At 64.8% G+C, this 53,135-nt stretch carries 61 protein-coding genes and 2 tRNA genes (2 of these 63 running past the window's edge); 28 read left to right on the forward strand and 35 right to left on the reverse strand.

Translation table 11 applies throughout. The features are described 5' to 3' along the window. From AC0QDI_RS02715 to AC0QDI_RS02725, 3 genes are all read left to right on the forward strand, one after another. Positions 1-317, forward strand: the final stretch of a protein-coding gene (locus AC0QDI_RS02715; protein WP_474665003.1) for a DUF354 domain-containing protein. Its footprint begins 883 nt before the window's first position; 317 of the gene's 1,200 nt are visible here — the last part of the coding sequence; its start codon lies beyond the left edge, outside the window; its stop codon occupies positions 315-317. Next, positions 314-1,273: a glycosyltransferase family 4 protein gene (locus AC0QDI_RS02720; RefSeq protein ID WP_474665005.1), complete on the forward strand. Its 960-nt coding sequence runs from the start codon at positions 314-316 to the stop codon at positions 1,271-1,273. Before AC0QDI_RS02715 ends, AC0QDI_RS02720 begins: the two co-directional genes overlap by 4 nt. 324 nt (positions 1,274-1,597) lie before the next feature. Beyond that, the gene (locus AC0QDI_RS02725; RefSeq protein WP_474665007.1) at positions 1,598-2,524 is read left to right on the forward strand and encodes a thiamine-phosphate synthase family protein; all 927 of its coding nucleotides are present in this window, start codon (positions 1,598-1,600) and stop codon (positions 2,522-2,524) included. Positions 2,525-2,548: 24 nt separating this feature from the next. Here AC0QDI_RS02725 and AC0QDI_RS02730 read toward each other — a convergent pair whose 3' ends face one another. From AC0QDI_RS02730 to moaA, 15 genes are all read right to left on the reverse strand, one after another. Beyond that, entirely contained in the window at positions 2,549-2,989 is a 441-nt protein-coding gene (locus AC0QDI_RS02730; protein ID WP_474665009.1) for a hypothetical protein, read from the reverse strand. A 217-nt stretch (positions 2,990-3,206) separates the two neighbouring features. Continuing rightward, positions 3,207-4,016, reverse strand: coding sequence for a 30S ribosomal protein S2 (gene rpsB / locus AC0QDI_RS02735; protein WP_474665011.1), 810 nt, complete (start codon positions 4,014-4,016; stop codon positions 3,207-3,209). Beyond that, positions 4,013-5,218: a phosphopyruvate hydratase gene (gene eno, locus AC0QDI_RS02740; protein WP_474665013.1), complete on the reverse strand. Its 1,206-nt coding sequence runs from the start codon at positions 5,216-5,218 to the stop codon at positions 4,013-4,015. The genes rpsB and eno overlap by 4 nt, the downstream gene beginning before the upstream one ends. Then, a complete protein-coding gene (locus AC0QDI_RS02745) occupies positions 5,215-5,400 on the reverse strand; it encodes a DNA-directed RNA polymerase subunit K (protein ID WP_006184680.1) in 186 nt (61 codons plus the stop codon). The genes eno and AC0QDI_RS02745 overlap by 4 nt, the downstream gene beginning before the upstream one ends. A 2-nt stretch (positions 5,401-5,402) precedes the next feature. Then, positions 5,403-5,597: a DNA-directed RNA polymerase subunit N gene (locus tag AC0QDI_RS02750; protein WP_474665015.1), complete on the reverse strand. Its 195-nt coding sequence runs from the start codon at positions 5,595-5,597 to the stop codon at positions 5,403-5,405. Between the two features lie 12 nt (positions 5,598-5,609). Continuing rightward, positions 5,610-6,008 carry a 30S ribosomal protein S9 gene (locus AC0QDI_RS02755; protein WP_098726866.1) on the reverse strand — a complete coding sequence of 133 codons (399 nt, stop codon included), beginning with the start codon at positions 6,006-6,008 and terminating at the stop codon, positions 5,610-5,612. Next, the gene (locus tag AC0QDI_RS02760) at positions 6,002-6,451 is read right to left on the reverse strand and encodes a 50S ribosomal protein L13 (RefSeq protein WP_474665018.1); all 450 of its coding nucleotides are present in this window, start codon (positions 6,449-6,451) and stop codon (positions 6,002-6,004) included. The genes AC0QDI_RS02755 and AC0QDI_RS02760 overlap by 7 nt, the downstream gene beginning before the upstream one ends. Beyond that, positions 6,448-6,801, reverse strand: a complete 354-nt coding sequence (locus AC0QDI_RS02765; protein ID WP_474665019.1) for a 50S ribosomal protein L18e — start codon at positions 6,799-6,801, stop codon at positions 6,448-6,450. The genes AC0QDI_RS02760 and AC0QDI_RS02765 overlap by 4 nt, the downstream gene beginning before the upstream one ends. Before the next feature lie 87 nt (positions 6,802-6,888). Continuing rightward, a tRNA-Leu gene (locus AC0QDI_RS02770) sits at positions 6,889-6,973 on the reverse strand. A gap of 129 nt (positions 6,974-7,102) precedes the next feature. Continuing rightward, a complete protein-coding gene (locus AC0QDI_RS02775) occupies positions 7,103-7,852 on the reverse strand; it encodes a DNA-directed RNA polymerase subunit D (RefSeq protein WP_474665020.1) in 750 nt (249 codons plus the stop codon). Between the two features lie 3 nt (positions 7,853-7,855). Continuing rightward, entirely contained in the window at positions 7,856-8,245 is a 390-nt protein-coding gene (locus tag AC0QDI_RS02780) for a 30S ribosomal protein S11 (RefSeq protein WP_226041847.1), read from the reverse strand. Then, a complete protein-coding gene (locus tag AC0QDI_RS02785; RefSeq protein WP_098726871.1) occupies positions 8,242-8,766 on the reverse strand; it encodes a 30S ribosomal protein S4 in 525 nt (174 codons plus the stop codon). Before AC0QDI_RS02785 ends, AC0QDI_RS02780 begins: the two co-directional genes overlap by 4 nt. Next, positions 8,766-9,305 carry a 30S ribosomal protein S13 gene (locus AC0QDI_RS02790; protein WP_474665021.1) on the reverse strand — a complete coding sequence of 180 codons (540 nt, stop codon included), beginning with the start codon at positions 9,303-9,305 and terminating at the stop codon, positions 8,766-8,768. Before AC0QDI_RS02790 ends, AC0QDI_RS02785 begins: the two co-directional genes overlap by 1 nt. A 72-nt stretch (positions 9,306-9,377) precedes the next feature. Next, positions 9,378-9,460, reverse strand: a tRNA-Ser gene (locus AC0QDI_RS02795). Between the two features lie 209 nt (positions 9,461-9,669). Next, positions 9,670-10,659 carry a GTP 3',8-cyclase MoaA gene (gene moaA, locus AC0QDI_RS02800; protein WP_474665022.1) on the reverse strand — a complete coding sequence of 330 codons (990 nt, stop codon included), beginning with the start codon at positions 10,657-10,659 and terminating at the stop codon, positions 9,670-9,672. Positions 10,660-10,884: 225 nt separating this feature from the next. On the opposite strand from moaA, the gene AC0QDI_RS02805 reads away from it, so the two are divergent. Then, entirely contained in the window at positions 10,885-11,097 is a 213-nt protein-coding gene (locus AC0QDI_RS02805) for a hypothetical protein (RefSeq protein WP_474665023.1), read from the forward strand. Positions 11,098-11,158: 61 nt separating this feature from the next. Here AC0QDI_RS02805 and AC0QDI_RS02810 read toward each other — a convergent pair whose 3' ends face one another. Together AC0QDI_RS02810 and AC0QDI_RS02815 are read right to left on the reverse strand one after the other, a co-directional pair. After that, positions 11,159-12,625: an RtcB family protein gene (locus AC0QDI_RS02810; RefSeq protein ID WP_474665024.1), complete on the reverse strand. Its 1,467-nt coding sequence runs from the start codon at positions 12,623-12,625 to the stop codon at positions 11,159-11,161. A gap of 94 nt (positions 12,626-12,719) precedes the next feature. Then, positions 12,720-13,151 carry an archease gene (locus AC0QDI_RS02815; RefSeq protein WP_474665026.1) on the reverse strand — a complete coding sequence of 144 codons (432 nt, stop codon included), beginning with the start codon at positions 13,149-13,151 and terminating at the stop codon, positions 12,720-12,722. 181 nt (positions 13,152-13,332) lie between these two features. On the opposite strand from AC0QDI_RS02815, the gene AC0QDI_RS02820 reads away from it, so the two are divergent. The 4 genes from AC0QDI_RS02820 (at position 13,333) to bcp (ending at position 16,678) form a co-directional block, all read left to right on the forward strand. Then, positions 13,333-13,809, forward strand: coding sequence for a GNAT family N-acetyltransferase (locus AC0QDI_RS02820; RefSeq protein ID WP_474665028.1), 477 nt, complete (start codon positions 13,333-13,335; stop codon positions 13,807-13,809). 147 nt (positions 13,810-13,956) lie between these two features. Further along, positions 13,957-15,132: a DNA primase small subunit PriS gene (gene priS / locus AC0QDI_RS02825; RefSeq protein ID WP_474665029.1), complete on the forward strand. Its 1,176-nt coding sequence runs from the start codon at positions 13,957-13,959 to the stop codon at positions 15,130-15,132. Continuing rightward, on the forward strand, positions 15,129-16,097 hold the full coding sequence (locus AC0QDI_RS02830; protein ID WP_474665031.1) for a DNA replication complex subunit Gins51: 969 nt from the start codon (positions 15,129-15,131) through the stop codon (positions 16,095-16,097). The genes priS and AC0QDI_RS02830 overlap by 4 nt, the downstream gene beginning before the upstream one ends. 107 nt (positions 16,098-16,204) lie before the next feature. Next, a complete protein-coding gene (gene bcp / locus AC0QDI_RS02835) occupies positions 16,205-16,678 on the forward strand; it encodes a thioredoxin-dependent thiol peroxidase (protein ID WP_474665033.1) in 474 nt (157 codons plus the stop codon). A gap of 35 nt (positions 16,679-16,713) precedes the next feature. On the opposite strand, the gene AC0QDI_RS02840 is transcribed toward bcp, so the two are convergent. The 3 genes from AC0QDI_RS02840 to AC0QDI_RS02850 form a co-directional block, all read right to left on the reverse strand. After that, positions 16,714-17,040 carry a HalOD1 output domain-containing protein gene (locus tag AC0QDI_RS02840; protein WP_474665035.1) on the reverse strand — a complete coding sequence of 109 codons (327 nt, stop codon included), beginning with the start codon at positions 17,038-17,040 and terminating at the stop codon, positions 16,714-16,716. A gap of 216 nt (positions 17,041-17,256) precedes the next feature. Further along, complete coding sequence (locus AC0QDI_RS02845) at positions 17,257-19,518, reverse strand: CDC48 family AAA ATPase (protein ID WP_474665037.1); 2,262 nt, start codon at positions 19,516-19,518, stop codon at positions 17,257-17,259. Further along, positions 19,515-19,763, reverse strand: a complete 249-nt coding sequence (locus tag AC0QDI_RS02850) for a DUF7127 family protein (protein ID WP_474665039.1) — start codon at positions 19,761-19,763, stop codon at positions 19,515-19,517. Before AC0QDI_RS02850 ends, AC0QDI_RS02845 begins: the two co-directional genes overlap by 4 nt. 237 nt (positions 19,764-20,000) lie before the next feature. Here AC0QDI_RS02850 and AC0QDI_RS02855 point away from each other — a divergent pair, with 237 nt between their 5' ends. After that, a complete protein-coding gene (locus AC0QDI_RS02855) occupies positions 20,001-20,798 on the forward strand; it encodes an alpha/beta fold hydrolase (protein ID WP_474665041.1) in 798 nt (265 codons plus the stop codon). A gap of 52 nt (positions 20,799-20,850) precedes the next feature. On the opposite strand, the gene panB is transcribed toward AC0QDI_RS02855, so the two are convergent. Next, positions 20,851-21,663 carry a 3-methyl-2-oxobutanoate hydroxymethyltransferase gene (gene panB, locus AC0QDI_RS02860; protein WP_474665043.1) on the reverse strand — a complete coding sequence of 271 codons (813 nt, stop codon included), beginning with the start codon at positions 21,661-21,663 and terminating at the stop codon, positions 20,851-20,853. 116 nt (positions 21,664-21,779) lie between these two features. Between panB and AC0QDI_RS02865 the strand changes: the two genes are divergently transcribed. Then, a complete protein-coding gene (locus tag AC0QDI_RS02865) occupies positions 21,780-22,013 on the forward strand; it encodes a DUF5822 domain-containing protein (protein WP_474665045.1) in 234 nt (77 codons plus the stop codon). A 33-nt stretch (positions 22,014-22,046) separates the two neighbouring features. Here the strand turns inward: AC0QDI_RS02865 and AC0QDI_RS02870 are convergent, their stop codons facing one another. The 3 genes from AC0QDI_RS02870 to AC0QDI_RS02880 all read right to left on the reverse strand — a co-directional run bounded on the left by AC0QDI_RS02870 (position 22,047) and on the right by AC0QDI_RS02880 (position 24,302). Continuing rightward, positions 22,047-22,586 carry an HAD family hydrolase gene (locus tag AC0QDI_RS02870; protein WP_474665047.1) on the reverse strand — a complete coding sequence of 180 codons (540 nt, stop codon included), beginning with the start codon at positions 22,584-22,586 and terminating at the stop codon, positions 22,047-22,049. 65 nt (positions 22,587-22,651) lie between these two features. Further along, positions 22,652-23,071, reverse strand: coding sequence for a hypothetical protein (locus tag AC0QDI_RS02875; protein ID WP_474665049.1), 420 nt, complete (start codon positions 23,069-23,071; stop codon positions 22,652-22,654). Positions 23,072-23,120: 49 nt separating this feature from the next. Continuing rightward, positions 23,121-24,302, reverse strand: coding sequence for an acyl-CoA dehydrogenase family protein (locus tag AC0QDI_RS02880; RefSeq protein ID WP_474665051.1), 1,182 nt, complete (start codon positions 24,300-24,302; stop codon positions 23,121-23,123). A gap of 270 nt (positions 24,303-24,572) precedes the next feature. On the opposite strand from AC0QDI_RS02880, the gene AC0QDI_RS02885 reads away from it, so the two are divergent. Beyond that, positions 24,573-25,733: a hypothetical protein gene (locus AC0QDI_RS02885; RefSeq protein WP_474665053.1), complete on the forward strand. Its 1,161-nt coding sequence runs from the start codon at positions 24,573-24,575 to the stop codon at positions 25,731-25,733. Between the two features lie 12 nt (positions 25,734-25,745). Here AC0QDI_RS02885 and AC0QDI_RS02890 read toward each other — a convergent pair whose 3' ends face one another. The 3 genes from AC0QDI_RS02890 to AC0QDI_RS02900 all read right to left on the reverse strand — a co-directional run bounded on the left by AC0QDI_RS02890 (position 25,746) and on the right by AC0QDI_RS02900 (position 29,134). Further along, on the reverse strand, positions 25,746-26,657 hold the full coding sequence (locus AC0QDI_RS02890) for a dihydrodipicolinate synthase family protein (protein WP_474665055.1): 912 nt from the start codon (positions 26,655-26,657) through the stop codon (positions 25,746-25,748). A gap of 111 nt (positions 26,658-26,768) precedes the next feature. Further along, a complete protein-coding gene (locus AC0QDI_RS02895; RefSeq protein ID WP_474665057.1) occupies positions 26,769-27,449 on the reverse strand; it encodes a helix-turn-helix domain-containing protein in 681 nt (226 codons plus the stop codon). 374 nt (positions 27,450-27,823) lie between these two features. Next, positions 27,824-29,134, reverse strand: a complete 1,311-nt coding sequence (locus AC0QDI_RS02900) for an HAD family hydrolase (protein ID WP_474665059.1) — start codon at positions 29,132-29,134, stop codon at positions 27,824-27,826. A 222-nt stretch (positions 29,135-29,356) separates the two neighbouring features. On the opposite strand from AC0QDI_RS02900, the gene AC0QDI_RS02905 reads away from it, so the two are divergent. Both AC0QDI_RS02905 and gfcR read left to right on the forward strand, forming a co-directional pair. Then, the gene (locus AC0QDI_RS02905; protein ID WP_474665061.1) at positions 29,357-30,481 is read left to right on the forward strand and encodes a glucose 1-dehydrogenase; all 1,125 of its coding nucleotides are present in this window, start codon (positions 29,357-29,359) and stop codon (positions 30,479-30,481) included. After that, positions 30,478-31,137, forward strand: a complete 660-nt coding sequence (gene gfcR, locus AC0QDI_RS02910) for a transcriptional regulator GfcR (protein WP_474665063.1) — start codon at positions 30,478-30,480, stop codon at positions 31,135-31,137. The genes AC0QDI_RS02905 and gfcR overlap by 4 nt, the downstream gene beginning before the upstream one ends. 71 nt (positions 31,138-31,208) lie before the next feature. Here gfcR and AC0QDI_RS02915 read toward each other — a convergent pair whose 3' ends face one another. After that, positions 31,209-32,171: a transcription initiation factor IIB gene (locus AC0QDI_RS02915; RefSeq protein WP_226041817.1), complete on the reverse strand. Its 963-nt coding sequence runs from the start codon at positions 32,169-32,171 to the stop codon at positions 31,209-31,211. Positions 32,172-32,333: 162 nt separating this feature from the next. On the opposite strand from AC0QDI_RS02915, the gene rnhA reads away from it, so the two are divergent. Both rnhA and AC0QDI_RS02925 read left to right on the forward strand, forming a co-directional pair. Next, on the forward strand, positions 32,334-32,927 hold the full coding sequence (gene rnhA, locus AC0QDI_RS02920; protein ID WP_273740619.1) for a ribonuclease HI: 594 nt from the start codon (positions 32,334-32,336) through the stop codon (positions 32,925-32,927). A gap of 533 nt (positions 32,928-33,460) precedes the next feature. Then, positions 33,461-34,099, forward strand: a complete 639-nt coding sequence (locus AC0QDI_RS02925) for a DUF7108 family protein (RefSeq protein WP_474665065.1) — start codon at positions 33,461-33,463, stop codon at positions 34,097-34,099. On the opposite strand, the gene AC0QDI_RS02930 is transcribed toward AC0QDI_RS02925, so the two are convergent. After that, complete coding sequence (locus tag AC0QDI_RS02930) at positions 34,093-34,452, reverse strand: PadR family transcriptional regulator (RefSeq protein ID WP_474665067.1); 360 nt, start codon at positions 34,450-34,452, stop codon at positions 34,093-34,095. The genes AC0QDI_RS02925 and AC0QDI_RS02930 overlap by 7 nt on opposite strands. Before the next feature lie 205 nt (positions 34,453-34,657). Between AC0QDI_RS02930 and AC0QDI_RS02935 the strand changes: the two genes are divergently transcribed. From AC0QDI_RS02935 to bluB, 7 genes are all read left to right on the forward strand, one after another. Further along, the gene (locus AC0QDI_RS02935) at positions 34,658-35,188 is read left to right on the forward strand and encodes an inorganic diphosphatase (RefSeq protein ID WP_098726898.1); all 531 of its coding nucleotides are present in this window, start codon (positions 34,658-34,660) and stop codon (positions 35,186-35,188) included. Positions 35,189-35,336: 148 nt separating this feature from the next. Further along, positions 35,337-35,471, forward strand: a complete 135-nt coding sequence (locus AC0QDI_RS02940; RefSeq protein ID WP_474665069.1) for a hypothetical protein — start codon at positions 35,337-35,339, stop codon at positions 35,469-35,471. A 192-nt stretch (positions 35,472-35,663) separates the two neighbouring features. After that, positions 35,664-37,007, forward strand: coding sequence for an alkaline phosphatase family protein (locus AC0QDI_RS02945; RefSeq protein ID WP_474665071.1), 1,344 nt, complete (start codon positions 35,664-35,666; stop codon positions 37,005-37,007). 65 nt (positions 37,008-37,072) lie between these two features. After that, positions 37,073-37,459 (forward strand): hypothetical protein, encoded by a 387-nt coding sequence (locus AC0QDI_RS02950; protein ID WP_474665073.1) that lies wholly within the window; start codon positions 37,073-37,075, stop codon positions 37,457-37,459. Between the two features lie 60 nt (positions 37,460-37,519). Next, on the forward strand, positions 37,520-37,933 hold the full coding sequence (locus AC0QDI_RS02955; RefSeq protein WP_474665075.1) for a DUF371 domain-containing protein: 414 nt from the start codon (positions 37,520-37,522) through the stop codon (positions 37,931-37,933). Positions 37,934-38,011: 78 nt separating this feature from the next. Continuing rightward, on the forward strand, positions 38,012-38,929 hold the full coding sequence (locus tag AC0QDI_RS02960) for an endonuclease III domain-containing protein (RefSeq protein WP_474665077.1): 918 nt from the start codon (positions 38,012-38,014) through the stop codon (positions 38,927-38,929). 95 nt (positions 38,930-39,024) lie between these two features. After that, positions 39,025-39,723 carry a 5,6-dimethylbenzimidazole synthase gene (gene bluB / locus AC0QDI_RS02965; protein ID WP_474665079.1) on the forward strand — a complete coding sequence of 233 codons (699 nt, stop codon included), beginning with the start codon at positions 39,025-39,027 and terminating at the stop codon, positions 39,721-39,723. 300 nt (positions 39,724-40,023) lie between these two features. On the opposite strand, the gene AC0QDI_RS02970 is transcribed toward bluB, so the two are convergent. Then, on the reverse strand, positions 40,024-41,958 hold the full coding sequence (locus AC0QDI_RS02970; RefSeq protein WP_474665081.1) for a beta-CASP ribonuclease aCPSF1: 1,935 nt from the start codon (positions 41,956-41,958) through the stop codon (positions 40,024-40,026). A gap of 484 nt (positions 41,959-42,442) precedes the next feature. Between AC0QDI_RS02970 and AC0QDI_RS02975 the strand changes: the two genes are divergently transcribed. Continuing rightward, positions 42,443-42,928 carry a DUF7984 family protein gene (locus tag AC0QDI_RS02975; protein ID WP_474665083.1) on the forward strand — a complete coding sequence of 162 codons (486 nt, stop codon included), beginning with the start codon at positions 42,443-42,445 and terminating at the stop codon, positions 42,926-42,928. A gap of 54 nt (positions 42,929-42,982) precedes the next feature. Here AC0QDI_RS02975 and AC0QDI_RS02980 read toward each other — a convergent pair whose 3' ends face one another. Continuing rightward, entirely contained in the window at positions 42,983-43,555 is a 573-nt protein-coding gene (locus AC0QDI_RS02980; RefSeq protein WP_474665085.1) for a twin-arginine translocation signal domain-containing protein, read from the reverse strand. A 124-nt stretch (positions 43,556-43,679) separates the two neighbouring features. Between AC0QDI_RS02980 and nucS the strand changes: the two genes are divergently transcribed. Further along, on the forward strand, positions 43,680-44,423 hold the full coding sequence (nucS, locus tag AC0QDI_RS02985) for an endonuclease NucS (RefSeq protein ID WP_474665087.1): 744 nt from the start codon (positions 43,680-43,682) through the stop codon (positions 44,421-44,423). A gap of 56 nt (positions 44,424-44,479) precedes the next feature. Here nucS and AC0QDI_RS02990 read toward each other — a convergent pair whose 3' ends face one another. Continuing rightward, entirely contained in the window at positions 44,480-44,935 is a 456-nt protein-coding gene (locus AC0QDI_RS02990) for a YbhB/YbcL family Raf kinase inhibitor-like protein (RefSeq protein ID WP_474665089.1), read from the reverse strand. Between the two features lie 339 nt (positions 44,936-45,274). Between AC0QDI_RS02990 and AC0QDI_RS02995 the strand changes: the two genes are divergently transcribed. Continuing rightward, positions 45,275-46,087: a helix-turn-helix transcriptional regulator gene (locus tag AC0QDI_RS02995; RefSeq protein WP_474665091.1), complete on the forward strand. Its 813-nt coding sequence runs from the start codon at positions 45,275-45,277 to the stop codon at positions 46,085-46,087. Positions 46,088-46,246: 159 nt separating this feature from the next. Then, entirely contained in the window at positions 46,247-47,488 is a 1,242-nt protein-coding gene (locus tag AC0QDI_RS03000; protein ID WP_474665093.1) for a flavin-containing monooxygenase, read from the forward strand. Between the two features lie 206 nt (positions 47,489-47,694). On the opposite strand, the gene AC0QDI_RS03005 is transcribed toward AC0QDI_RS03000, so the two are convergent. Further along, positions 47,695-47,838: a hypothetical protein gene (locus AC0QDI_RS03005; protein ID WP_474665095.1), complete on the reverse strand. Its 144-nt coding sequence runs from the start codon at positions 47,836-47,838 to the stop codon at positions 47,695-47,697. A gap of 104 nt (positions 47,839-47,942) precedes the next feature. Between AC0QDI_RS03005 and AC0QDI_RS03010 the strand changes: the two genes are divergently transcribed. Next, positions 47,943-48,470 carry a GNAT family N-acetyltransferase gene (locus AC0QDI_RS03010; RefSeq protein ID WP_474665097.1) on the forward strand — a complete coding sequence of 176 codons (528 nt, stop codon included), beginning with the start codon at positions 47,943-47,945 and terminating at the stop codon, positions 48,468-48,470. Positions 48,471-48,485: 15 nt separating this feature from the next. Here AC0QDI_RS03010 and mutS read toward each other — a convergent pair whose 3' ends face one another. Further along, on the reverse strand, positions 48,486-51,227 hold the full coding sequence (mutS, locus tag AC0QDI_RS03015; protein ID WP_474665099.1) for a DNA mismatch repair protein MutS: 2,742 nt from the start codon (positions 51,225-51,227) through the stop codon (positions 48,486-48,488). 341 nt (positions 51,228-51,568) lie between these two features. Here mutS and AC0QDI_RS03020 point away from each other — a divergent pair, with 341 nt between their 5' ends. Further along, positions 51,569-52,879 (forward strand): winged helix-turn-helix transcriptional regulator, encoded by a 1,311-nt coding sequence (locus AC0QDI_RS03020; RefSeq protein WP_474665101.1) that lies wholly within the window; start codon positions 51,569-51,571, stop codon positions 52,877-52,879. Between the two features lie 42 nt (positions 52,880-52,921). Here the strand turns inward: AC0QDI_RS03020 and AC0QDI_RS03025 are convergent, their stop codons facing one another. After that, positions 52,922-53,135 carry the 3' portion of a CHY zinc finger protein gene (locus tag AC0QDI_RS03025; RefSeq protein WP_474665103.1) on the reverse strand. It continues 137 nt past the right edge of the window, so the window shows 214 of its 351 coding nt (coding positions 138-351); its start codon lies off the right edge, out of view — the gene reads right to left on this strand; the stop codon is at positions 52,922-52,924.

A 53,135-nucleotide genomic window follows, 5' to 3' on the forward strand; every position in this document is an offset into this window, starting at 1 on the left:
TCCCGATCGAGCGCGAAAACGAGGCGATCGAAACGATCGAACGTCTGTATCGCGATCCCGCGACGACCGCGATATGGGCGGACCGCCGGGAGACGATACTCGAGAACAAAATCGACGTCACCGAGTACCTCCTCGAACAGCTGCTCGATGAGGCGGAACTCGAAGCGCTACGCGGCGAGACGAGCGAGAAACCGGTCGTTCTCGAACGACAGCCGGAGGGGGCGACGACGGGCGGACGGACCGCGTCGAACCACGAATCTGCAAACGAGTCGGCTACGAGCGACTCACAGACCGACGATCCGATCCCGAGATCATGACTGATCTCCGCGTCCTGAGCCTCACCACGACCGACTGGCGAAGCTTTTACGAAAACCAGGTCGCGGCGCTCGAGTCCGAAGGGATAACGGTGAGCACCCTGTCGGTCCCGGGTGATCATCGGGCGTTCGACGACGAAGTTCGACGGCGAACTCCGATCGACTACCTCCGCTACCTGCCGCAGGTGCTCCGCGAGGCGGGTACCGGCTACGATATCGTCCACGCCAACTACGGACTCACTGCACCGTTCGCCGCTGCGGCATCGGCGCTTCCGACGGTCGATCTGCGGTTCGTCTGTACGCTCTGGGGCGGCGAGTACGTCGGTAATCGGTACACGCCGGTCATGGAACCGTTCGTGTCACGTGCCGACTGCGTCGTCGTTCCCTCGAACGTGATGGCCGACCGCATCGAGCAGCCGTGTGACGTGGTTCCGTTTCCGGTCGATACGGATCTCTTCCGACCGATCCCCAGAGACGAGGCCCGCGAGTACGTCGACTGGGAGACCGACGACCCGATCGTCCTCTTCCCGTACGCCCCGTCGCGCGAGGAGAAAAACTATCCGCTGGCGACTCGCACCGTCGACGCCCTCGGAGACGACGTTACCCTACGGGCTGTCGCGAACCAACCGTACGAGGACGTCCCGTACTATCTGAACGCTGCCGACGCCGTCCTGATCACGTCACGATACGAGAGCGGGCCGATGACGATAAAGGAGGCCGCTGCCTGTAACGTCCCGGTCGTCTCGCGCGATGTCGGCTTCGCCCGGGAGGTACTCGAGGATATCACCAACTCCTACGTCGCGGACGACGACGACGCGCTCCAACCGCGACTGGTCGACGTTCTCGAGACCGACGAGCCCACGGATGGGAGAGACCAGATCACCGGACACACCATCGACAAAATGGGAACGCGCCTCCGTGACGTGTACGACCGCTGCCTCGAGAACGAGACTGCGTAGCCCCCCGCCACCTCGAATCGGTCGACGGTCGACGCTGTCGATTCACGGGACGGCGGGCTCGCCGTAAACCACCGCGTGCTCCCCGAACAGATACACCTTCCCGGGGGCGCTCGAGAGTGTCATGTCCGGCCGTTCGTCCGAGTGCAAGTATAGTAGCCACTGAAAGTCAATGCACACCCGATCGCACGACGGCTGTGCGATCGGTGTGTGAATAGTTTCAGTTGGTACTATACTACCCGTCTGTGTCGTCGCTGCCGTCCGCGGTGATCCATCGACCGATCGATTGGAGGCGGACTTATGCCCCTGCGGTCGAACCTCGGTCGTATGTCGCTCGTTCTCCCGAGTGAACTCGTCGTCGAACGGTTCCTGCCGACCGTGCGGGCGATGTTGGCCACCCGACTCGCCGATCGCGGGATGACCCAACGGGAGATCGCCGACGAACTCGGCGTGACCCAGGCCGCGGTCAGCAAGTACGTCGGCGGTGACGGCGGCGGTGACGATCGGTTTCGCGACGACCCCGAAACCGTCGCCACCGTCGACCACATCGCGGACGGACTGGCTGGCGGCGAGCTGGACGCCTACGACGCGCTCGCCGAACTCCTCTCGCTTGTCCGGAGCCTCGAGGACCGGGGTCCCATCTGCGAACTCCACGAAGAGGCGATGCCGGAGCTACGGGGGCTCGGTTGCGACCTCTGTGTTCGCGGGCTCGATCCCGACGTCCGTGCCGAACGGGACGTTCTCGCGAACGTCCGCACGGCCGCGCGAACGCTCGCCTCGATCCAGGGTATGGCCGACTCCGTCCCGAACGTCGGAACGAACGTCGGCATGTGTTTGCCCGAGCCGCGCGACGAGACCGATGTCGCCGCGGTTCCCGGCCGGATCTACGCGATGAGCGGCCGGATAGAAATTCCGGCGAACCCCGAGTTCGGCGCCTCGAAACACGTCGCGACGGCGATACTCGCCGCCAACGACGCCGATCCAACCGTGCGCGGCGCGATCAACGTCGCCACCGACGACGACGTGCTCGAGGCCGCGACAGCGGTGGGCGTCGACCCGCTCGAGTTCGATGCCGACTACGAGGATCGCGGGGATCACCTTCGAAATCGGTTCGCGGATCGCGGCGGGGTTCCCCGCGTCGCCTATCACCGAGGTGCGTTCGGGATCGAACCCGCGACCTACGTCTTCGGTGCGACGGCCACCGACGCCGCCGAACTGATCGAGACGGTACTCGACGTGGCGTCCTCGTCGTGAGACCCTCGAGCCATCCCCGGCCGTTCACGAGCGGTTCGCGCCGATCGTCACCGTGACGGCGTCGATGACGGTCGCGTTTGTCCCGCGTTCGACCCGGATCCGATACGTCGAGTCGGATTCGTCCGGAAGCGGCGACCCGACGGAAAATTCGGTCCGATACCTGTTCGGATCGAGGCTATAGGTCCCGTCCCATTCGAACGAGTCGTTCCGGCGCTCGTATACGACGAGGGAGTAGGTCTCGTTCGCGGTCGCGTCGATAGAGTAGTCCACGTCGAAGCGAGCGCCGTTTTGCTGGTCGATGGTATCGAGGGAGACGTTGTCGATCACGTCTCCGGTCGACGGGTCGCCGATCGTCGAACTGTACTCCAAACTAGTATCGGTACAGCCGGCAACGAAAAGCGCGCTGACGACCACCATGGTCGCGAGAACGGTCCGCCAGTCCCGGTCGGAGGGTGACGAGGACATTGTTGCTTCTTTTGACTAGTTGTGTATAAGTCTTATCATCCAGTTGACTTTTTGAGACGGTCCGAACGCCGATCGGGAGTGTCCCGTCGAGTTACCCACCAGAAGTGTCACCGATCACGCCCCGTCCGAGCGCAGTCACACTCCGATCGCCACGCGCTCGGAGATCGCGCTCGAGCGATAGTCGGCGAGAAAACGAACAGCGTCGATATCTACAGCGTTAGACCGTACTTTCGAAGTCCTCGAGCGAGTAGGACGGCTCGGCACCGCGTCGATCGAGGACCTCGTTGGCGAGGAGCCAGTAGACGACCGAGAGGGCCTTGCGACCCTTGTTGTTCGTCGGAACGACGAGGTCGACGTTACTGACTTGGTTGTTCGAGTCACACATCGCGATGACCGGGATACCGACCGTGATGGCTTCCTTGACTGCCTGCGCGTCACCGATCGGGTCGGTGACGACCAGGACGTCCGGCTCGATGTAGCCGTCGTACTTCGGGTTCGTCAGGGTACCCGGGATGAAGCGACCGGTGCGGGCGCGAGCGCCCACGGCATCGGCGAACTTCTCCGCCGGGAACCGACCGTACTGACGGCTCGAGGTGACCAGGATCTGCTCCGGGTCGTAGTTCGCGAGGAAGTCCGCGGCCGTGCGGATGCGGCCGTCGGTCTTCGAGACGTCGAGCACGTAGAGACCGTCGGTTCGGACGCGGTGAATGAACCGACCCATGTCCTCGGTCTTCTGTTGGGTCCCGATGTGGACGCCAGCGCCGAGGTAGTCCTCGACGGGGATCAACAGGTCCGCCTCCTCGTCGGACATGACGTCGTCGTCGAGGGTCGGACCGGCGTCTTCTTCCTCGGCGTCGTCGTCGGCTGGTTCTGCGTCGGCCGCGGGGGCTCCCTCGGCGTCGGCGGGCTGTTCGTCTACTGGCTCGACGTCTGCCTCGGCGGCGGGGCCAGCCCCTTCGGCTGGCTCCTCGTCGATTTCCTCCTCGGCGGCGTCGAGCCCTTCCTGGGTTGCGTCGTTTTCTGTCATGTCGCGTCGTCTGCGATTCGAATGAGCTCGTTGAGCTTTGCGGTTCGCTCGCCACCGACGGTACCCGTCTTGATGAAGGGAGCGTCGGTCGCAACGGCGAGGTGTGCGATTGTCGCGTCTTCGGTCTCGCCCGATCGGTGGGAGACGACCGAGTCGTAGCCGTTCTCCGTCGCGAGTCCGATCGCGTCGAACGCGTCCGACAGCGTCCCGATCTGGTTCGGCTTGATCAGGATGCTGTTGGCCGCGCCGCGGTCGATCCCCTCGACGAGACGGTCGGTGTTGGTGACGAACAGGTCGTCACCGCAGATCAGCGTCCGGTCGCCGACTTCGTCCGTGAGGTCGGCGAAGGCGTCGTAATCGTCCTCGTCGAGGGGATCCTCGACGTAGACGAGGTCGTACTCCTCGACGAGGTCGGCGATGTACGCGATCTGCTCGTCCGTATCGCGGCTCCGGTCGCTGTACTCGTACGTTTCCGATTCGGAATCGTACAGTTCGGCGCCGGCGACGTCCAGCCCGAAGCCGATATTGAAGCCGACCTCGTCCTGGACCAGCGAGACCGCCTCGGCGACGATTTCGAAGGCCTCGCCGTCGTCGATCGACGGTGCCCACGCGCCCTCGTCGCCCTTGCCACAGGGAACGCCGCGTTCCTCGAGCAGGTCGGCGACGGCGGCGTGGACGGCCGCGTTCGCGAAGACCGCGTCTTCGACGCTCGGTGCGCCGACGGGTGCGGCGAGGAACTCCTGAATGTCGGTCGCGTCGGCGGCGTGTTCGCCGCCGCCGACGACGTTACCGAGCGGGATCGGGAAGTTATCGCCGCGGAACGTGCCACCGAGGTGCTGAAAGAGCGGCGCACCGAGCACGTCGGCACCGGCTTTCGCGGCGGCCATCGAGATCGCGACCGCGCTGTTGGCACCGATCTCCGAGAAGTCGTCCGTGCCGTCGGCAGCGTGGAGTGCCGCGTCGACGTCGCGCTGATTGCCCGCGTAGATTTCGCCGACGAGCCGGGGTACGGCGCGTTCCCGGGCCGCGGCGATCGCCTCCCCTGGGGGTCGTTCGACGGCCTCGTACTCGCCCGTGCTGGCCCCGCTGGGTGCCGCGGCGCGGCCGAAGCCGCCGCTCTCGGTCACGACATCGGCCTCGACCGTCGGATTTCCTCGCGAGTCGAGGATCCGACGCAGCCGGATGTCGGTGATGAGCGTCATTTCCGGTCGTACCCCCGCTTGACGGTAAAGGGCAACACGCCGGCGTCGTACTCCTCGGCGGCGATGAGGATCGGTTGGGTCTGCTCCGTCTCGATCAACACCGGCGCACCGTAGGAGACCTGCAGCGCTCGAGCGCCGAGGATGCGTGCCTTCTCGTAGCGGTTGTGCTGTTGTTGTTGCATTGTTACTGGTACGGCGAGACGACGTCGACGAGGTCCTTGTGACTGACGAGCATGCGCCGACAGCAGTAGCGATCGACGCCGAGTTCGTCCAGAACCTCCTCTGGATCCTCGTCGCCCTCGTTCGCTCGCTCGTCGAACGCTTCCCAGTGTTCGGCGACGACGTTGCCACAGGTGAAACACCGGACCGGTACCATCATGATTGAATCACCTTAGCGGTAGGACTTCTGGTAGCGCGCCCGAGCGCCCGGGCCGCCCCACTTCTTCGGTTCGGACTGGCGAACGTCGTTGACCAGCAGCGACCGGTCGAACTCCATGAACGCGTCGCGGAGTTCGGCGTCGTTCGAGTGCTGGACGATCCCGCGTGCGACGGCGGTGCGGACGGCGTCCGCCTGTCCGCTGATACCGCCGCCCTCGACGCGGACGTCGATGTCCATCTCGCCGCGCAAATCGTCGCCGACGATGCGGAACGGCTCGAGCATCTTGAGTCGGGACGTCTCCGGTTCGACCAGTTCGACCGGTTGCGAATTGATTCGAACGCGACCCTCGCCCTCGCGCACCGTGGCGCGGGCGACGGCCGTCTTTTTCTTGCCACTCGTGTTGGTTACCATGTGACGTTAGCACCTAACTGTTCGGACACTTCGCGTAGGTGGACGAAGCGGATGTTCGACAGGCGATCCAGCGACGTCCCCTCGAGCACTTCCGACTCGTGATCGTCGTCGTCCTCGTAGGGGTTGCCGACGTAGACCCGGACGCTGTCGAGTGCCTCGCGGCCGCGGGTTTTCTTGTACGGCAACATTCCGCGAACGGACCGCTTGAAGATCGTGTCCGGTCGCTTGGGGTAGTAGGGTCCGCGGTCCGAACCCAGCTGTAGCCGCGTGCGGTACGTCTCGAAGATGTCGTCCTCGTCGCCGGTGATGACCGCGTCCTCGGCGTTGACGATCGCGACGCGATCGCCGTCCAGCGCGCGCTGGGCGACCTCGCTCGCGACCCGACCGAGAATACAGTCCTGTGCGTCGACGACGAGATCTGCGTCGAACTCTGCGAGACTCATCGAATCACCCGGACGTTCGATCCTTCGGGGTTTGCTTCGAGCACTTGCTCGAGCGGTACCGGCTCGCCGACCTGGTCGATCTTCGTCTCTGCGGACGAAGAGAACTTGACGGCGGCGACGGTGACGTTCTTCTGTAGTGCGCCGGATCCCAGCACTTTGCCGGGAACGACGACAGTCTCTTCTTCGCGTGCGTACCGCTCGATACGGCCCAGATTTACCTCAGCGTGGGTGCGTCGGGGCTTCTCGAGTCGATCCGCAACGTCTCGCCAGACGTCGGCGTCCGTTTCGCGGGACGTCGACTTCAGCTCGGCGATGAGATCGTTGAGCCTCGGATTAGTCTTGCTACTCATTGGTTTCCTCCAAATACTGCAACTGCCGGCACGTCGCCGACGCGGGATACTGCGCCGTCGACGGTGGAATCGAGTTTAGAGAAGTGATGCAGGGAGCAGGATTTGAACCTGCGGACTCCTACGAGACAGCGCCCTGAACGCTGCGCCGTTGGCCTGACTTGGCTATCCCTGCTCGCACTTCCGTCTACCCGTCGCCCCTTCAAACCCCTTTCGATTCCAGCAGGAACGCGATCGCCGGTCTCGTCGCTCACGGCGTCGGCGAACGGCGTTCCTTGATCGGGTCGGGGGCGTCGGTTCATATCTATAGCTGTACTGCGTCTTCGAGTTCGGTCGCGCGTTCAGCGAGCGTCTCCGCTGCTCGCGTCACGAGCTCCTCGATGGGGAACGAGCCGTCGGTCTCCACGTGGAAGACGAAGGCGTTTGGCACGTCCTCGACCCGAACCTCCTTGCCCGGGTAGCGATTCGAGAGGTCGTGGTCGAACTCGCTCGTCGACACGAGTTCGCCGTCGTCTTCGATGACGCCGCGGATGATCCGGCTCTCCTCGTCCTCGAACTCGGGAAGATCGCCGTCGACCGTCACGCGCTGGAGATGGCGGTAGCCGACCGCCACTCCTCCCTGGTGTTTGGCGTGGTTTCGTCCGCGTTCGATCACGGTATCGGCCTCGGCCTCGAGTCGCTGGCCGTCCTTGAGGTCGATGATCGGGATGTTATCGTCCGCGGGGCGGACGAGATCGTCGCTCGAGACGAGATCGCCGGAGTAGGCGGTCGCCGGCCCTTCGACGTCGATCGAGAGCGTAACGGTGTCGTCCTCGGTGAACTCGCCGACCGGCGGGGTCGTCAGCGGGACGAGCCCGAGTCGGAGCGCGAGTTGCTCGTCGAACATGACCGACGAGTTCTCGACGAACCGGACGGTGTCGATCGCCATCGTGGGCACGTCGGCGACCATCGCGCGGCGGATGCCGTTAGCGAACGCGGGCGTTACGCCGCGAACGAGGAACCGCGCCTCGCGATCCTCGCGTTCGACGAACTCGACGTCGTACTCCTCTGTCATGGTCTAGTAGCCGCCCTTGCCTTTCGGTGCGCGCGATCCGTCGTGGGGGATCGGCGTGACGTCCTCGATGCGCCCGATCTCGATGCCCGAGCGGGCGAGCGCGCGGATCGTCGCCTGCGCGCCGGGACCGGGGGATTTCTGGAGGTTGCCGCCGGGGCCGCGCACGCGGACGTGGAGGCCCGTGATACCGGCCGCTTTGACCTCTTCGGCGACGGACTCGGCCATCTGCATGGCCGCGTACGGCGACGCCTCGTCGCGGTTTTGCTTGACCGCCGTCCCACCGGAGGACTTGGCGATCGTCTCCGCGCCCGTGAGGTCGGTCACGGTCATGACGGTGTTGTTGAACGATGCGTGTACGTGGGCGATTCCCCATTTATCGTCGTTCTGGCTCATTGGTTACCCTCCGCGCGTTCCGGGTGGAGTTCGTCCGCGAGCGGACTGTTCTCGTCGAAGGCCACCAGATCCTCCTCGTCGGTGTCGACGACGTAGGACGGAACGAGGTGGCGCTGCCCGTCGACCACGACGTGGCCGTGGACGATGAACTGGCGGGCCTGCTGGGGCGTGTTCGCCAGTCCCGTCCGGTAGACGACCGTCTGGAGTCGGCGCTCGAGGATGTCCTCGATCTCGAGCGACAGGATGTCGCCGAGTTCGTCCGTCTCGTTGAGGATGCCGACTCGTTTGAGTCGGTTGAGGAATTCCTCGGAGCGTCGGATGACGGTTTCGTCGTCCTGGGCCTGACCGAGCAGCTCTCGAGCCTCGCGCCGGTAGGAGCGAAGCTCGGACTGCGCTCGCCAGAGCTCTTCTTTGTTCGAGAGCCCGTAGCGGTCGACGAGGGAGTGTTCGGAGGCAATGCGCTCACCCTGGTAGGGGTGGTTCGGCGTCTCGTATTGCTTGGTGTCAGTGCCGAGTGGCATTATTCACCCTCGTCCTCTTCTTCTTCTTCGGCCGCGGCTGCGGCCTCTTCGGCCTGCTCTTCGCGGATCTCTTCGACGTTGACTCCGATGGTGCCCTCCGTACGGCCGGTGGACTTGGTTCGCTGACCGCGAACCTTCTGGCCTCGCTTGTGGCGAGAGCCCTTGTAGGAGTCGATCATCTTCATCCGGTTGATGTCGTGCTGTCGAGTCAACTGGAGATCGTTCCCGATCTCGTGGGTCGTTTCGCCGCTGTAGAAGTCGCCCTGACGGTTGTTGAGCCAGTCGGGGACCTGGTCGGCGTAGTTCTCCACGGCCTCGATAACGCCGTCGATGACGTCGTCGTCGAGTCGACCGAACGTCGCGGTTCGGTCGACGCCAGCTTCCTCGGCGATGAGTCGGGCGGTCCGGCGACCGATCCCGTTCATCTCCGAGAGCGAGCGCTCGACGGACTTCGTCCCATCGAGGTCCGTTTGTCCGATGCGGACGAAGTATCGGAGGTCTTCGTCGTCTTCTTGTTCTTGAGGTTCTTCCGCGCTCATGTGTCGTGTATCTGTCTCTGGTCTGCCTGCGGTGCAAATCGACTGGCGGGAAAACGCCAGCGAAGTGTCCGACGTTGTGGCGGGGATTTGAACCCCGGAGGCTTGACGCCACATGGTTAGCAACCATGCGCCTTGGGCCGCTTGGCTACCACAACACCGTCTGTCTATCATCGCCCTCTCGGACTCGGGGATCACTCCCCTACACGTATTGCACCCGGACCTACCCCCGTCGACTACTTAAGGGCAACGAAAGGTGGTCGCTCCTCGTTCGAATTGATTCCACCGTCGATCCCGCTCGAGCCCCGGCTATTCGGCTCGAATCGATGCCGGAGCGATCGTGACGAAAACGGAGACGCGGGGAAAATCAGGCACCGGCGTACTCTTCGATGTACTTCTCGTTGACCTCCCAGTTCCCGTCCTCGTTCTGGATCATGTACTCGCCGTAGTAGGGCACCCGGTTCGCGACGGTATCGCGAAAGGCCTCGCGGATCTCCGATTTCGTCATCTCGCCCATCGACTTGAGGTCGTCGTTGCGGTTGAGACAGCCCTTCAGGTAGCCCTCGTGGGTGACCCGAACTCGGTGGCAGTTCGCACAGAAGGTCGGGTTCTCGACGGGGTCGACGATCTCGACCATTCCGCCGCCGCTCTCTCCGTCGCCGCCGATCCAGTAGCGCTTCCGGTCGTGCATCTCCCGGTGTTCGATCTCGTCGGCCTGCTCGGCCAGCCAGTCGTGGACCCGCTGGATGTCGATGTTCCACTCCGGTTTCCCCGTCAGCTCCGGCATGTACTCGATCAACTGGAGCTGGAGCCCGTCGTTTTCCGCGACGTGATCGACCATCTCCGGCACGTACCCCGCGGTGTGCTCGAAGACGACCATGTTGAGTTTGACCGGATCGAGCCCCGCCTCGAGCGCCGCCTCGACGCCCTCGAGGACCATCTCGTAGGCTCCGCTCTTGGTCACCGCGGCGAAATCCTCGGGATCGAGCGCGTCCTGCGAGACGTTGACCCGCTCGAGGCCGGCGTCGACGAGCGCCTCGGCGCGGCCGGGGAGGAACGTGCCGTTCGTGGTCAGCGAGACCTCCATCTGGTCGGGCGTTCGCTCGATGATTTCCTCTAAGTCCTGTCGCAACATCGGTTCGCCGCCGGTGAACTTGACCGCGTCGACGTCGAACTCGGCGGCGACCTCGAGGAAGCGGACGACGTCGTCGGTCGACATCTCGTCGTCCTGGGGATCCATCGGTCCGCGAGTGTCCCCGAGCCCCTCGTTGTGACAGTAGACGCAGTCGAAGTTACACCGATCGGTGAGAGAGACGCGAACCCCGGAGACCTCTCGCCCGAATTCGTCGGTGAGCATGCCACTGGGTTGCAGCCGGATCCGCTTAAACGCGCCGGGGATTTCGGGGGCTCGTAACCGATTTCGGTTTCTAATACTGTCAACGAGGTTGTGAGACGCCGTTCGACTCGAGAGTTCCCCTGACTCATCACGACCGAGAAATCAGACGGGCGGGTGGTCCCCGGAGCATGATTCTTCCCGTCTTCCGACGGAAGACATACCTCTCCAGCGCTCGAACGAGGCGCTATGGACGAGGACATGCTCGCGGACCAGCGCCGGCTCGTGGAACTCGTCGAGGAGGAGGGATGGGACGTGACCGACCTCGAGATCTCGGCCTACGACAGCCCGTGGGCCGACGAGGACGACCCCGAAGCGACCGTGACGATCACGGCGCGAAAGCCGTACGAGAGCGAGGACGACGATGACGATGACGACGAGAGTCCGTATCGGCTGAAGTAGGGACTGGTCCTAATTCCGACAGAAACTCCGTCTTTACCAGGATCGTGCGAACCGAGATCCGTTACCCCTTGATGTTACAGACGGGGAACGTCCGCGCGACTTTGTCGCCGATGCCGAGTTCGTCGGAGACGCGGACGACCTCGTCCACGTCCTTGTAGACGCCCGGCGCTTCCTCGGCGATCGTTGCTCCCGACTGGGCCTTGACGTAGATCGCCTGCTGGTCCTCGAGGTCCTGCTGGACGTCGCCGCCCCAGAACTCGTTTTTGGCCTGCGTGCGGCTCATCAGTCGGCCCGCACCGTGAGCGGTCGAGCCGAAGGTGAGCTCCATCGAGTTCTCGCCGCCTCGGAGGACGTAGCTGCCCGCACCCATGCTGCCGGGGATGATCACGGGCTGGCCGACATCGCGGTACGCTTTCGGCACTTCTGGATGGCCCGCCGGGAACGCTCGCGTGGCACCCTTTCGGTGGACGTAGAGTTCGCGTTCGTCGCCGTCGTCGTTCACCGTGTGCGTCTCCTTCTTCGCGATGTTGTGTGCCACGTCGTAGAGCAGGTCCATCTCCATTTCCTCCCAGGATCGATCGAAGACGCGCTCGAAGACCCGCCGCGTCCGGTGCATGATCAGCTGTCGGTTGACCCACGCGAAGTTGATCGCCGCGTTCATCGCGCCGTAGTAGTCCTCGGCGAGCTGTGATCCCGCGGGCGCGGCCGCGAGTTCCTTGTCGGGCAACTGGTCCAGCAACCCCTTGTGTTGTTGCTCGATCTTCCGCAGGTAGTCGTTGCAGGTCTGATGGCCCAGTCCGCGGGAACCACAGTGGATCAACACGACGATCTGGTCTTCCTCGAGCCCGTAGGCCTCGCCCACGGCCGAATCGAAGACGTCGGTCACGCGCTGGACCTCGAGGAAGTGGTTCCCCGAGCCCAGCGAGCCGATCTGGTTCTTCCCGCGGTCTTTTGCCTTCTGGCTCACCTTCTCGGGAGCCGCACCCTCGCGCATCCCCTCGTCCTCGCAGTGCAACAGGTCGTCCTCGACGGCGTGGCCGTTCTCGAGCGCCCAGTCGACGCCGCGGGCGAGGATCTCGTCGATCGCGTCGACGCCAGCTTCGACGATCCCGCCGCCGCCGAGCCCCGACGGAATATTGGCGAAGAGCGAATCGACGAGCTCCTCCTCGTGTCCCTGTACCTCGTCGTAGGTCAGGTTCGTCCGCATCATCCGGACGCCGCAATTGATGTCGTAGCCGACCGCTCCCGGTGAAATACAACCGTTCTCGGCGTCCAGTGCCCCCACCCCGCCGACCGGGAAGCCATAGCCCTGATGGGTGTCGGGCATGCAGATCGCGTGGTTGGTAATGCCCGGCAGGTGGGTCGTGTTTTTGATCTGCTCGAGGGACTTGTCTTCCTGAATTTCCTCGAGCAGCGCTTCGCTCGCCAGTACTCGCGCTGGAACGCGCATGTCGCCCTCCTGAGGGATCTCCCAGACGTACTCGCGCACCCGCTCGAGCGTGATGCCGTTCGCGTCAAACGTGGTCATACGCGAAACTCGGACCGCAGCGATGAAAGATGTTCGTCTCGCGTCGCGGACCCCCTCGGCGGTCGATTCTCGCGTCGGCGGAGCCACCGACCGGTCAGACGTCGAAGACGACGTACGCCTCCCAGCGGTCGTCGGTTCGCTCGAGGCGCATTTCCGAATACGTCACGGCCTTTACTTCGCGGGCGTCGATCTCGGCGAGGGGGACGCCGCGTGCGCTGGCCTCGAGACGGAACTCCTCGGAACCGTCAGCCGACTCGGTGACTTCGATCGATTCGACGCGATGATCGACGGGGAGTTCCACTCGAATGTCCCGCAGGTAAATCAGTTCGTCGAGGAAGTCGAACAACAGCGCCTCGCGGTTCTCCGCGGTCACGGTCACCGAAAACCGATCGCCGGCAGCGGCCGGAATCTCGTCGCACGAGGCGGCCGCGAGGCCGTCGGCTACCGAGCCGAAAACCGCCTCGAGCGAGTCGTCGGTCGCCGAGACCGCGATATCGGCCGTATGATCGCGGAGTTCGAATCCCATGTCGAATCGGGCTTTTGCGGCCGGCCCCCTATGTCCGTCGTTTCGGGTGCGTCCCCCGCAGTTTCTCCCGCTCGGGAGTCACGTTCAGGCGAAATTGCCGGCGAATACGTTGTTGCCGTCTGACGTTCGGGAGCGTTGACTGCCGGTGGAATTATATTGACGACCGTGGTATGCTGTGGTAGTGAGCGTCAACATCGACAGTCGCGTCGTCGCCCCGGGGAGCGACGATTACGTCGACGAAGCCTGGCAGCTAAAGGAGGAGATCAATCGTCAGGAGGATGTGCTCAAACAGCGGTACGACTTCTTCACTGACGCGTATCGGCGGTCGAAGGTACACTGTTACGTCCAAGACAGCGACCTCGTCGGATTCGCTGCGGTCCGACGCGACGGGTACATTCTCTTTCTGGCCGTGGACCCCGAATTCCGAAGCCAGGGCGTCGGCAAACGGCTCGTCGCCCACGTCGCGGAGGACCACGATACGATCACGTGTCACGCCCGGACGAGCAACGAAAACGCGTTGCAGTTCTACGAGTATCTCGGCTTCGAGATCAAACGACGGATCGACGACTACTACGAAGACGGCGGCGACGCCTACTACCTGAAACTCGGCTCGGACGTCGGTATCGCCGATCGGATTTCGGACCTGATTCGTCGGTGACGAACGGACCGGCTGCGAACGCGACGCTCGATTGCGTTCGGTTTTTCACCGCCACTCGCGCGCGCTCAGGTGTCGCTTCGAGTCCCGTCTCGATCGTCGCTTCATTCGGCAGGATTATACACCCCCACCGACGACTACTCGAGTCGTATGGAAGAGCGAACGAGGGCCTACCTCCGTGGGCGGTTCCGCGATCACTATCGGCGGACGGAGATCACGCCGCCACCCGCGGCCAACGAACGCGAGTGGGGGTTCATCCCCTGGACGGACGGCCCCGACACGACGATGGTCCGCCACCGTTCGCTCCTCGAGCTGGGCGATCTCTCGGAGTTTCTCGTCCGAAAGCGCCCGCGGCACGTGTATTTCTCCGCGGGGCGCTTTCGCGATCCCGGCGCGAGTTCGATGAGCGAGAAGGACTGGCAATCCGCGGATCTCGTCTTCGACCTCGACGCAGATCACCTGCCGAGCGTCACGCTCGGCGAGGACACGTACGCCGAGATGCTCGCCAAGTGTAAGGACGCCCTGTTTCGACTGCTCGAGTTCCTCGAGGACGACTTCGCCTTCGAGAACCTCGAGATCGTCTTTTCGGGCGGCCGCGGCTATCACGTTCACGTCCGCGACGAGAACGTGTTGCACTTAGAGCGGGAACACCGCCGCGAAATCGTCGACTACGTCCGCGGCATCGGCCTCGAGTACGACGAACTGATCGAGACCGAAACCGTCGCGGGGCTGGGCCGAAAGACGCCGACCGAGCGTCGGACGCTCCGGATCGAAGGCGGCTGGGGAGCCCGGTCGCACGCTCACTTCATGGCCTTCGTCGACGACCTCCTCGAGCTGGACGACGACGCGGCCCTCGGACGCTTACAGGAGTTCGACGGCATCGGCGAAGGGAAAGCCGAGGCGACGCTGAACGCGGCCCGTACCAACCGCGAACAGTTGGAAGCCGGCAACGTGACCGTCCACACCGCGGTCGCACAGTTGGCCGAACGGTTCGCGAGTCGGGCCGTCGAGCGGGACAACGCGCCCATCGACGAGCCGGTCACCACCGACACCAACCGCCTCATCCGCCTGCCCGGGAGCCTCCACGGCGGGAGCGGGCTGAAAACGGTCCGCCTCGGGCGCGACGAGATCGCTGACTTCGATCCGCTCGTCGACGCCGTCCCCGAGACGTTCACGGGCCACGAGATCACCGTCGACGTCACCGATGGCGGCGAGATCGAACTCGGTGGGGATAGCTTTACGGTCTCGGAGGGAGACCAGTCACTACCCGAGTACGTCGCCGTGTTCCTGATGGCACGCGGCCGCGCAGAGAAGGAGAAAGAATGAATCTAGACGAGCTGCGTTCGGTCCAGAGCAAGGAGCGCCAGAAGGATAGCCTCCAGAATCTGCGCCCCTCGTTCTATCAGGAGGTCGGCGACTACATCGCCGACCTCGAGGACGAACGCGACCGCGCCGCCGAGCGGGCCGACGATCCCTTTTCCGCGCCCGAGGTCGGCCAGCTGACCGACGAGATCGAGACCGCAAAGGACGTCGTCGAGGCGATCTACGAGCGGCGGATGGGCAAACTCGTCAAACAGGCCAGCCTCGCCGCGGCCGGGATGGCCGCTAACGACGAGGGGCTGACGGCGGAAGAGGCCGACCTCTTTGACGATCTCGTCGACCGAATCGGCTCGAACAAGACGCGCGTGCTGGACGTCCTCGAAGGAGCCGAAGGCGGCGCTACGGGTTCGGGAACCGACGCCGCCGCGGCGTCCGATACCGGACCGACACCGGGCGGTGAGTCCGGCGATCCGGCGGACCTGCCCGGTGAACAGTCGTCCGGTCGATCGCCCGCGGACGACGCTCCCCCGGTGCCGCCCGAAGATCGATCGGCGGACACCGGTCCCGCGGCCGACGCGGGTCCGGGAACGGGGGACTCCAGTGGCGTCTCCCCCGCGGACGTCATGGGCGGAGAGGGGCTAGACGGAGACGATCCGCCGGTCGGCGCGGCGGACCGAACCGATGGAAACGACACGCCGGATTCGACGGCCGCCCGATCGGAGCAGTCCGCGGCCGGCCCAGATTCGAACGCCGGTAACGGTTCGGAACCGACGGCGTCCGCTGTCGGTTCCGGGGCCGGCGGGCAGGCCGACGACGTGGATCGCACGACCGTCAGAATCACCAGCGACATCGGCAACATTCTCGGCGTCGACGACCGCGAGTACACCCTGAGCAGCGATGACGTCGTCACGCTCCCGGAGCAAAACGCCGCCCCTCTCGTCGATCGGGAGGCGGCCGAGCGCCTCGAGTGACCGTCTCTCACGCCACAGTGGGCGAACGCACCGCCGCGGCGACTCGCCGCTCGTCAGTCACGGTGTGAAACCGCAACGCATACATTACCGCTCGCCAACTCCCGTGCATGCTCTCTGTCGGCGACGAGGCACCGGAGTTCGAACTGCTCAATCAACACGGCGAGACGGTCAGGCGCTCCGATTTCGAGGGGCGGCGACTCGTCGTCTACTTCTACCCTCGTGCCAACACTGACGGCTGTACGACCGAGGCCTGCGGGTTCAACGACGCGCTCTCGCAACTCGCGGACCGCGACGCCGCGGTCGTCGGGATCAGCGACGATCCAGTCGACGATCTCGCGGACTTCGCGGCCGACTACGACCTCGAGTTCGATCTGCTGTCCGACGAGTTCGGCGAAGTCGCGACGCTGTATCACTCCTACGGCGAGAAACAGATGTTCGGCAACACCTTCGACGGGGTCTTCCGGAACACCTACCTCGTCGATCCGGACGGGCGGATCGAAGCGGTGTACGAGGGGGTCTCCCCCGATGGTCACGCCGACGAGGTACTGGCGGACATCGAGCCGGTCGACGTCGCACACTAACCGGAATCTGTCGTACCGCCGGTCGCGGTATCGTCTCATCGAACCGACTCAGCGGACTCGCTCGGCCCGAAAACGCGCACCCGTCCGCCGTTCGTGATCCGAAGCAGGTACTCTCCCAGCGAGAGTTCGACGGTGATGTCGTCGACGCGTTCGGTCCGAGTGACGAGTCGATCGAGGGCCTCCGGGTCGACGTGATCGTACAGCGTGAATCCCAGCTCGGTCGAACAATCGATCGGGTCGATCTCGAGCGCGGCCGAGATCGCGTACACGGTCGCGATGCTGGGCGGCGTCTCCTCGTCGTGTGTGCGCTCGGCGAGCACCGGACGATCAGCGTCCGCGGGGTCGCCACCGGGATGGGACATTATCCGTACTTCCTCCTGCAGCGCGGTCGTCGGTCGTCGGGTGCGGAGTTTCGGTCGATCAGTGGTCCGTCCATTATCAGCGGTACTCGAGTAGTCACCACGAAGCTTGTCCTTGAATGGGAGAGTGCGGTCGACGTTCCCGACTGCAATCGGGTCCGATTACTTACAACAAAAAATCACTAGTCGAGAACCGAGCAACGGCCGCGGCCGTCGACCTTACTGGAAGGTGCGGCCCAGCTGTTCGTCCTGGCCCGGTTCGGCCTGCTGGAACTCCTCTTCGAGATCCTCGTACTGTTCCCGGGTTTCGGGTGCGACGCTCGGGTTGACCTCCTCGAGCGCGTGCTCGAAGTGCTCGCGGCTGATGCGGACGTTGCCGATCGTGTCGGCCATCTCCTCGGGGTCGACCGAGTTGATGAACTCGCGGCTGGCGGCCATCGAAGCCTCGCGGCAGACCGCTTCGATATCGGCACCGACGTAGCCGTCCGTCCGACCGGCGAGCCACTCGAGGTCGACCGACTCGGCCAGGGGCTTGTCGCGGGTGTGGACGTCGAAGATCGCCTTGCGAGCGTCCTCGTCGGGGACGGGCACGTGGACGTGCCTATCGAGCCGTCCGGGACGGAGCAGGGCGCTGTCGATCAGGTCCGGCCGGTTGGTCGTGGCGATCACGACGACGTCCTCGAGCTCCTCGAGGCCGTCCAGTTCCGTCAGGAGCTGGGAGACGACGCGTTCGCCGACGCCGGAGTCACCCTGACGCTGGCCGCGTTCGCCCGCGATCGAGTCGATCTCGTCGAAGAAGATCACGGTCGGTGCGTTCGACCGCGCCTTCTCGAAGACCTCGCGGACGCCCTTTTCGGACTCCCCGACGTATTTGTTCAGCAGTTCGGGGCCTTTGATCGAGATGAAGTTCGACTGGGCCTCGTTGGCGACGGCCTTGGCGAGCAGGGTCTTCCCCGTGCCCGGCGGGCCGTACATGAGGACGCCCTTGGCGGCCTGCATGTCCATCTGCTCGAACACCTCGGGGTAGTCGAGGGGCCATTGGATCGTCTCGCGGAGCTGCTCTTTGGTCTCGCTCAGTCCGCCGACATCGTTCCAGGTGACGTCGGGGACTTCGACGAAGACCTCGCGCATCGCGGAGGGCTGGATGCCCTTGAGCGCTTCCTTGAAGTCGCGCTCGGAGACCTCCAGCGAGTCGAGCACGTCGGCGTCGATCTCTTCGGACTCGAGGTCGAGTTCGGGGCGGATCCGCCGGAGCGCGTTCATCGCGCTCTCGCGAGCCAGCGACTCGAGGTCTGCGCCGACGAACCCGTGCGTGTTCTCGGCGTACTGATCGAGGTCGATCCCCTCGTCGAGGGGCATCCCGCGGGTGTGGACCTGCAGGATCTCCTTGCGACCCTCCTTGTCGGGGACGCCGATCTCGATCTCGCGGTCGAAGCGGCCGCCGCGGCGGAGCGCGGGGTCGATGGCGTCGACGCGATTGGTCGCGGCGATGACCGTGACGCGGCCCCGTTCCTCGAGGCCGTCCATCAGCGAGAGGAGTTGTGCGACGACGCGTCGTTCGACGTCACCCCCGGCTTCCTCGCGCTTGGCCGCGATCGAGTCGAGTTCGTCGATGAAGATGATCGAGGGAGCGTTCTCCTCGGCGTCCTCGAAGACTTCGCGGAGTTGCTCCTCGGACTCGCCGTAGTACTTCGACATGATCTCCGGCCCGGAGATCGTCTCGAAGTGGGCGTCGATCTCGTTCGCGACGGCCTTCGCCATCAGGGTCTTCCCGGTGCCCGGCGGACCGTGCAACAGGACGCCTTTCGGCGGTTCGATGCCCAGTTGCTGGAACAGCTCGGGGTGGCGCATCGGCAGTTCGATCATCTCGCGGACCTGGTCGAGTTCGTCGTCCAGACCGCCGATGTCCTCGTAGGCGACGTTCGGGACGCCTTCGGCGGACGCGCCGCCGCCGGATTGGACCTGTTCGGCGGGGGTCTCGGAGATCTCGATGCTCGTCGAGTCAGTGATGACGACGGTTCCCGACGGCGAGGTGCTCGCGATCTTCAGCGGCACCGACTGGCCGGAGCTGGCCATGGGGCCGAACGAGAGCGAGAACGGTACCGTCTGGCCCTCGGTGACGGCCTGCCCGCTCAGCTTGTCGCGGACGAGCGGCCCGATGTCACCGCGGATCCGCAGGTTCTGTGGCAGCGCGACGGTAACCGATTGCGCGGGTTTGACGTCCGCGGGTTCGATAGTGACGTTGTCGTCGATTCCGACGTCGGCCTCCTGGCGCAGGCGGCCGTCGATTCGGACGATTCCGCGACCCTCGTCTTCGGGGTAGCCGGGCCAGACGCGAGCGACGGCCTGTGCCTCGCCCTTGCCCTTGATGACGATGTAGTCCCCGTTCTCGAGATCGAGTTCGTTCATCGAGACGCGGTCGATCGCGGCCAGCCCGCGGCCGGCGTCTTTCTGTTTGAGTGGTTTGACGGTGAGTTTCATCGTTCCTCCTCCAGTTCGACAGTGAGCACGCCGTTTCTGATAAACGTGTGCGGATTCTCAGTGTTCTCGGGAAGTTCGATTTCGTACTGGTCGTCGGCGAGGACGACGATAACCGTGTCGTCGACGACGTCGACCGTGGCGTCGGCCTCTTCGGTACCGAAGTCGACAGCCATCACCGTGCTGTCGTCGTATTCGTACCGGCGAGCCACCTGCCCTTCTTCCGGGGTGAATTGTTCGAGAGTCATGCTGTAACTAACCCAAGGTAAGCGCTACTAGTATATAAATATTTCGCCGATAGAACGCATGAAGGCGGCGTACCCGGTGGAAAGGAAATTGTTCGTAGTTCATAGTACGAGCCCCGTCGGTCACTCCGTCGGGATAACAGCACTCGATTGGGTCGGAACGGATATATTTTCGTTGCTGGCGTGCTCCGGTCGACACCGAATCGAGTCTTTATGCCGGTCCCTAGTGTGCTATCACGTATGGAAACGGTAACACATCATGGTCGGGAGACGGCGTACGATGTCGTCGACCGCGGCAACGACGGACCGCCCATCTGTTGTATCCACGGGAGCGGCGGGTCCCACGATGTCTGGGACGGGCAGCGACCGTTGGCGGATCACGCACCGGTCGTCACGGTCGATCTCAGCGGTCACGGCGAGTCGGACGACATCGACGCTAGCGCGGGCTATTCGACGCTGTCGGCTTACGCCGACGACGTGCTGGCCGTCGTCGAGGCGACCGACGCGGCGGTCCTCGTCGGAAGCTCCCTCGGCGGTGCCGTCGTCCTGCAGATCCTGCTCGAGCGCGAGTACGATCCCGACGCGGTCGTCCTGACGGGGACCGGTGCCAGGCTCGGCGTGCTCGAGGATCTCCTGGCGTGGCTCCGATCGGATTTCGAGCGGGCGGTCGAATTCCTCCACGGACCGGATCGGCTCTTTCACGACCTCGAGTCGGACCTCAGCGAGCGATCGATGGAACGGATGCACGACACCGGCCAGGCGGTCACGCGCCGGGATTTTCTGACCTGCCACGAGTTCGATGTCCGCGATCGCGTCGACGAGATCGACACTCCCACGCTCGCGGTGTACGGAGAGTACGACCAGTTGACCCCGCCGTGGTTTCACGAGTACCTCGCCGACGAAATCGACGAGGCCGGACTCGCCGAGATCGAGGACGCCGCACACCTGGCGATGATCGAACGGCCGTCCGCGTTCAACGCGGTCGTCGACGAATTCCTCTCCGAGATCGACGGTGACCGAAATCGAGACTGGTACTGAGAATCGGCTCGAGACGGCCGTCTCGAGGCGGTATAGTAGCTACTGAAACGATTCAGTAAATGTCCTCGAGATCGGCCTCCTCGTGACTGTGTTCGTCGGCGGGGAACTCGCCGGATTCGACCGCCGAGACGTACTCTCCGACCGCGGATTCCATCTCCTCGCGGACGTTCCCGAACCGTTTCGAGAAGGAGGGCGACCACTCGCTGAGCCCGATCGCGTCGTCGACGACGAGCACCTGTCCGTCGCAGTCCGGGCCGGCACCGATCCCGATGGTCGGGACGTCCAGCGCCGCCGTCACGTCGGCCGCGAGGTTCGACGGCACGTGCTCGAGGACGAGCGAGAACGCCCCGGCCGCCTCGTGCGCCTCGGCCAGTTCGAGGATGCGCTCGGCACCGTCTTGATCCGTCCCCTGCCGCGGATAGCCGCCGTACTTGTTGACGTGCTGTGGGGTCAGTCCGAGGTGGGCCATCACGGGAATTCCGAGCTGGACCAGCTTCTCGGTCAGCTCGACGGTGTGGGGCCCGCACTCGAGCTTGACCGCGTGAGCGTCGGCCTCCTTGAGCATCCGGCCGGCGTTCTCGACGCTGGCCGCCTCGTCGACCCCGATCGAGAGAAACGGCATGTCGGCGACGACGAGGGCGTCGTCGGTCGCGCGGGCGACCGCACCCGTGTGGCGAGCCATGTCGTCGATGGTCACCGGGAGCGTCGTCTCGTACCCCAGATTGGTGTTCCCGAGACTGTCGCCGACGAGGATGATGTCGACGCCGGCCTCGTCGACGACCGCCGCCGTCGGCGCGTCGTACGCCGTCAACATCGTAATCGGCTCTGCACCGGCCTTCGCTCTGAGATCCCGCACGGTAGGCATACCCATAGCTTGGCCGCCGAGAACTAAACAGCGTTGTTCTTCCGCCGGTAACCGCCGAGTCGTCCGCTGGGGCCGCATCCGCGGCGCTTAAGAGGTCCGGGTTGCCATACTCACGCGTGCCAGAACCCGTCGAAACGACCTCGCCCGACGGCGTCGATTACGGCTGGGTGATGCAGACCACCTTCGTCGCCACCATTCTGGTCGGCGCGCCGGTCGTCGTTCTGCTGTCGACGGCGGCGACCCTCCCGACGTGGGCCGACCGGGTCGAATTCGCGATCCGAGTCGGCGCACCCGTCTGGTTAGTCACGTCGGTCGTCGTCTTCGCCTACGCGAAGCGGACGCAGACGTAACGGGCTCGCTCGAGTCGCTCTCGAACCGAGCGCTCAGACGCCCGACGGCCCCTCGTCGACGTACTCGAAGTCCATTCCCGCCCGTTCTGCGGCGCGTCGGTCGCGCGCGGAATCGCCGATGAATAGCGCCGCCGCCGGCTCGACCTCGAGCGCTCGAACGGTCGCGAGCAACGGTTCCGGATCCGGCTTCCACGCGTCGATCGTGTCGCGGCCGACGACGGCGTCGACCGCGTCGTCGAGCGCGTGTTCGTCGAGCGCGATCCGACACGCTCGCTCGCAATTGAGCGAGCAGACGCCCGCCGGCAGCGACCGATCGAGCAGTTCGTCGGCGTGGGCGAGCCGAACGGAGGCTCGCGCCCCGTCGTGCTCGTGGGCCGCGATGGCGGCCTCCACCTCGTCGGCCAGTCCCGCGTCGTCGGCGACCTCGAGCATCTCCCAGAGCCCGTCGCTCGGCGGTTCGACGTTCGCGGCGGCGTACACCTCGCGGACGTCGACGGCGACGGCGTCCCAGTCGACGTCGAGATCGACGAGCGTCCCGTCCAGATCGTAGACGATGGCGTCGTATTCGGTCATACGGGCTGATAGGGGGACGACGGATTAGTGACTTCGGTCTCCAATAGCGACGGTCCGTGGCTCGTTCACTCGGTCGACTTCGATGAACTGAGCGCCGGCCAGACGACGTGGCGAGTCGCCGACGCGAGTGCCATCCCCCACAGAAACGCGATCGCGAAATGCAGGAACGTCGAAATGTGGTCTCTCGGGAGCACGATCCAGAGGAGAACCGTCACCACTCCGACTCCCACTAGCCCCACGATCGTCGTCGCCACGTCGCTCTCGAAGCCGAGCTGCGCGTCCTCCAGCGTGAGAGTCACGACCGCTCCGATGAGCGTTCCGCTCCCGACGGCCACTGCTGTTGCTTCGATCGAGACGATTTCCCGGCTCAGCCCCGGAACTAGCAGGATCGGCGTCATAACGGTCGCATAGAGGAGTTGCCAGAGAGCCCGCGACCGCTCGTCTGAGCCGAAAGCAGAGAGTTTCTCGACTGAAGTTTTTCCCATAGAAACATTCCCTTCACAGGGTGTAAATAGGTTCCCGTGATGCTGTCAGTTACCGTTCCCCGAGCAACTCTCGAGCGATCACCGTCTTCTGAATCTCCGTCGTCCCCTCGTAAATTTCGGTGATCTTGGCGTCGCGATAGAGCCGTTCGACCTCGCCCTCGGTGACGTAGCCGTAGCCGCCGTGGATCTGGACCGCCTCGTTCGTCACGAACGTCGCCGCCTCGCTGGCGAAATATTTCGCCATGCTCGCCTCGAGCGCCGCGCCGCCGGCCGCGCGCTTTCGGGCAGCGTCTCGAGTCAGCAGGCGCGCGGCCCGAATTTTGGTCGCCATCTCCGCGAGTTTGTGCCGGATCGTCTGGATGTCCGAAATGGGGCCGCCGAACTGGTCGCGCTCCTGACTGTAGGCCAGCGCCTCGTCGAGCGCACACTGCGCGAGGCCCACCGACTGGGCGGCGATGGCGATCCGGCCGCCGGTGAGGATGTGAAACGCGGCCGAGAGCCCCTTCCCCTCCTCTGTTAACCGATTCGCGGCCGGAATCCGAACGTCGTCGAAGGTCAGGCTCGTGGTGTCGCTCGCGCGTAGACCCAGTTTGTCCTCTTTCTCGCCGACGGTCAGGCCGTCCACGTCGGCCGGGACGAAGAACTGCGTCACCGTCGACGGATCGTCGCGATCGGTCTTCGCGAAGAGGATGTAGACGCCCGCGCGCTCGCCGTTCGTGATCCACTGTTTCTCGCCGTCGATGACGTACTCGTCGCCGTCTCGAGAAGCCTCGGCTTCTCGAGGATCAGCCGAGGTTTCCTCGGCGGAGTCGCGTCTCGCTTCCGTCGACATCTCCGCCGGATTCGAGCCCGCGTGTGGCTCCGAGAGCGCGAAGGCACCGACCGGCCGCCCGTCGGCCATCTCGGGCAGCCAGCGTTCCCGCTGGTCCTCGCTCCCGAACTCCGCGAGACAGGAGGTCGCGAGCGAGTGGACCGACAGCGCCGTCGCGACCGAGAGCATCCCGTAGGCGACTTCCTCGTTGACCACGGCGGCCGTCACCGGATCCGCCTCGTAGCCGCCGTACTCCTCGGGGACCGTCAGCCCCGTCAGATCGAGGTCGGCGAGGCCGTCCCAGACGGCTTCGGGGAACTCCTGCTCTCTGTCGGCCTCGAGCGCTGTCGGCCTGATCTCCTCGCTGGCGAACTCCCGGACGGTCTCCCGGATCGCCGCCTGTTCGTCGGTGAGCGTCATACCCACACCCACGAGGTCATCACACAAAGGGACTCACGTCGGAACGGTCGGCGCCGCGGTCATCGCTCGGCCGTGAGGCGGGCCGAGTCCGCCGTGAGTCCGTTCTCGGGGACCCTGCGTTCGAACTGGAGTCGCCGAGCCGGCGATACCCTCGCGACCGCGCCGAACGGCGGGGCTGCGGTACGACGGCGTTTGTGGGTATCGTTCACGAAATTATATATGTCCAGTAAGCCAGAAATACTATATATAAATACTGTCTCCTCAAGATCGATGGAAGAGGATATTTCACGGCGATCTCTCCTTCGAAGCGGTAGTGCAGGGGTAGTTGCGGTCAGTTCCGCGGGACTGGCTGGCTGTGCGGGAAGTCTCCCGTTCGTCGGCGATGACGAGGAAGAGGGCGATTCCGGGCCGCCGGTCGAAAACTGGCTCGCCGCGCCGGCGTTTACCGATCTCCTGGACACGGAAGCGCTGTCCGAACAGTACACCGATGGGACGGTCGACTCGTCCGAGGAGACCGATCGGCAGTTCAACGCCGTCGTCCCCGACGCGGTCTTCGAGCACGAGGAGGAACTCGTTGTGTACTGGCCCCTCGAGAGGGGTGCGGCTCATCGGAGCAGGGCCGGCGTTGCCGCGACCGACCTCGACTGGGAACTCTCCCAGACCGTCACCTGGGAGTTCGAGGTGAGCCACACGCGACGGACCTGGGACGGAACGACGACCCAAACGGACACGGCCGAGTCGTCGGTCGAGTACGGATTCCTCGCCGGCTCCTTCGATCCCGCGTCTATCGAGGAGAACCTGCAGGACTGGGTCGAGGACGAGTACGACGAGGACGACGAACTTTCGAGCGAGGGAGACCACGAGGGGTACGAACTGTACGCGATCCAGAACTGGGCCTTCGGGGTCGGTGAAGGGCACATCGTCCAGGCCAACGGTGGAAACTACCTCGATGCGGTCGGTGCCGTCGAGGCGGCCATCGACGCCAACGCGAGCGCGAGCGGACTGTGGTCCGAGACGGACGACGGCGGGGCGATGCTGGGCGGGTTCAGCGCCGAACACATGTCCAGCGGGAGCGTTCACGCGCCCCGAACCGTCGAGACCGAACTCGAGCGCCGGTACGGTGATCCCGACGACATTCCCGACCGACAGCGCGAAGAGATCGAAGGCCGCATCGAAGACGAGTTCGAGGACTGGGAACGAGGGCTAGCGGGCACGGTGACCACCCACGAGTTCGACGGCGACACGTCCGAATTCGCCGAGGTGTTCCTCTACGAGAACGAGAGCGACGCGAACGCGGACACCCTCCGTGACCACGTCGACGCCAACCGCGACGTCAGCGATCGCTGGGCGACCCTCGAAGATTTCTCGATCGACGGGAGCGGGCGCACACTGGTGTTGAGCGGGACCGTGCGGACGCGGTCGCTCCTGTAGCCGGCGTCCGCCTCAGAGGACGTCTATTTTCTCGAGTCGGGAGCGCATCTCCCGTGCGGAGTCGTCGTCCGTCAGCCGGAGCGGGCTCCGCAACGGGCCGGCGTCGAAGTCCCGCATTCTGAGTGCGGTCTTGACGCCGGACATGTACGCGCCGCCGGTCTTGAACGCGTCACGGACGTCGAAGATCGTGCTCTGGAGTTCCCGCGCGCGGTCCTCGTCGCCCGCGTCGTAGGCGTCATAGCAGTCGACGACGAGCTCCGGAAAGACGTTCGCAACGGCACTGACGGCCCCCGAGCAGCCGATTTCGAGGCCCGTGAAGATGAGCGAGTCCGACCCCGCGAGGAAGGTCAGGTCGGGGTGGGCGTCGATCGCCTGGGCGAGCCACGGTACGTCCTTGCTCGAGTCCTTGACGCCCGCGATATTGTCGATTTCGGCGAGATCGGCCAGCGTCTCGAGCGACAGTTCGTTGCCGGTCTTGCTCGGGATGTGGTAGACGTAGACCGGCAGGTCGACGGCCTCGGCGACCCGGCGATAGTGCTCGAGGGCCCCCTCGTGGTCGAGCGGATAGTAGTACGGCGTCACGACGACGATGCCGTCCGCGCCGACTGATTCGGCGCGTTCGGCGCGGGCGATCGTCCGATAGGTGCTGGGAGCGCCGACGCCGGCGATGACCGGCACGTCGTCACCGACTTCGTCGACGACAGCCTCGACGATCCGGTCGCGCTCCGGGCCCGAGAGCAGCGGGAACTCCCCGTTGGTTCCGAGCGGAAAGACGCCGTGTACCCCGCGATCGACGACGAAGCGGGCGTGTGCAGCCGTCGTCTCGTAATCGACGGATTCGTCCTCCCGAAACGCGGTGACGGTCGGCGGGACGACGCCGCGAAGCGACAGCGGGTCGGCGGCGCCGGAATCGTGATTCGCCATGCGACCGACTCCGTCGGGGACGGCCAAAAAACGCCTGCCGTCGAGACTCGCTCGCCGGCCCGGATAGCCATCGGTCGCCGAACGCGAGGAACGGCGCTCGCGGCCCTCGAGTCAGTCCGGCGTCGCCATCTCGCCCGACGGGCTGTCCAACTGCTCGCCGGCGAGGACGCGGTTCGCTCGACGGAGCCGCTCGGAGAGCGCCTGATGAGAGATGTCGAGTTCGTTCGCGAGTTCCTCGAGCGAGATCTCTCGCGGGACGTCGTAGTAGCCCTGCCGATACGCCTCGGCGATCGCCTCCTGCTGGGGCTCGGTCAGCGCCGCCGTCGTCTCGAGTTCCTCGTCCTGTCCGGCCTCGACCATGCGTCTCACGTCGACCCGAACGCCGCAGTCTTCGATGGCCGAGACGGCGTCCGAGAGCTCCTCGCGGTGGGGGAAGAGGAGTCGGAGCGTCCACTGACCGTCGGTCACCTGCGCGTCGAGAACCGTCCCGCCGTCGGTGTAGACGCACTGACAGACGGACTCGACGGTCGTCGCGTACTCCAACCGGTAGAACAGTTCGCCGTCCTCGGTGTTCTCGAGCAGCCGTCGGTACTCCGCGACGGTCGGATCCGATTCGAGAGCCGTCTCGAGGTCGTCGCGGTCGACGTTCGAAAACCAGACGAGCGGCACGGTCCGGGCCGGCCCCTCGGCGACGACGCTTTCGACGCGGACGTCGAGGGCCGGTAGTTGCTGGAGGGTCTCTGCGAGCGCGAACTCGTCCGTCGAAAGCGAAAGTTCTGCGATCGTCGTCATTGGTGGGTCACCTCGTAGCGCTGGCTCGAGTCCGGTCGGTGAACGACGCCGCTGTCGTGGTGGTGCTGGGACTCGATTCGTCTCATAAGTATCCATCCGATCCGCTCGGTGTCGTCGCGAGCGCCTCGCCCGCAGCGGTCACGAGGCCGCCGTCGACAGTGCACTCGCTCGGATCGTGCTGTCAGAAGGAACGACTCGGATACGGTTGATGAACGGGCCTTTGTGTTCCGGCCGTTTAAGAGGGAGAGCCGCAGCTGACGACGGTCAGAATCGCGTGACGGAACCGGAATTTCGACGGTATCGATCGGGCGACGATTCGACTCGAATGACGGTTCGGATCAGGTGATATTGCGCCTCCGAGACGGGTCAGCCGATCACCCGAGGCGGGCCAGCCGATTGAGCGCGTACACCGTCCGGAGCACGTCGACGCTCTTCCCGCGATCGAAGACGAGTTCGTCCGTCTCGAGAACGTGCTGGAAGGTCTCCTGCGAGGCGTGTTCCGGGGCGGCCGCGATCCCGGCGTCGTTGTCGGCGACCCACTCCATCACGCGCAGATCGCTCTTGGAGTCGCCCATCACGAGCGCGAAGGGGTCCTCGACGCCGAGCACGTCGAGCGCGCGTTCGACGCCCACCACTTTGTTCAGTTCGAGACTTCCGATCTCGGCCGCGTCGGCCTCGTAGTAGGCGACGTCGATCCGCTCGAGGATCGCCGCGAGTCGGTCGGGAACGTCGTCGGTCGCGAGGTCAGGGTACGCCCCTTCGCCCTCCAGGACCGCCCTGATCTCGGGGTCCTGCGCGGCGTAGAAGGCGCGGGTCCAGTCGGTGATCGTTTCGTCGTCGAGAGTCGGTTCGCCCTCGCCATCGGCGGCCGAACTCTCGTTTTCGTCGCCCGCCCCGTCGTCGGCCCGCTCGAGCCCCCGTCCGACGGCGTCGGCGAGCAGATCGATGAGGTAGACCAGCGCCTCGTCGATGATTTCGCGGGCGTCCGCGGACCCGGTTTCGTAGTTGGGCTTCATCGTGACGTTGAACTCGTTTCCCTGGAGGTGACAGCCCCGCCGGAGTCCCTCGGGAGCCTCGGGCAGCACGCGCGACCGGACGTCGTCGAAGACCGTCCGGATCGACTCGTCGAGGTCCTCGTAGAGCAACTGCTTCGTCTCCGCGCCGTGGCCGGGCGTGAACACGCCGGTTCCCGCCTCGTAGACGATCGAGAGATCTCCCGAGTGGACGATTTCGCTGCCCAGCCCCTGGATCGCGAAACCCTTGACGTTCTCGAGGGTCTGGCCCGTACAGATGACGATCGGGACGCCGGCCTCGTGGAACTCCGTCAGGAGGTGCAGCGTCTCCCGGGGGATCTCGTTGTCCGTTCCGCCGGCGGAGCGCAGCGTCTCGTCGACGTCGAGCACGAGGACGTTCACCGCGCGGCCGTACTTCGCCTCGAGGTCGAGCGCGGTGAAGGCCTGGTCGCGAGTCGCGCGCGCGGCGATCTCCGCGAACGTCTCGCCGGCCGCGAACGCCGAGCGGATCTCGTCTTTGCGATCTTCGAGTTCCTCGGTCGCCTCCTGCCAGTGCTCGAGCGCGACTCTGGAGTCGACCGCCGGGAAGACGTCGACGAACTCCTGGTACTCCCGCAGCGTCGCCGTGTCGTGCTCGTCGTAGAGCCGGTAGACGAGATCGTACCGTTCCATGTGGGCTACAGGCATGGGCGGACGGATAACCGTTTCCGGTCGCAGTCGTTTCCATCGAAATCGTTTCGGTCGTAGCCGTTTCGATCGCAGTCGGTTCGGTCCCGGTCGGTTCGCCGCCCGATCGATCCGGGCCCGACGGTCTCGCGTCCCCGATAGCCGCGCATATCGATATTTACTCAAGTAGGAATAAATATTTAACGTCACGATTCCTACCGGGAGACAATGAAAGCCATCGCAGTCCGGCCCGGAGCGGGTATCCCGGAGGTCGTCGAGCGACCCGTTCCGGAACCCGCTCCCGGCGAAGCGCTCGTGCGGATCTGTCGCGTCGGTATCGACGGAACCGATTACGAGGTCATCGACGGGAGCCACGGGAGCGTTCCCGACGGAGACGACCGGCTGATCCTCGGACACGAGGCCGTCGGCGTCGTCGAAGACGCGAACGGAACCGCCCTCGAGAACGGTCAGTGCGTCGTCCCGACGGTTCGCCGACCGCCCCCGGGAATCGAGACGAACGACTACTTCGAGGCCGGCGAGCCGGACATGGCCCCCGACGGCGACTACGTCGAACGCGGTATCGTCGGCGCACACGGGTTCATGGCGGAGTACGTCACGAGTCCGGCGGCGGATCTCATTCCGATTTCCACCGAACTGGCTCCGTGGGGCTTTCTCGTGGAACCGATCAGCATCACCGAGAAAGCGATCGAACACGCTCGCGCGACGCGCTCCGCGTTCGACTGGCGGCCCGAATCCGCGCTCGTCCTCGGCACCGGCTCGCTGGGGCTATTGACCGTCGCGATGTTCGCGGAGACGCTCGAGTACGAGCGAGTGTACTGTCTCGGTCGGAAGGATCGGCCGCACCCGACGATCGACATCGTGGAGCGACTCGGCGCGACCTACATCGACTCCCGCGAGACGCCGGTCTCCGAGATCGCGAGTGCGTACGAGCCGATGGACGTCGTCTACGAAGCGACCGGCCACGCGAAACACGCCTTCGAATCGATCGACGCGCTCGCCCCCAACGGCGTCGCCGCCCTGCTCGGCGTCCCCGGTGACTGGTCGTTCGAGGTCGACGGCGGCCGGCTCCACCGCGACCTCGTCTTGCACAACAAGGCGCTGGTCGGCAGCGTCAACTCCAACCGCCGCCACTTCGAGCGGGCGATCGAGACGCTCTCGAGCCTTCCCGACTGGGTGCTCGAATCGATCGTGACCGGCGTCTACGGCCTCGAGGCGGTCGATCGGGCGTTCCCGAAGGCGACCGCGCGCGTCCCGGCGACCGGACCCGCATCGACGGCAGGGTCGGATGACGACACGACTATAAAAACGGCGGTCGAATTCGCATCCATATGAAAAACGTCGACGACTTAATCGAGAGCGCGGCCGAGCTCGCGGCCCGGGGCCTCTCGAAAGGCGAAATCGCGGACGAGCTGAACGTCTCCCGGGAGACCGCGAGCTGGCTCGTCGAGCGCAGCGGAACTACCCCGCAGGCGACCGAACAGCCACCCCAGCGAACCGACGAAACCCCCGGTCCGAGCGGCCCACAGGACATCCACGTCGACTGGTCCGCGATCGGCCGGGACAGCAAACGGATGAGCGCCATCGCCTCGGCGATGGCCGACATGCTCGCCAAACACGGCGAAGGCGTCGATCTGACGATCGGCATCGAGAAGGCCGGCGGCCCGATCGCGACGCTGGTCGCCCGCGAACTCGAGACCGATCTCGGGACCTACACCCCCGCGAAACACCAGTGGGAGGAAGGCGATATCGAAGACCTCGGCGGAACGTTCTCCAGAAACTTCGCCGGGATCCGCGATCGAGAATGTTACATCGTCGACGACACCATCACCAGCGGCACAACGATGCGCGAGACGATCGAGGCGATCCGCGCCGAGGGTGGAAAGCCCCTCGCCTGCGTCGTCATCGCCGACAAACAGGGCCTCGAGGAGCTCGAGGGCGTCCCCGTCTACTCGCTCTTGCAGGTCATCAGCGTCGGCAAGGACGACTAGCCGACGACGCGGTCGCTGGAGCCAATACGCGATGCGATAAAATCGAAGGTCGAGCCGGAGTTCGCGTTCGGCTACCCGTGAATGCCCATCGCTTCGATCTGCTCTTGATACCGGTTCCGGATCGTCACCTCGGTCACCTGTGCGACGTCGGCGACCTCGCGTTGGGTCTTCTTCTCGTTGCACAGCAGGGACGCGGCGTAGATCGCGGCCGCGGCGTACCCCGTCGGTGACTTGCCAGAGAGCAGCCCTTCCTCGGCCGTCTTCTCGATGATTTCGTTGGCCTTGGTCTGGACCTCTTCGGACAGTTCGAGTTCAGAACAGAAGCGCGGGACGTACTTTTTCGGGTCGACGGGACGCATCTCGAGGCCGAGTTCCTGCGAGATGTATCGATACGTGCGACCGATTTCTTTGCGTTCGACGCGCGAGACTTCCGAGATCTCCTCGAGGCTTCGCGGGATCCCTTCCTTGCGACAGGCGGCGTACAGCGCGGATGTCGCGACCCCTTCGATCGATCGTCCGCGGATGAGGTCTTCTTTGAGCGCGCGCCGATAGATGACCGACGCGACTTCCCGAACCGAGCGCGGGACGCCGAGCGCGGATGCCATCCGATCGATCTCGCTGAGCGCGAACTGGAGATTCCGCTCGCCGGCGTCTTTGGTTCGAATGCGTTCCTGCCACTTGCGCAACCGGTGCATCTGGCTGCGTTTTTTCGAAGAGATCGAGCGGCCGTAGGCGTCCTTGTCTTTCCAGTCGATCGTCGTCGTCAGCCCCTTGTCGTGCATCGTCTGGGTCGTCGGCGCGCCGACGCGGGACTTTTCCTGCCGTTCCTGGTGATTGAACGCCCGCCACTCCGGGCCTGGGTCGATCTGTTCCTCCTCCACGACGAGCCCACAGTCTTCGCAGATGAGCTCTCCCCGGTCGGAGTCCTTGACGAGATTGTCCGATTCACACTCGGGGCAGGCACGTTCCCCCTCTTGTTCCTCGGTCTCGTCCGTCTCGCGCGTTCGCTCCCGCTGGCGGGTGGACCGTGTCATCGCACTTTTATAGTAGTCTCATTATGGTAGATAAAGGTTTGGGAAGGGTTTTGGACTGTTGCCTCGTATCGCTCGAAAACAGTCGATACGAGCGTTCATCCCCGAGTTTTACGAAACGGAACCGGAAAACCTTTATCCGATTCTGGCCGATCACGGAGACGAATGCCGGTCATCGAGTGCGACGTCGAGGCGGCCCGCGAACGACTCGAGGAGGCGGGCGTCGCCGTCGACTCGGGAAACACCGACCACGAGCGCTGGCGAGCGAGCCGCGGCGGCGCCACGGCCGTCGCCTACGACGACAAGGTCGTGATTCAGGGGTCGGATCCGCGGGATATCGAGGCGCTGCTCCGCGAGAACGGCGGACGCGCTCACGTTTACTTCGACGGCGGCTCCCGAGGCAATCCCGGTCCCGCCGGAATCGGCTGGGTGATCGTCACCGGCGACGGGATCGTCGCGGAGGACGGCGAAACGATCGGGACGGCCACGAACAATCAGGCCGAGTACGAGGCGCTGATCGCGGCCCTCGAGGCCGCGCGCGACTACGACTACGACGAGGTGCACGTCCGCGGCGACTCCGAACTCATCGTCAAGCAGGTCCGCGGCGAGTACGATACCAACAACCCCGAACTCCGCGAGAAGCGCGTGACCGTCCACGAACTGCTGCAGTCGTTCGACGAGTGGACCCTCGAGTACGTCCCTCGAGAGGCCAACGACCGCGCTGACGGCCTCGTGAACGAGGCGCTGGATCAGGCCTAGGGTCGCTCAATTCAGCGTAGAGACGTTTCTCATTCCGGACCGACCATCCGGTGTGCGGTGGCGCGCGCTGTCGGCCGACCGAGGGCCGCGAGGCGCGAGCGTAGTGAGCGCCTCGGAAAGCAAACGGTGACCGCAGGGAACCGTGAGCACAGCGAGGGCGGCCGGTGATATTGCGCGAGGGATGAGCGAACGAAGTGAGCATTAGCGCGGAACCTCCGGTTCCGCGAACCATGCGAATAGTGCGAGACCTCCGGTCTCGCATACCATGCGAACGGCGGCTCCGCCGCCGTGAGCAGACGGGCGGAGCGCGGCGCTACGCGCCGCGACCGTCGAGGCGGTTTCACCGCCTCGCAGCGCCCGTGAGCAGCAATCGGCTGGGGAGGGCGTGGCGATTCCCTGGTGCCACGATAGCAGGACACTTCTTTCATCGAACTCACTATCGAAAATTCTGCGCAGTAAACAATTCGCTCTTCGCTGCGCTCACTCGGAGCGAATCAGCAAGGGGAAAACCGTTCGAGTGCGTACGCTCCCCCATGACCGATTCGAACGCAGCCGACGCCGACGGTGCGGGCGACCAGCAGGGCGGAGACGGTCCCGACGCTCCGAACGGCACGGAACTTCCCAGAGAGGTCGTCGACGAAGTCGAACGGCTGACCCGCCTCGAGCGCACCGCGGTCGACGAAAACGAGGTCGAGGCCTACGAAAACCGATCCGACGAACTGCTCGACGAGCACGACTTCACGTCCCGCATCCGCGACGATGACGGCGACGACGTGCTGGTACTCCATCCCGAGGAGTGGCACGAGGACGGCGTCATTCGAACCGACCGCATCGAGGACATCGACCGCGCGGTCGAGATTCCGCTCGAGGGGGCCGAGAATCCGGACGACTGGGAGGCAGTCGACGAGCACAACCGCGAGCTCGTCGCAGCGGTCAGAGCGGATCACGGCGACGTGCACGGCGACAACGCGGCGATGCTGGCCGATTTCGCCGGCAATCACTACGCGAAGCCGATGGAGGAACTAACGGGCGACGAACTCGCGGAGTTTCGAGCGGAGTACGTCGTCAGGAACGCCTGGCCGACCGAAAAACAGCAGGATGCGCTCGAGGAGTCGATCGAACTGGTTCTCGAGACCGCTGCTGGGGCGGTCCCGGACGCCGAGTCTCAGTAGCTGTTTTCGACGATGTCGCGGATCTCGTCGGCGCGGTCGTCGCCCGTGACGACCTTCGAGAGCGCCCACTGGATGCCGTCGAGGACGGCGTCGTAGCCGTCGTCGGTCAGCGAGTACTGGTTCGTTCGCTTGTCGAGTTCGCTCTTCTCGACCAGACCCAGGTCGACGAGCTCGTCGAGGTTGGGGTAGAGTCGTCCGTGGTTCACTTCCGTCCCGTAGTAGTCCTCGAGCTCTCGCTTGATCGCCAGGCCGTACATCGGTTCCTTGGCGAGGATGACGAGGATGTTGTTCTGGAAGGCGGTGAGTTCGCGTGCAATACTCTGTTCGCCGGTGATTGATTGTGCCTCTGACATACGTGTGCAAATGTTACCAGAGTATTTAAGACTTGTCAACTATCCCTTCGTATCAGCCGGTTGTACAACCTGCTATCAGCCACGATACCGCCGGATACGGATGTACATGCCTGATTCGTGTCTCTTCGATATCTGGCAACCGTCACGTAGTTTGTGACACTCGATTACGAAAGTACTTTTTGATCGACCGTGAACTCTCAGATACATGGTCAACCTCTGGGAAGACCTCGAGACCGGACCGAATCCGCCAGAAGAGATCTACGCCGTCGTGGAGTGTCTCAAGGGCGAGCGAAACAAGTACGAGTACGATAAGGACGTTCCGGGCGTCGTCCTCGATCGCGTCTTGCATAGCAACGTCCACTATCCGAGCGACTACGGCTTCATCCCGCAGTCGTATTACGACGACGAGGACCCCTTCGACGTGCTCGTCCTCGTCGAGGACGCGACCTTCCCCGGCTGCGTTATCGAGGCCCGTCCCGTCGCGCTGATGAAGATGGACGACGACGGCGAGCAAGACGACAAGGTCATCGCCGTCCCGAGCGAGGACCCGCGCTACGACCACATCCAGAATCTCGACGACATCCCACAACAGGAACTCGACGAGATCGACGAGTTCTTCTCGACGTACAAGAACCTCGAGGAGGGCAAGGAAGTCGAGACGCTGGGCTGGGAGGACAAACAGGCGGCCTACGACGCGATCGAACACGCTCAGGATCTCTACGACGAGAACTTCTAGCGACGGACCTAACGGCGGTGCGATCCGCGTTGGGATCCGTATTTTCTCACGGGACGAGCCGATTCACGAGAGTAATCCGCGACCGGTCGGGACATGCAGTATGAGCATGGGTAATTTTATCCCCGAAGCTCCCGTCATTACTCAGTGTATGGCAGCATCCAACGCTTCCGCGCGAACGTCTCCGTCGGCCGACGACGCAGTCGAGGCCGCCGCCGGCATGGCCCATCCCACGGTCGTTCCGACTAACTTCGACCCCGAGGACTCGAGCGAACGCGAGGAGTAACGATCCGCTGTCCGTCCCGATTCGGTGGTCGTCTGCCGCAATTTCCCATCAGCTACCGATCGCTGACATCCCCGGCGGCTGACTACCGGATCATCGACGGCCGTCCGGCGGTGCAGCGACCGGAGTGTCAGCCGTTCGCAAAACACTGTCTCGAAACGAAGCTTCTTGTATGCGGTCGGACTACGTCCGCCCATGGGTCTGTTCGACCGACTACGGGGCGACGGAGACCCCCGTGTCGCATTTATCGGGGTCGACGGCGTGCCGTATAGTCTCCTCTCGGAGAACGAGGAACTGTTCCCGAACTTCGCTGCGATCGCCGAGAACGGGACCGCCGAGGAGATCTCGAGCATCGTTCCGCCGGAATCCAGCGCCTGCTGGCCGTCGCTGACGACCGGCGTGAACCCCGGTGAGACGGGGGTGTACGGCTTCCAGGACCGCGAGGTCGGCACCTACGACACCTACGTCCCGATGGGCCGCGACGTCCAGGCCGACCGCGTCTGGGACCGCGTCCAGGAGAACGGCCGCAAGGCGACCGTGATGAACGTTCCCGTCACCTTCCCGCCCCAGCGAGACGTCCAGCGGATGGTCTCGGGCTTCCTCTCGCCCGGCCTCGACAAGGCAGCCTATCCGGACGACGTCCGCGACTACCTCGAGACGCTCGACTACCGGATCGACGTCAATCCGAAGCTCGGCCATCAGGACGATAAATCCGAGTTCATCGAGGACGCCCACGCGACGGTCGACGCGCAGTACGAGGCGTTCCAGCACTACATCGAGGAGGACGACTGGGACCTGTTCTTCGGCGTCTTCATGACCACCGACCGAGTCAACCACTTCCTGTTCAAGGACTACGAGCGCGACGGGGAGTACCGCGACGAGTTTATCGAGTTCTACAAGAAGGTCGACGACTATATCGGCCGCCTGCGCGACTCGCTGCCCGAAGACGTCACCCTGATCGTCGCCTCCGACCACGGCTTTACCAGCCTCGACTACGAGGTCCACTTCAACGAGTGGCTCCTAGAGGAGGGCTGGCTCTCGTTCGGGACCGACGAGCCCGAGGAACTGAGCGACATTTCCGACGACGCGAAGGCCTACTCGTTCATCCCGGGTCGGTTCTACATCAACCTCGAGGGTCGGGAACCCCGCGGTGCCGTCCCCGAGGACGAGTACGACGCGGTCCGGGACGAACTCAAGGCCGACCTCGAGGCGCTCGAGGGACCGAACGGCAACAAGGTAGTCGACCGCGTCGTCGAGAAGGAGGAAGCCTTCCGCGGCGATCACGCCGACATCGCACCCGACCTGGTCGCGATTCCGACCAACGGCTTCGACCTCAAATCCGGCTTCAAGGCCGACTCCGAGATATTCACGACGGGGCCGCGAAACGGGATGCACAGCTTCGACGATACGTCGCTGTACATCGACAGCCCGGACGCGACGATCGAGGACGCCGACCTGTTCGATATCACGCCGACGATCCTCGATCTGATGGGGATCGACTACAGTCGCGGCGATTTCGACGGCACGAGTCTCGCCTGATCGCCGTCTCATCAGTTCGCTGAACAGACGAAAGGTATATTTTTATTCGTATTCTGTCGGGCAGTATGAACGATATTATGAGTGATGTTCGCGTCGTCGGAGCGAGTGTGACGCTCGCGTTCTTGCTCGCCGGTGCCGTTAGCGCGATCACCCAGAGCCCGGCCGTGCTCGGCGTCACGCCGATCGGAATCGCGGTCTATCTGGCCGTCGGCGTCGGATTCCCCCAGTACCTGCTATCGCGTCGAACCGGCTCGCAGCTCCAACTGGGGCTAGCCTGTCTCGCGACCGCCGGTGCGGCGTTCGTCGCGGTCGCGGGCATCGGGACGAGTTCGCTGCACGCCGAGTGGAGCGGCGGGATCGTCGTGATCCTGCTCGTCGTCGTCCTCGGAAACGTCCTCGGCGCGGGCGTTCGCGAATTCCGATCGGGGTATCGATCGACGTCCGGCCCGTAATCCACCGCCGCCACCGCTCCGATTCGATCCCGTTTTCCGGCCGGCACCGAACCGCCTTCTATGGACGAGGTAATCCACGCTCGCGGCCACGAGAACGTCAGCGCCGAGCACGCGAGCACCTTCGAAGTGACGACGGACGACTTTCTCACCGCCGCCGGCGATTGCATCCTCGCGATCGAGGCCGACCGTGCGCCGGCGGATTTCGATCCCGACTTCGTCGCGGCCTGCCGGGACGCCGACGCGACGATTACGGTCACCCTTGAGGCCGACGGCCATACGGAGTCCGTGACGGGACGCGGTGATCCGGCCCTCGAGTTCACCAGCGAGCGCAGCGCGGTCGGCCGGACGAGCGATTACGTCGACGACCGAACGATCGTGCTCGATGCCGAGTTCGCGGCCGAAGGGTTCGACCGTGATCTCGTCGCAGCACTGGCCGACGGGGCCGAAGCGACGGTGACGATCTCCGTCGACTGAGAGGCGGGGGATCCGAAATCGGCGAACTCGAGTCCGGCCTCCGTCGCGGTTTTGGTCGCCGAGTCCGAACGGACGGCTATGAGCGACGATCCGGAGCCGACCGTGAACATCAGCGGCGGCAGGGAGGGTGGCGGCGCGGCCGCCGAGTTCGATCCCGCGACGGCCGACACGCGAGCGGAACGCGTCGTCGATCGGCTGGGCGAACTCTACTGGCAGAAGACCTACGGCGGACAGGACGCCTTCACCTGCCTGGTCCGGACGATTCTGAGTCAGAACACCAGCGACAAGGCGAGTCAGCCGGCCCACGACGCGCTGCTCGAGCGCTACGACGGCAGTGCGTCCCAACGCGACGCGAACGGTGCGAGCGGTGCGAGGCGCAAACAACGTAAGGGTCTCGATGATGCGAACGGCGAAGCCGTGAGCGGACGACCGCGAGCCGAGGACGTCGACCTCGCCGAATCGCTCGCGGGCGCCGAGCAGTCGATACTCGCCGAAACGATCAGCGGTGCGGGGCTGTACAACCAGAAGTCCGAGACGCTCATCGATGTCGCGGCGTGGGTTCTCGAGGAGTTCGGCTCCGCCGCGGCGTTCGACGCCTTCGTCAAGGACGAGGATCCCGAAACGGTTCGCGAGACGCTGCTCGAGGTCCGCGGCGTCGGCCCGAAGACCGCCGACTGCGTGTTGCTCTTCGCGGGCGGTCGCGGCGGCGTTTTCCCCGTCGACACGCACGTCCACCGGATCTATCGGCGCATGGGGATCGCCCCGCCGGACGCGGACCACGAGGGGGTTCGGGCCGTCCTCGAGCGGGACGTACCCGCGGCGAAGTGCGGGTTCGGCCACACGGCGACGATCCAGTTCGGTCGCGAGTACTGCACCGCGCGGAAACCCGCCTGTCTCGAGGATCCCGACGCCTGTCCGATGGCCGATATCTGCGATCAGGTGGGAGTCTACCCCGCGACGGACGAGGTCGTGGACCCGGCCGAGACGCTCGAGTGACCGACTGACGGTCGACTACTACGGTCCTCCGTTCGAAGCCCCGCGTCGACGGGCAGTCACCGACTTTATGCAATCCTGGTTGGAGAACTGAACCGATGGTTGCATTCACCGATGCGGAACGGGACGCGGTGTACAAGGCGATCTACGCCCGGCGCGATATCCGGCGGTTTCGCGACGAACCGATTCCGGACGAGCTCCTCGAGCGACTGATTCGGGCCGCACATCACGCCCCGAGCGTCGGCTTTTCGCAACCGTGGGACCTCGTCGTCGTCAGCGACGACGGGACGAAAGCCGCAATCGCAGAGATCGCGGAGCGCGCCATCGCGGCCGCCCGCGAAGGGTACGAGGAGCCACGGAAAAGCGAGTTCGCCGCGCTGAAACTCGAGGGGATCCGCGAGTCTCCGGTCAATATCTGCGTCACCTGCGATCCGACCCGCGGCGCGCCCCACGTGTTGGGTCGCAGTTCGATGACGCAGACAGACGTGTACTCGACCTGTCTCGCGGTGCAGAACCTCTGGCTGGCCGCTCGAGCGGAGGGCGTCGGCGTCGGCTGGGTGAGCGTCCTCTACCCGCACGAGGTCCGGGAGGTCCTCGGGATTCCACCGCACGTCGAGCCGGTCGCGTACCTCTGTTTGGGCTACCCCGAGGACGGCTTCCCCGAGGAACCGGTGCTCCAGCGGGAGGGCTGGCGCGATCGGCTCGAGGTGGAGCCGCTCGTCCACGAGGAGCGATGGGACGCGGACGAGTCGACAGAGACCGACGGCGAAGCGGCCATTTCGTCGGACAGCAGTTAACGATCGTCCGATCCGGACTTACCGTGGTAGTTCCGTGACAGCTGGATTCCCTGACTCTGTTACATAGATCGATCGTCCACAGCGGCCGACTCGAGCGCGCGCCTCCTACTCGAGGCGCGCGCTCGAGTCGCGGGGAAGGGCAGGTCACCTGGCGCGGCGCGCGGATCCGCGCGCCGCGCTATGAGCTGTCCTGGTGGAAATGAAAAGGGCGAGTGAGGCCTGCCAAGGCCGAACGAGGGAGCTCAAAAATCGCTCCGCGATTTTTGGCTTCTCGAAAACGCTCCGCGTTTTCGGAGACTTTCAGAGGAAGCGGAAGGTCTCGAGGTTCTTCGGTGCGAAGGTTCGCATGTCGTAGTCGTGGTAGAGCGCCGAGGAGAGGTCCTGCGTGGAGCGTTCGTCACCGTGGACGCAGAGCACCTTCTCGGGGCGCGGATTCATCGTCTTGACGAAGTTCTCGAGGCCGGCACGGTCGGCGTGGCCGGAGAAGCCGTCGACGGTCTCGACGCCCATGTTCAGCGAGAGGGTCCCGCGGCCGTCGCCGCCACCCATCGAACCGACTTCGCTGGTGGGGATCTCGTCCCAACCGTTCTGGATGCGTCGACCGAGGGTTCCTTGCGCCTGGTAACCGACGAAGACGAGCGACGAGTCCGGATCGGGGCCGAGGTGGCCGAGCCAGGACATGATCGGGCCGCCGGTGACCATCCCGGACGTCGAGAGGATGATACAGGGTTCGCCGTCGGCGACCTCCTGTCGTTCCTCCTCGCCGGCGTCGATGTGGTTGAACTCCTCGGCGAGGAACGGGTTCTCGTCATCGTGGAAGATGCGGTCTCGGAGGTTGTCTCGGAGATACTCCGGGTAGGTGGTGTGGATCGCCGTCGCCTCCCAGATCATCCCGTCGAGGTGGACCGGCATCTCGGGAATTTTCCCGTTGCGCATCGCCTCCTCGAGGACGAGCATGATCTCCTGTGACCGACCGACTGCGAAGGCGGGAATAACGACCTTCCCGCCCTTGTCGTGGGTGTCGTTGATGACCTCTATCAGGTTCCGCTCGGAGTCCTGTTGGTCGGTCTGATAGTCGTTTCGACCGCCGTAAGTCGACTCGAGGACGAGCGTCTCGACCCGCGGGAAGTCGTTGACCGCGCCGTTGAACAGGCGGGTGTCGTCGTAGTGAATGTCGCCGGAGAAGGCCACGTTGTAGAGGCCGTCACCGATGTGGAAGTGCGAGACGGCCGAGCCGAGAATGTGACCGGCGTTGTGGAAGGTGAGTTTGACGTCCGGCGCGATGTCCGTGACGTCGCCGTACTCGAGGGGGATGCAGTGTTTGATCGCCTCGCGGACCTGCTCGCTCTCGTAGGGGGGGCTTCGGCCTTCCTTGGCCGCGACGTCGAGGTAGTCGAGCGTCAGCAGTCCCATCAGATCTCGCGTCGGTTCGGTACAGTAGATCGGGCCGTCGTAGCCGTATTTGAACAGGAGCGGAATCAGCGCGGAGTGGTCGAGGTGGGCGTGCGTGAGGACGACTGCGTCGATGGTCTGTGGGCCCGCGCCCAGCGCCTCGGGCGCGTGGAGATAGGGGACTTCGCCTTCGGCACCCGGTTTGTCACCGCAGTCGATGAGGATCCGCGTCTCGGGCGTCGAGAGGATGAAGGATGCGCGGCCGACCTCGCGACAACAGCCCAGCGTCGTGATGCGGACGTACTCGTCGTCGGACATCTCCTCGCGGTGGATCTGTCGGCCGACCTTCTCGAGGATATCGCGGCGCTCGTCGCGCTCCTGTTTGAGAAAGCTGCGGACGTTCGAGACGGTCGAGGACTCGATCGGCGGCGTGCGGACGACTTCGGGCGTCCAGCCGACGGTCTTCGTGATTTCGCGGAGCGTCGACCCGTGACGGCCGATGACCATGCCGGGCTTTTCGGCCTCGATGACGACTTCGCCCGTGTCGGCGTGGAAGTCGAGGTCGGTGACTCCCGCGTCCTCGGGGACGACGTTCATGATCTCCTCGCGGGCCTGTTCGGGTCGCGAGAGGACGCTGGGGTCGGGCCGGACGGTGATCCGCTTGCGTAGCTTGCTCGCGAGTTGCCGAATGAGGTCGCCCTGCTGGGCGAACTTCTTCGGATCGCGCGTGTAGACCACCAGTTCGGGGCCTTCGTATTTCACCGAGGAGACCGAGATATCGCTCGGTAACTCGCTCGTGATCTGTGCTTCGAGATCGTCGAGTTGCTGCTCTACAGTGCTCATAGGTCGCCAATGTGGCTTGCGTGAACTCGCCGTCCGGGATCGAGTGCGCCGCCGGATGGGGCAGAATCGATAGGAGACCAGCGTCGGATTGCAGTGTCGTGACGACCGTTGACGGATGGTCGCCACGATATGTGAGAGCGATGTCCGAACGGGACAACGTAGCTCTCACTCCGTCTCGTCTCCCGAGTTATCGTATTCAACTCCATACCTGACGAAGACGCCCCCGGATCGGTTATCCTGGTTCGTGCGGGACAATTCCAGGGAGAACCCGCTTACTCGAGGCTATTCTTTGCGTAGTATAAAAGCCTTCGCAAAACCTGGCCACAAAGGCAGTATACCGTCGGCAGACAGGTAGTGAACGGCAGACCGCGGCGCGAACACAACGCAGTCACGTCCAGAGCGTTGGATGGCACATCGCGCTCGTCGACGGCACGGTTGCGACCGATGGTACAGCGTTTTGGGGACCGGTATCGTCGTCCCCTCCATGCACATCACGCCCGCTCGAGTCCGCGAGGAACGAAACTGGGTCGTCGACCGCGCCGATCGGACCGTCGTGCTTATCAACGACGTCCGCGACGACCTCGGCGAGGTCTTCGGTACCGACGTAGACGCGGTGACGGCGGATCGGTACCGTGAGGAGGTCGACGCCGTCTTCGCCGACGGCGACCTGGCCGTCAACGTCACCGCCCTGGTCGCCATTCTCAGAGATCTCGACGTGGAGAACGATTACCCGGGGTTCGTGGTCGACGAACTCCTCGGGCGAGAACTGGCCGCGACGATCGCCGGCGACCAACCGCTGCGGACGCTCGGCGAGGCGACGTTCCATTACGCGGACACCATGGTCCACGGCGACGCGAGCGAGAACGCCGGTATCGACGACTGCGAGGCGGCGCTCGCCGCCGGCTTTCAGGAGCGACTCCCGGGCTGGAACTGGACCGAACGCGAGAGTCCGTTCAGTCTCGAGCGGTGACCCCATCGAGCGGTGAATTCCCTGGGAACGTCCGACTATCGGCCGGTGCTCGAGTCACTCGGCCGTCTCGTTGCCGGAACCGGAGCCGGTGGTCACGTTCCCGGAGTCGGAGCCGTTCGTCTCGTTCCCCTCTTGTGATCGCTGCTGTTCTTCGAGCATCGCCCGTTGTTGCTCCTGTCGCTGTTGTTGCTGAACGAACAGCTCGTAGCGCTCACCGGGATAAATCCCGCCGACAACTCCGTTTTGAAGGGCATCCATGATCGCTTCGTCGGGACCCGTTACGCGAAGCAGTCCGTACTTCGGTTCCGACTTCTCGATCGAAATGTCGCGCTCGCCGGCCGATTCTTCGAACGACGTCGTGGCTTCTTTCGTCAGCTCGGCTCGTCCCTTCTCGAACTCCCGTCCCGCTTCCTGTTCGCTGAGATTTCCGTCGTCGATATCGGCTCGAATTTCCTCCTCGAGACTGGCCAACGCCTCCCGGTCCGGCGTGATCGTTAGCGTGACCGCGTTCTCCCCATCGTCGTTCGATTGCCCCATCGAATCGAGTTGAGAGCAGCCGGCTAGCATTGCGGCTGCGCCGGTACCGGACAGTGCGAGGAACCCGCGACGGGTCGATAGGTTCGACATCGTGTCTTGCGCGGGGACGAACGTGGATATACCTTCTGCGTTGGTCCGGACTCAGGCCCGTCGAATCGCGACGAATCCGCCCGACAGCGGGGTCCTTTTATCGGTCCCGGTGCTAGTACGGCCAGTGACGGACTCCGAGTACGACGACCGAACGGAAACCCTCCAGCGCCCGACGCCGACGGCGGCCCGCGACGTGATCGCCCGCGGAATCGATAGCGACGCCATCGTCACCGTCTACGGGCGATGTACCGTCGATTACGACGGCCGAGCGACGAGCTATCTCGAGGCGGGGGATCGCCACGTCATGCTCAAACCCGACGGGGCGGCGCTGGTCCACACCGACGAGGGCCAGCAGCCGGTCAACTGGCAGCCGCCGGGCTGTGCCCACGAGGCGTCCTGTGCGGACGGGACGCTGATCCTCGAGAGTCTCCGGTCGACGCCGGACGAGCGGCTGCGTGTCAGGTTTCAGGAGGTCCTGCAGGTGTCCGCGTTCTCGGGCTCGGACGAGAACGAACTCGCCCTCGTGGGGACCGAAGAGGATCTCCGCCAGCGGATCCTCGAGGAGCCGAAGCTGCTCGAGACGGGGTTCACGCCGCTGGCGACCGAGCGCGACACGCCGGCCGGTGCGGTCGACATCTACGGCGAGGACTCGACCGGGCGGGCGGTCGTGGTCGAACTGAAGCGCCGCCGCGTCGGCCCCGATGCGGTGAGCCAGCTTCGACGCTACGTCGACGCGCTCGAGCGCGATTTACACGCCGATGCGGCCGTTCGCGGGATACTGGTCGCCCCGTCGGTGACCGATCGCGCCCGGCGGCTCCTGACCGATCACGGCCTCGAGTTCGTCTCGCTCGAGCCGCCGGCCGAGTGATTCCGTCGAGCCCCGGCCGAGGAACTGTCCCGTGACGCTCGAGTCCAGCCGATCCGTCAGGCCGGATACGTTCCCTCGAGTTGCGCTCGCTCGAGGACGTGGCCGTCCATCGCCGACTCGAGGTCGTCCGCGCGGGCGTCGGGTCCGAGTTCGAGCAACGTATCCAGCGCGAACAGTTTGAATCGGTAGCTGTGTTCCCCGTCCGGCGGATCCGGGCCGCCGTAGTCGCGTTCCCCCCAATCGTTCGTTCCGACGGTCGCGTCGTCCGACTGCCAGTCTTCCGGAATCGTCCCGATCTCCGGCGAGACGTTCCAGACCACCCAGTGGTCCCACACCTCACCGGCGGGTTCCTTCGCATCGGGGTCGTCCACGACCAGCGCGAGCGCCTCGGCGTCGGCCGGAACGCCGTCGATCTCGAGGTGCGGGTTGACGTTGTCTTTCGTGTAGCCGTACTCCTCCGGAATTCGGTCGCCGTCGTCGAACTCCGAGCTCTCGAGCGTGAAATCTACCATGCTGATCAGCTCCGTCGTGTGACCCTCACGTCGGCCGTTCACCGCCGCAATAGAAGAACCTTACAGCTCTTCGGGGTCACGACAGTATCGATAGAATCCGGCCTTGTTGAACCCCTCAATCGCTAATGGGTTTCAACAGCCGTGCTGAAGACAGGGCGCAATTGCGGCAAGTGGTGACTGCCACATCGGCACCACGACTGAGGTACGTCGCCACTATCGAGGTGGGCTGAGAAGCAGGTGGTGGACACGCCACTTGCTCTAGCTGAGCCCCTCGAACGTAAAGTCGCCTGTCTCTCCCGACGGTAGAAGCGCTAAGTCTCTCGCGCCCCTACTTTCCGTATGACTACGGGAATCGACAACGTCCAGTTCCTGGCCACGTCAGCCCACCGCGTTGGGGTCCTCGAGACGCTGAGGGACGGACCGACGGAGCGTCGAGAGCTGTGTGAGGTCACTGGTGCCTCTTCGCCGACCGTCGGACGGGCGCTCGCCGACTTCGAAGAGCGCAGGTGGATCGTCAGAGACGGCCCCGCGTACGAGTTGACTCCTCTCGGCGAGTACGTCGCCGACCGGTTCCTGGCTCTCCGGAACGCGATGGAGATCGAAGAGAAGCTTCGCGACGTCTGGCGGTGGTTGCCGGTCGAGATGCCGGGCTTCTCCGTCGACCTCTTCGCCGACGCGGTGGTTTCCTACCCCGGGCCGGGTTACCCCTACGAGCCCGTCGAGCGTCTCAGTCACCTCATCTCGTCGACCTCGTCGTTGCGCGGGTTCGATAACATCGTCTACAAATCGAGCAACCTCGAGACAGCCTGCGGCGCAGTCCTCGAGGGAATGACGTTCGAGTACGTATTCACACCCGAGGCTCTGGAGGGAATGTTCGTCTGGAACCCGGACCGGATCACGGAGGTCGCCGCCTGCGAGAACGCGACCGTCCTCGTCCACGATCACCTCCCCGACGGCGACCGCTGCGGCCTCGGTATCGTGGACGACCGGGCCGGCATCTGTTGCCACGACGCCGAAACCGGGGCGCTCGTGGCGGTCATTGACACGGACGCCCAGGAGGCTCGCGACTGGGCAATCTCGGTCTTCGAGCAGGTTCGAGCGGAGGCGACCCCGGTAGACCCCACCACCTTCGAGTCACACGCGACGTCGTAACGCCGCTGGCGACGACCGTCGCCATCGGACTGGCAAATCGGTCAGCCGAGAACTGCTGACGGAGCAGGCACCCGGCCGATGCGAGATTTCAGGGCGTGAAATCTTGCACGCGGCATCATCACTTCCCTCCGGCGCGTACGCTTACCAGGGAACGAAACCATGACCGAACGACACGACACAGTCATTATCGGTGGCGGTCAAGCCGGACTGGCAACCGGGTACTTCCTGCAGCGCCGCGACCGGGACTTCGTCATCCTCGACGCGAGCGACCGCGTCGGCGACGCGTGGCGGGTTCGCTGGGACTCTCTCCGGGTGTTCACGCCCGCCCGCTACTCGAGCCTCCCGGGGATGAACTATCCGGGCTCACCGTACGCTTTCCCCACGAAGGACGAGGTTGGAGACTACCTAGAAGCCTACGCTCAGCGGTTCGACCTGCCCGTCGAACTCGGCGTCCGCGTGGACGGACTGGAACGGAGCGGCGATGGCTTCCTCGTCACAGCGGGCGACCGACGGATCGAGGCGGACAACGTCGTGGTGGCGATGGCGAGCTATCAGGTCCCGACGGTCCCGGATTTCGCGGCGGAACTCTCCGATGACGTCGTCCAGTTGCATACGAGCGACTACCGCAACCCCAATCAGCTCCAGGACGGGGACGTGCTCGTCGTCGGGGCGGGCAACTCAGGTGCCGAGATCGCCCTCGACATCGCCGGCGCTTCGAGCCGGCAGCAAGCGAGACGCGGAGCGTCTCGCCCTGTTTACGGCGCCTCCGGCGCCGTGAGCCAGAGGTCCCACCGGGACCTCGCTGTCGCCTCCGAGCACGAAACGTGGCTGTCGGGCCGAGATGTCGGCCACGTACCGTTTCACATCGACTCGTGGGTCGGCCGCCACCTCGGGGTCCCGTTCGTGATGCGCGTGCTCTTCCACCGGATCTTCACGACGGGGACGCCGATCGGGCGCCGTATCCGCCCGAAGGTACTCTCACAGGGCGGCCCGCTGGTGCGCACGAAGCCGAGTGACCTGGCCGCAGCCGGCGTTGAACGGGTGCCTCGCGTGACCGGCGTCCGCGACGGTTGCCCCGTCGTCGAGGGCGACGACGTTCTCGACGTCGAGAACGTCATCTGGTGCACTGGCTTCCGGCCTGACTTTTCGTGGATAGACCTCCCAATCTTCGACGGGAAGGAACAGCCCAAGGAGCCCGTCCACGTGCGCGGCGTCATCCCGGACGAGCCTGGAGTATACTTCGTCGGCCTGTTTTTCCTGTACGCGATGACGTCAGGGCTGTTCACCGGCGTCGGCAGGGATGCAGAGTACGTCGTCGACCACCTGACGTCGACAGCGCGGCAGCAGCAGCCTCGTCGGAGCCGTTCCGGATCGGTGGATGGACTCCTTCAGCAGTCGTAGTTAAGTTCGGTGTCGGCCCCCGTATCTGAGAGGGGCCAGTCTCGCGAACGTCTCCATTTCACGCGGTCTAACTCGTCCTAACTCGGAGTTGGATCACCGGTGGTGACCGATACTCTCTCTATTCAGCACGCAGATTCTGTCGGACACTGAGGATCTCAACAGAGCCTATAATCGTTGACCTGATCGCGTTCCGGTCAGAGCAGATGCTACCGGCGAATACTGAATACCACGACACCCAGCACTAGCAGTCCGATTCCCCACATCCACGACTGTCCCGGGAGATACGCCAGCAACAGCGTGACGATACCCGACGTGATGAGCGACCACCCGATCGTCGTTCGATATGTCATGAAAACCACGACAGCACCGGGACAGTTGGGTATTGTGCTGGTCACTGCAGCCCGTGATGTACCGAACCGTTGTTATTTTCGGATCTCGCACTCACTATTCAAATATGGGGGACGATCCGACGATCCGTCGATATCGACCGGAAGACGGCGATCGAGTCCGTGAGCTACACGAAACGGCCATGCAGGACGCGGGAGCCTACGTCGACGACGTTTCGGATACCGATCTCGAGCGGGTTCTCGAGACGTACGTCGACGGTGATGGGGAGTTCCTCGTCGGCGACCGAGACGGAAGCATCGTCGCGATGGGCGGATTTCGTCCGGTCGAAGAGACGGACTACATCGCGGAGATCGTTCCCGGCCTGCTGGACGGCGCAGTCGAACTCACTCGAATGCGCGTCGACCCCGACTATCAGCGACGAGGATACGGCCGCCGGATCTACAGGGAACTCGAGCGGCGCGCTCGGTCGCAGGGTGCCGCACGGATCGTACTCGATACGATGGCGAAACAAACCGCAGCGCGCCGACTCTACGAAGCGCAGGGCTTCGAAGAAGTCCACCGCGAACGGATCGAGGCGTTCGACGATCCCTTCGACCTCCTCGTCTATCAGAAACCCCTGGTCGACGACGGCTGAGAGGAAGTGCCAGCCTCACTCCTCGAGCAACCGCTTCAGCCGGTCGAGTTCCGTCAGCGCCTCGACGGGCGTGAGGTGTGCGAGATCGAGCGCGCGGAGTTCCGCGGCCACATCGGTCGGCACATTCCCCCCGTCTGCGGTAGCCGTCGACGCCGATCCGTCGTCTGACTCGAGCGCCGTATCCTCGACCGTCTCGGTATCCGCGTCGGCGTCGGCGCCCGCCTCGAGGTCGCCGTCTTCCGCGTCCGCGACCAGGGTCCGCGCGCGGTCGACGATGGAGTCGGGGACGCCGGCCGCGGTCGCGACCTCGACGCCGTACGAGCCCGTCGCCGCGCCGGGCGCGATTTCGTGGTGAAAGACGACCTCCCCGTCTCGCTGATCGACCTCGAAGTGCAGCGTGAACGCGGCCTCGAGGTCGTCGGCGAGTTCGGTCAGCGGGTGGTGGTGGGTCGCGAAGAGGGTCGTCGCGCCGACCGCGTCGTGGAGGTGTTCGGTGATCGCCTGCGCGATGGCCATCCCGTCGGCCGTCGAGGTGCCACGTCCGACCTCGTCCAGGAGGACGAGCGAGTGCTCGTCGGCCTCCCGCAGGATCGTCGCGAGTTCGTCCATCTCCACCATGAACGTCGATCGCCCGCCGGCGATATCGTCGCTGGCACCGACGCGGGTGAAGATCCTGTCGACCGGCGTGATCCGGGCCGCGCTGGCGGGGACGAAGCTCCCGACCTGGGCTAACAGGACGATCTGGGCCACCTGTCGCATGTAGGTCGACTTGCCGGACATGTTCGGCCCCGTAATGACCGCCAGCCGCCGATCGCGCGCGAAACGGGCGTCGTTCGGCACGAACGACTCCTGCGTCCGCTCGACGACGGGATGGCGGCCGCCCTCGATCTCGAGGGTCTGACTCCCGTTACGCTCGAGGATTTCCGGTCGGCAGTAGTCGTACTGGGCCGCGGCGCTCGAGAGGGAGATGAGCGCGTCCAGCGTCGCGAGCGCCTCGGCGAGCGCCTGGACGCGCTCGACCTCCTCGGCGATGTCCCGACGGACCTCGCAGAACAGCTCGTACTCGCGTTCGTCCGCGCGCTCTTCCGCGCCGACGATCTGATCCTCGCGCTCCTTGAGTTCCGGCGTGACGAACCGCTCGGAGTTCTTGAGGGTCTGGCGGCGCTGGTAGTCGTCGGGCACCGACTCGAGGTTCGGGTTCGTCACCTCGATGTAGTAGCCGTGAACCGAGTTGTAGCCGACTTTCAGCGAGTCGATCCCGGTCCGCTCGCGCTCGCGCTCCTCGAGGTCGTCGATCCACCGCTTGCCGTCGCGAGCGGTCCCGCGAAGGTCGTCGAGATCGTCGTCGTACCCCTCCGCGATGATGTCCCCCTCGGTGATCTCGATCGGCGGGTCCGAGACGATGGCGTCCTCGATCAGCTCGCGGACGTCGGCCAGCGGATCGAGCGCGGCGTGGAGCCGCCGGAGGCGGTCGCAGTCCGCGTCGGCCAGCTCCTCGCGAACGTCGGGGACGACGGCGAGGGTGTCTCGCAACGACCGCAGGTCTCGCGCGTTCGCCCGCTCGCGGGAGATCCGGCCGATCAGCCGCTCGAGATCGTAGACCTCGCGCAGCCGATCGTGCAACCGCTCGCGCGTCTGGACCGCGTTCGTGAGTTCCTCGACGGCGTCCAGCCGCGCCTGGATCCGGTCGGGCTCGAGCAGCGGCCGCCGGAGCCAGTCCCTGAGCTTTCGGCCGCCGAGCGCGCTGGCGGTGTCGTCGAGCACGCCGACCAGCGTCGCCTCGTCCCGCCCGTGAACGGCGCGGGGTTCGAACAGCTCGAGGCTTCGCAGGGCGACGGCGTCGAGAAGCAGGTACTCCCGGGGATCGTACCGCGTGAGGTGGGTGAGGTACTCGAGGTGTGCGTCGTCGCTCTCGATACCGTCGGCGGCTCCGGAATCGTCCTCGGTCTCGTCGTCCGCTGCACCGCGTTCGCCGACGTGTGTGCCGCCGCGGACGTACTCCGCGTAGGCGAGCACCGCGCCGCAGGCCCGAATCTCGGCGTCGCTCGCGAGCAGCGCATCGGGGTTGCGGAAGTACGCGGAGAGTTTTTCGCCCGCCCGCTCGCGGTCGAACGCGCTCGCGTCGTACGGCGTGACCATACAGTCGTCGGGAACGAGATCGGCGGGCGCGTCCGGGCCGACGACGGCCTCCGCGGGATCGAACCGACTCACTTCGTCGACGATCGACTCCCTCGAGGTGGAACTCGTGGCGAGGAAGTCGCCCGTCGACACGTCGAGTAACGCCAGCGCGAGATCGCGGTCTTCGCCGGCGGCTGCGTCGCCGCGAGCGAGCGCGGCCACGAAGTTGTTGTCGTCGCCGGCGAGCAGTTCGTCCTCGGTGAGCGTCCCGGGCGTGATCACGCGCGTCACCGCGCGTTCGACGACGCCCGACGTCTCGCCGGGTTCCTCGACCTGATCGGCCACCGCGACCCGGTAGCCGGCCTCGAGCAGCGACTCGATGTACGACTCGGCGTTGTCGATCGGAATGCCGGACATCGGATACTCGCCGGTGTTGTCCTCCCGGCTGGTCAGCGCGATCTCGAGCAGCCGCGCAGTCCGTTCGGCCGCGCCGCAAAAGGTTTCGTAGAAGTCCCCGACCTGAAAGAGCACGATCGCGTCGTCGTAACGTGCACAGAGATCGTGATACTGACGCATCATCGGCGTCAGCTCGTCGCGTATCTCGGCCATCTCCTCGGGAGGGCCAAGCGCCGGATCCATACGTGAATTCGGCCGCCCAACGCTGAAATACCTTGCTGGATCGGCCGGGTTTCGGGCTCGAGAGCCACCCGTACCAACTAAAGCGATTTGCGCACCGATCGCACGATGCGCGGTTCTCGCTCCCGACGGTCGCTCACGGCTCGCGGGATCTTCGATCCCGCGCTATTCGCCTCGCGGTTCTCGCTCAACTGTTCGCTTCGAACCGCTCCGCTCCGAACCGCGATACTGTCGTGCGATCGGGCGTCCGGTGACTGTCAGCGGCGACAATAGCTGTTAGGTCGCGCGACTGTCACGAACGAGAAAAGGTATTACTATCCATCGATCATGGGTTCACAACAGCTATGAGGTCGGATTCGTCGGTCGCGGTCCGCGTCGTCGCGTGTCTCGTCGCCGCCGTGCTCCTCGGCGGCGCAGTCACGGGTGCCGTCGCCGGAGCGGCGAGCGTCGGCTCGGTCGCGACGGCGTCGGCGGACTCGCTCGAAACGACCGACGACGGAGCGACGAATTCGACCGAAAACGCCAGCGAGGATCTCGAGAGTACGACTGAACGTCCCGAAAACACCACCGACGACACGGACGACGCCGTAGAAAATGCGACCGCGGAGACGACGGAGACGGTCAACGACACCGCCTCGAGCACGACGGAACCCGTCGATACCGCGGCCGAAGAAACGGCGGAGACCGTCGATGAGACCGTCACTGCCACGACGACGATTGCCAACGAGACGGTCACTAACACGACGGCAGCCGTCGATGGAACCGTCAACGAGACGACTATAACCGTCAACGGAACTGTCGACGAGACGACGGTGATAGTCAACGAGACCGTCACCGAAACGGGTGAGGACGCCATTGACACAGTACCCGGAATCGACGGACGGCTCGAGCAAGCGATCGGCGGTGCCGCCGGTCCCGTCGAGCCACCGAGCACGAGCGAAGCGGCCACGAACGCGATCCTCGTCGGGATGCTGGGTGCGATTTCCGCGTCCGGTGTCGCGGCGAGCGGAACCGGCGGGGCCGCCGGGGCCGGCGCGTCCGGGGCCGCCGGGGGAGCGAGCACGGCGACCGCCGGCTGGCTCCGTCACCTCCGTCAGACGGACCGGCTCCGACGAGCAGTGTCGGACCTCTGGAAGCTCTTACCGATCTTCCGGTACAGCCGGTACGACGACTCCGACCCGCTCGAGCACGATCGCCGAGAGGCGATCTACGAGACGGTTCGGACGCAACCCGGCGCGTACCTCTCGGCGGTCAGCGACCGAACCGAGGTGCCCCTTTCGACGGTTCGCCATCACGTCCGCATCCTCGAGGACGAGGGGCTGGTGACCGCGCGCAAGGTCAACGGCAAGCGCCGCTACTTCCTCGAGGACGACGACGCCGAACTCTTAGCCGCCCTCGCGGAACCCGCAAAGCGGGAGGTGCTCGAGACGATCGCCGAGTTCGGGCGCGCACCCAACGCCCGGCTCGCGGACGCCCTCGAGCGCGACCCGAGCACGGTGTCCCATCACCTCGCGGCGCTCGAGGAGGACGGACTCGTCGTTCGCGAGAAGGACGGCCGCTCGATGGTCAACGAACTGCCCCAGCGGGTCGAAGCGGCGCTGGCCGACGAGTCAGCCGCCGAGACCGACTCGCGAGCGGTTCCGGCCGACGACTGAGTTCGGACGCTCGAGGTGTGCGGGTGACTCGAGTCGGTCCGGTCACTCGAGGTCCGAATCCGCCGTCTCGAAGTACAGCTCTGCGTGGTTTGCACAGCCGGGATTGAACCGAGCGTCGCAGGACGGACAGCTGTAGTCGGCCGCGAGATAGTCGGGGACGGTCAGTTCGGTCCCACAACTGCCACACAGCACGGACGGTTCGTCGAACCGGGCTCGAGGCCACGGCACGGCCTCGTGGTCCGTCGTTTCCTCGTGG

It is taken from the genome of Natrinema sp. LJW11, from assembly GCF_056135975.1.

What these genes read in the sequence shown, in the direction of transcription:
- AC0QDI_RS02980 (WP_474665085.1), bottom strand. Translation starts at nt 43,555, where the DNA reads ATGTCGAACCTATCGACCCGTCGCGGGTTCCTCGCACTGTCCGGTACC.
- AC0QDI_RS02760 (WP_474665018.1), bottom strand. Translation starts at nt 6,451, where the DNA reads ATGAGTCTCGCAGAGTTCGACGCAGATCTCGTCGTCGACGCACAGGAC.
- eno (WP_474665013.1), bottom strand. Translation starts at nt 5,218, where the DNA reads ATGACGCTCATCACCGACATCCGGCTGCGTCGGATCCTCGACTCGCGA.
- AC0QDI_RS03010 (WP_474665097.1), top strand. Translation starts at nt 47,943, where the DNA reads ATGGGGGACGATCCGACGATCCGTCGATATCGACCGGAAGACGGCGAT.
- AC0QDI_RS02940 (WP_474665069.1), top strand. Translation starts at nt 35,337, where the DNA reads ATGGCAGCATCCAACGCTTCCGCGCGAACGTCTCCGTCGGCCGACGAC.
- AC0QDI_RS02765 (WP_474665019.1), bottom strand. Translation starts at nt 6,801, where the DNA reads ATGAGTAGCAAGACTAATCCGAGGCTCAACGATCTCATCGCCGAGCTG.
- AC0QDI_RS02850 (WP_474665039.1), bottom strand. Translation starts at nt 19,763, where the DNA reads ATGACTCTCGAACAATTCACCCCGGAAGAAGGGCAGGTGGCTCGCCGG.
- AC0QDI_RS02855 (WP_474665041.1), top strand. Translation starts at nt 20,001, where the DNA reads ATGGAAACGGTAACACATCATGGTCGGGAGACGGCGTACGATGTCGTC.
- moaA (WP_474665022.1), bottom strand. Translation starts at nt 10,659, where the DNA reads ATGCTCACCGACGAATTCGGGCGAGAGGTCTCCGGGGTTCGCGTCTCT.
- AC0QDI_RS02990 (WP_474665089.1), bottom strand. Translation starts at nt 44,935, where the DNA reads ATGGTAGATTTCACGCTCGAGAGCTCGGAGTTCGACGACGGCGACCGA.
- priS (WP_474665029.1), top strand. Translation starts at nt 13,957, where the DNA reads ATGGAAGAGCGAACGAGGGCCTACCTCCGTGGGCGGTTCCGCGATCAC.
- rnhA (WP_273740619.1), top strand. Translation starts at nt 32,334, where the DNA reads ATGCCGGTCATCGAGTGCGACGTCGAGGCGGCCCGCGAACGACTCGAG.
- AC0QDI_RS02780 (WP_226041847.1), bottom strand. Translation starts at nt 8,245, where the DNA reads ATGAGCCAGAACGACGATAAATGGGGAATCGCCCACGTACACGCATCG.
- rpsB (WP_474665011.1), bottom strand. Translation starts at nt 4,016, where the DNA reads ATGACAGAAAACGACGCAACCCAGGAAGGGCTCGACGCCGCCGAGGAG.
- AC0QDI_RS02875 (WP_474665049.1), bottom strand. Translation starts at nt 23,071, where the DNA reads ATGGGAAAAACTTCAGTCGAGAAACTCTCTGCTTTCGGCTCAGACGAG.
- AC0QDI_RS02785 (WP_098726871.1), bottom strand. Translation starts at nt 8,766, where the DNA reads ATGCCACTCGGCACTGACACCAAGCAATACGAGACGCCGAACCACCCC.
- AC0QDI_RS02890 (WP_474665055.1), bottom strand. Translation starts at nt 26,657, where the DNA reads ATGGCGAATCACGATTCCGGCGCCGCCGACCCGCTGTCGCTTCGCGGC.
- AC0QDI_RS02805 (WP_474665023.1), top strand. Translation starts at nt 10,885, where the DNA reads ATGGACGAGGACATGCTCGCGGACCAGCGCCGGCTCGTGGAACTCGTC.
- AC0QDI_RS02900 (WP_474665059.1), bottom strand. Translation starts at nt 29,134, where the DNA reads ATGGAACGGTACGATCTCGTCTACCGGCTCTACGACGAGCACGACACG.
- AC0QDI_RS02880 (WP_474665051.1), bottom strand. Translation starts at nt 24,302, where the DNA reads ATGACGCTCACCGACGAACAGGCGGCGATCCGGGAGACCGTCCGGGAG.
- AC0QDI_RS02790 (WP_474665021.1), bottom strand. Translation starts at nt 9,305, where the DNA reads ATGAGCGCGGAAGAACCTCAAGAACAAGAAGACGACGAAGACCTCCGA.
- AC0QDI_RS02815 (WP_474665026.1), bottom strand. Translation starts at nt 13,151, where the DNA reads ATGGGATTCGAACTCCGCGATCATACGGCCGATATCGCGGTCTCGGCG.
- AC0QDI_RS02960 (WP_474665077.1), top strand. Translation starts at nt 38,012, where the DNA reads ATGAGCGACGATCCGGAGCCGACCGTGAACATCAGCGGCGGCAGGGAG.
- AC0QDI_RS03000 (WP_474665093.1), top strand. Translation starts at nt 46,247, where the DNA reads ATGACCGAACGACACGACACAGTCATTATCGGTGGCGGTCAAGCCGGA.
- AC0QDI_RS02925 (WP_474665065.1), top strand. Translation starts at nt 33,461, where the DNA reads ATGACCGATTCGAACGCAGCCGACGCCGACGGTGCGGGCGACCAGCAG.
- AC0QDI_RS02955 (WP_474665075.1), top strand. Translation starts at nt 37,520, where the DNA reads ATGGACGAGGTAATCCACGCTCGCGGCCACGAGAACGTCAGCGCCGAG.
- AC0QDI_RS02915 (WP_226041817.1), bottom strand. Translation starts at nt 32,171, where the DNA reads ATGACACGGTCCACCCGCCAGCGGGAGCGAACGCGCGAGACGGACGAG.
- AC0QDI_RS02840 (WP_474665035.1), bottom strand. Translation starts at nt 17,040, where the DNA reads ATGTCCCATCCCGGTGGCGACCCCGCGGACGCTGATCGTCCGGTGCTC.
- AC0QDI_RS02730 (WP_474665009.1), bottom strand. Translation starts at nt 2,989, where the DNA reads ATGTCCTCGTCACCCTCCGACCGGGACTGGCGGACCGTTCTCGCGACC.
- AC0QDI_RS02775 (WP_474665020.1), bottom strand. Translation starts at nt 7,852, where the DNA reads ATGACAGAGGAGTACGACGTCGAGTTCGTCGAACGCGAGGATCGCGAG.
- AC0QDI_RS02905 (WP_474665061.1), top strand. Translation starts at nt 29,357, where the DNA reads ATGAAAGCCATCGCAGTCCGGCCCGGAGCGGGTATCCCGGAGGTCGTC.
- AC0QDI_RS02895 (WP_474665057.1), bottom strand. Translation starts at nt 27,449, where the DNA reads ATGACGACGATCGCAGAACTTTCGCTTTCGACGGACGAGTTCGCGCTC.
- AC0QDI_RS02725 (WP_474665007.1), top strand. Translation starts at nt 1,598, where the DNA reads ATGTCGCTCGTTCTCCCGAGTGAACTCGTCGTCGAACGGTTCCTGCCG.
- AC0QDI_RS02830 (WP_474665031.1), top strand. Translation starts at nt 15,129, where the DNA reads ATGAATCTAGACGAGCTGCGTTCGGTCCAGAGCAAGGAGCGCCAGAAG.
- AC0QDI_RS03005 (WP_474665095.1), bottom strand. Translation starts at nt 47,838, where the DNA reads ATGACATATCGAACGACGATCGGGTGGTCGCTCATCACGTCGGGTATC.
- AC0QDI_RS02720 (WP_474665005.1), top strand. Translation starts at nt 314, where the DNA reads ATGACTGATCTCCGCGTCCTGAGCCTCACCACGACCGACTGGCGAAGC.
- panB (WP_474665043.1), bottom strand. Translation starts at nt 21,663, where the DNA reads ATGCCTACCGTGCGGGATCTCAGAGCGAAGGCCGGTGCAGAGCCGATT.
- gfcR (WP_474665063.1), top strand. Translation starts at nt 30,478, where the DNA reads ATGAAAAACGTCGACGACTTAATCGAGAGCGCGGCCGAGCTCGCGGCC.
- AC0QDI_RS02995 (WP_474665091.1), top strand. Translation starts at nt 45,275, where the DNA reads ATGACTACGGGAATCGACAACGTCCAGTTCCTGGCCACGTCAGCCCAC.
- AC0QDI_RS02935 (WP_098726898.1), top strand. Translation starts at nt 34,658, where the DNA reads ATGGTCAACCTCTGGGAAGACCTCGAGACCGGACCGAATCCGCCAGAA.
- AC0QDI_RS03020 (WP_474665101.1), top strand. Translation starts at nt 51,569, where the DNA reads ATGAGGTCGGATTCGTCGGTCGCGGTCCGCGTCGTCGCGTGTCTCGTC.
- AC0QDI_RS02975 (WP_474665083.1), top strand. Translation starts at nt 42,443, where the DNA reads ATGCACATCACGCCCGCTCGAGTCCGCGAGGAACGAAACTGGGTCGTC.
- AC0QDI_RS02755 (WP_098726866.1), bottom strand. Translation starts at nt 6,008, where the DNA reads ATGGTAACCAACACGAGTGGCAAGAAAAAGACGGCCGTCGCCCGCGCC.
- AC0QDI_RS02885 (WP_474665053.1), top strand. Translation starts at nt 24,573, where the DNA reads ATGGAAGAGGATATTTCACGGCGATCTCTCCTTCGAAGCGGTAGTGCA.
- AC0QDI_RS02845 (WP_474665037.1), bottom strand. Translation starts at nt 19,518, where the DNA reads ATGAAACTCACCGTCAAACCACTCAAACAGAAAGACGCCGGCCGCGGG.
- mutS (WP_474665099.1), bottom strand. Translation starts at nt 51,227, where the DNA reads ATGGATCCGGCGCTTGGCCCTCCCGAGGAGATGGCCGAGATACGCGAC.
- AC0QDI_RS02930 (WP_474665067.1), bottom strand. Translation starts at nt 34,452, where the DNA reads ATGTCAGAGGCACAATCAATCACCGGCGAACAGAGTATTGCACGCGAA.
- bcp (WP_474665033.1), top strand. Translation starts at nt 16,205, where the DNA reads ATGCTCTCTGTCGGCGACGAGGCACCGGAGTTCGAACTGCTCAATCAA.
- AC0QDI_RS02745 (WP_006184680.1), bottom strand. Translation starts at nt 5,400, where the DNA reads ATGCAACAACAACAGCACAACCGCTACGAGAAGGCACGCATCCTCGGC.
- AC0QDI_RS02970 (WP_474665081.1), bottom strand. Translation starts at nt 41,958, where the DNA reads ATGAGCACTGTAGAGCAGCAACTCGACGATCTCGAAGCACAGATCACG.
- AC0QDI_RS02945 (WP_474665071.1), top strand. Translation starts at nt 35,664, where the DNA reads ATGGGTCTGTTCGACCGACTACGGGGCGACGGAGACCCCCGTGTCGCA.
- AC0QDI_RS02870 (WP_474665047.1), bottom strand. Translation starts at nt 22,586, where the DNA reads ATGACCGAATACGACGCCATCGTCTACGATCTGGACGGGACGCTCGTC.
- AC0QDI_RS02750 (WP_474665015.1), bottom strand. Translation starts at nt 5,597, where the DNA reads ATGATGGTACCGGTCCGGTGTTTCACCTGTGGCAACGTCGTCGCCGAA.
- bluB (WP_474665079.1), top strand. Translation starts at nt 39,025, where the DNA reads ATGGTTGCATTCACCGATGCGGAACGGGACGCGGTGTACAAGGCGATC.
- AC0QDI_RS02950 (WP_474665073.1), top strand. Translation starts at nt 37,073, where the DNA reads ATGAACGATATTATGAGTGATGTTCGCGTCGTCGGAGCGAGTGTGACG.
- AC0QDI_RS02810 (WP_474665024.1), bottom strand. Translation starts at nt 12,625, where the DNA reads ATGACCACGTTTGACGCGAACGGCATCACGCTCGAGCGGGTGCGCGAG.